Here is a 57671-nt window from a genome sequence, read left to right on the forward strand (position 1 = left end):
AATCTGAAAGATTTGGTTTCTAAAAATGAAACACTTACTGTATTGGCATATGATTCTATAACGAACAAGTTGACTTACAAGGATGAATTAGGAGGTATAGCAACAATCAATCTGAAAGATTTAGTTTCTAAAAATGAAACGCTTACTGTATTGGCATATGATTCTATAACGAACAAATTGACTTACAAGGATGAATTAGGAGGTATAGCAACAATCAATCTGAAAGATTTGGTTTCTAAAAATGAAACACTTACTGTATTGGCATATGATTCTATAACGAACAAGTTGACTTATAAGGATGAATTAGGAGGTGTAGCAACAATCAATTTGAAAGATTTGGTTTCCAAAAATGAAACGCTTACTGTATTGGCATATGATTCTGTAACAAATAAGTTAACGTATACAGATGAAAAATCAAATCCTAAAGAGATATTCTTATCAGGAGGTGCACCTCAGGAAGTAATCACTGAAGTTAATGCAACTGCAGGTCAGACAAGTTTTACTTTGGATTATACTCCTGCAGCTACTTCTGTAGTAGATATGTACATTAATGGTGTGAGAATTAATAAAAATGCTTACACTCTTTCTGCTGCCGCTGTAACGTACCTGCCGGCTAATAATGGTTCATTTATTTTAGAGGCAAATGATACTATTATGTTTAAATACTCAAAATAGATTTTTTAATATGAAAGGCTGCTTCAGTAGCCTTTCATATACTCTTATACATTTTAGACAAATAAGTTTTTAAATTAATAAAAAAATGAAAAAAATAATATATCTGATATTCTTAATCCAAAGTGGATTTATGATAGCACAATCTGTAACGGTACCGACCATAAACGGAAAAAAAGTTACGTTTAATCCTTCTGCCAGCCTAACTTCTGCAGATAACGGTTTAACCGCTACCGGAAACAATGTACAATTAGGGGGGGCATTAACAAAAGCTTCAGTTTTAACAACTACCTCAGCCTTTACTCTGGCAATTAAAGGATTGCAGACAGGGGCATTAACAGACCAATTAGTTACGGCTGATGCCAATGGTGTATTACGTGCAATTCCAAATAATTACTGGAATACCAACGGAAATGCCGGTACTGTAGCTGGAACTAATTTTATAGGAACGACAGATAATATTGATATTGTTTTTAAAAGAGGTGGTGTACAAAGTGGATTAATACAGGGGTCATTCATAGGCAAAGGAAATACATCTTTTGGATATCAGGCTTATAATCCCGCCAGTACAGGAACTCAAAACACAGCATTTGGGGCTCAGGCATTAGAAAGTAATACTAGCGGAATATCAAATACTGCAATTGGTAACGGCGCCTTGATGAGAAATAAAACTGGATCTCAAAATCAGGCCCTTGGCTTTGTAGCATTGAATAACAATGATGCTGGACAGAATAATCTTGCTTTTGGATGTAGTTCACTAAGTGCTAATACAAATGGAAGTAACAATGTTGCAGTAGGATATGCTGCTGTAGGAAAAAATCAATTAGGTAATTACAATGTTGGTATTGGTATGAGTGCCATGGGGCAGATCCTCAGTGGATCACAAAATACGGCTATTGGTGGGACTGCTTTATATAATTTGTTAGCTGGTTCAGAAAATATTGGAATAGGGTACGGGTCAGGAAGATACAAAGATTCGCCTAGCACCTTTGCAGATTTAAATAAATTAACTACATCAATTTTAATCGGAAATTATACAGCTACAAATGGCGATGATCAGGTAAATACTATTGTCATAGGGGATCATGCAGTAGGTATAGGGTCCAATACTGTACGAATTGGAAATGATCAGATGACAAAAATTGAAGGCGCTGTAGCGTGGTCCAATCCTTCAGATGTGCGTCTTAAAAAAGATATTGTAAGCAGTACACACGGTCTTGATTTTGTAAGCAAGTTGCGTCCGGTTACGTATCACATGAAAACAGGAACTACAGATTTGCAGTCGGGTTTTATTGCTCAGGAAGTAGAAACAGCGGCAAAAGCGGTTAATTATGAATTTAGCGGTATTGTAAAACCGGCAAGTGAAAATGAGTTTTACAGCCTGCGTTACTCAGAATTTGTAGTGCCATTGGTAAAAGCGGTTCAGGAGCAACAGCAAATGATCGAAAGTCAGAAAGCAGATATTGCCGAGTTAAAAGCGCAGGTTCAGGCACTTTTAAAGGCCGCTAAGTAGTAAAAAATCTATCTGTAATAACAGAGGCAAAAAGTCTGTCTGCACAAAGTTAATGCATAATAGGCAGCTGCTGCACGTACATAGACCACTTTTTTTAAAACCGAAACTAAACTTAATTTTAATTAACCTCGGTTATGCTTTATAGCCGGGGTTTTTTTAAAACGAAGAAAATACGCTTTCGCTTCAGTCTCAGGAAAGCAAAAGAAATCCACTTTATATCATATTTACAAACGTTTAGACAGTTGTGATCTTGTTGTTATCAATCAGCTTTAGAGCGCAAAATGTTCTAAACGTATATAATATTAACCTTATTCTAATAGAATGATACCTTTTTCGGGTAAAGAACCTTTATGCGCTAAAGTAATTTTGCATTAGAATTAAACAATCGATTAGCGAATTAAATAATAACAAGAAATGAATAATAATTACTTGGATAATACAGGAAAAAACTCAGTTTCTTTTTGGGAAATAGGAAATTACAGGGTTTGTTTAATTGGTTTGGCGACAAGCTTTTTTGCTTCTCACCAAACAAATGCACAGATGGTCAATACAGGAACTATGAAAATTGATCCCGATACTCCGGTGGCTGTCTTCATGGATTTTGAAAATACGGCAACAGGTAATTTAATAAATGACGGGAACCTCTATATTTTTGAAAACTGGAAAAATGACGGTTTAACCGGCTACACCGAAAACTTAAACGGAACTACATATTATACAGGAGAAGACAACCAGTTTATTGAAGGAGCTGAAATTTCTAACCTTAAAAATGTAAAGTTTGAGAATGTTTCTTCTCTTGTGCCATTTCATTTATCAGGTAAAATCGCAGTAGGAGGCAACTCAGAATTCAACAAAGGTGTGGTAATGGCGGCAGATTATGGCGGAAAAATGATTTTCCGCGAAAATGCGGTACACAGCCAGACCAGCGACCTGAGTTTTGTTGACGGTCAGGTAGAAAAAGACGGTAAAGTAGCTTTTGAATTTCCTGTAGGTGCGGGTAATTACTTTAGACCTAATTATCAGGCTGCCTTAAAGAATGAAGGAATCTATACATCGCAGTATTTTCATAAAAACTCTGCTGTTCTTCATTCTCATGATAACAAAGTTCCGGAAATTGAAGGTATTAATGCTGCAGAATATTGGGAAGTAACCCAGGATGCAGGGGCAGAGAAAATTGTTTTAAGCCTGTCGATGGACAGTCGTACCACGCCATCCGAATTTTTTAATGTAGATGATACTAAATACCAGGTCGTAATCACACGTTGGGATTCAGCTTCAGGTAAATGGGTAAACGAAGGCGGAGCAGTAAGTGATCCGCTTGCAGGAAAACCATACGAAAAGCTATTAACAGCGCAGGTAAGCGGCTACGGTCTTTTTACTATGGCACTTGTTAAGAAAACAATTGATCCGGATCCGGATGTTACCATTTACAATGCCCTTTCTCCAAATGATGACGGTTTAAATGACAGCTTTGTAATCAAAGGAATAGACAACTTCCCGGACAACGAAGTAGAAATTTACAACAGATGGGGTGTAAAGGTATATGATGCAAAATCGTACAACGAAAGCGACAATATGTTTAGAGGATATTCAGATGGCAGAGCCACTGTTAAAAGAGGTGATAAATTGCCTACAGGTACTTATTTCTATATCCTGAAATACAATACAGGTAAAGAAGTGAAAGAACGAACAGGTTATTTGTATATCAATAATCAATAATTAAAAGAAATTTAGAACTAATGAAAAAGATTTTCTATTTAATAATAATGTTGTTTATCGGAATTTTTGAAATTTCAGCACAACAACAGTCGCAGTATACACAATACATGTATAATACGATGACTATAAATCCGGGATATACAGGTACCAGAGGTTTGCCAAGTGTATTTGGATTATACAGAACCCAATGGGTAGGTCTGGACGGAGCACCAAATACCGCTAATTTTTCTATTGAAGCCCCTATCACCGAAAACGGACAGGGTTTAGGTCTTGCGGTCACAAATGATCAGATTGGTCCTTCTAAAGAGACAACACTGACGGCCAGTTATGCCTATCCGATCCAGCTTTCTGCAGATGTTCATTTATCATTAGGGATAAGCGCATCAGGAAATTTCATGCAGGTGGATTATAACAAGCTTAATGTAGAGCATCCGGAAGACGCCTATTTGTCAGGAATTCTAACGAAGAACTCACCTAATTTTGGAGCAGGTATTTATTTTCATTCATCAAAATGGTATGCAGGTTTGTCTGTACCTATGATCCTGGAAACAAAATTCTATGACGACACAAAAGTATCGGTAGCGTCTCAAAGAATGCATTTTTATGCAATGGGGGGATATGTGTTTGATTTAACAGATAACGTGAAATTCAAGCCTGCAGTAATGGTAAAAGCCGTAAGTGGTGCGCCTTTGGCTGTAGATTTATCGGCAAACTTCCTGTTTAGCGAAAAACTGACATTAGGAGCAGCTTACCGATGGGATGCCGCTGTAAGTGCAATGGCAGGATTTCAGGTTACTCCTGGTTTAAATATTGGATATGCGTATGACTATGATACAATGAAGCTGGGTAATTACAACTCGGGATCTCATGAGATATTTTTACGTTTCGATCTCTTCTCATCAACCAAATACAGATTGGTAACGCCAAGATTCTTTTAATAACCATAAACTAGGAAACAAATATGATATCTCAAAAGATAAAAACAACCCTGGTGGTCCTTTGCCTTTGTTTGTTGCAAATTGGAGGTTTAAACGCACAGGATAAAAAAGTAGAAAGAGCAAATGAAGAATACAATAAATTTGCCTTTATTGAAGCAGGAAAGTTATACAAAAATCTTGTAGACAAAGGAAACTCTTCATTAGAACTATATACGAAACTTGGAAACTGCTATTATTTTAACGGACAATATCCCGAAGCAGCAGATTCTTATGCAAAAGTTTTTAATTCGGCACAAAGTGTGGATTCAGAATTTTATTTCAGATACGCGCAGGCATTAAACAATGTAAAAAAATACAACGAAGCCGCTGCAGTAATGAAAAAATATTATGCTATAACAGGAAAGAAAGATTTAAGCGAAGACTGGAAAGAACAAAAATTACTTGCTGATATTCAGAAAGAGTCAGGACGCTATACTTTCAGACCTGTAAACATTAACACACCTGTTTCAGATTTTGGAACTGCATTTAATGGGAAAGATCAGGTTATCTATGCTTCGGCCAGAGATACAGGTGTAATTATAAAACGCAAACACAGCTGGAACGAAAAATCATTCATGAAATTATACACCGCAAAAATTGGTGCAGATGGTGGTTTAGAAGATGCGGCATTGGTAAAAGGCGATGTAAATACTAAGTACCACCAAAGTAGTGCTGCAGTGACAAAAGATGGAAAATACATGTACTTTACCAGAAATAACTTTATTGACGGAAAGCTGGGTGCAGATAAAAATGGTACTAATTTCCTAAAAATTTATGTAGCGGAAAATATAAAAGGCGAATGGAAAAATGTAAAAGAACTCCCTTACCCAATTAATAGTGATGGTTTTTCTTCTGCGCATCCCGCACTAAGCCCGGATGAGACACAATTGTTTTTTGCTTCAGACCGTAATAACAGTTTTGGGAACTCCGACTTATATGTAGTATCACTTAAAAAAGGAGCACTCGTAAGCAATGATGTAACAAGGCTCGGAGACGAAATTAATACTCCGGGACGTGAAACATATCCTTATATGGATAGTAAAGGAATTTTGTACTTTGCATCTGACGGTCATCCCGGATTGGGCGGACTGGATGTTTTTGCTGCAATTAAGGATGAACAGGGTAAATATCATGTAGCCAATCTGGGAGACGGAGTAAACACAACTTCAGATGATTTTGCGTATGTTATAAATGGCGAGAACAGAAAAGGATATTTCTCTTCAAACAGAACCGGTAACGACGATATCTTCAGTTTTACAGAGAGCAAGCCAGTAATTTTTGATTTTGATTATCGTTCATCGATATTTGGAACCATTACAGAAAATGGTACTCCGGTGCCCGATTTCAATGTTCAGGTGTTTAATGGAGCAGAGGAAAGTATGGCTACGGCTAAAACGGACGCTGCAGGAAAATACAGTATTCCTTTAGATCCTTATCAGGTTTACAGAGTTGTATACAGCAAACCGCAATACGCTGATAAAACGGTTGCTGTAGAAGCATTAAAACCGTTGCAGAAAAAAGAAATCAGCTTTGAGATTACGAAAGAAATGGAAGTAGTCGTAGATGGAGAAAAAGTAAAAATTAAAGACGGTGATGATATAGGTCATAAATTAAAATTAAACCCGATTTATTTTGACTTAAATGGATATAACATTAGACAATCTTCTAAGAAAGAACTGGATAAAATAGTTCAATTGATGAAAGACCGCCCTAATGTGCATGTTAAAGTAAACTCTTATACAGATAGTAGAGGTAGAGATGAGTTTAATATGAAGCTTTCTCAAAACAGAGCGAAATCTACCGTGGATTATATCGTAAAATCTGGTATTGCCCAGGAAAGAATTTCCGGTGAAGGATTTGGAGAAACCCAATTGTTGAATAAATGTTCTAATGGAGTTAAATGCTCAGAGAAAGAACATGAACTAAACAGACGTTCTGAATTTATAATTAGCTTTAAATAGTAAATTTTGATATAGACCCGGGAAGCTGCCGCTGATAGAAATATTGCCGGCAGCTTTCTTTTTTCGTATTATTAATGGCAAATGTTTTAAACAAAAAAAAGTGACTTTAAGTCACTTTTTTATTTCTTCTATGATGTCTTTTTACAAAATCGTCGACTGGTTTTCGTTTTAACTGTTCATAATATTTAGAACAGAAATAACTTAGCTTAGTATAGTTCAGTTCATACATAACGGCAGTAAGTGTGTTATATTCGCCGCTTTTTAAAAGCTTCTGTGCAAGCTTTATCTTCTCCTCGATAAATAGATTTTTTGGGGTATTATTATAACATTTCTTAAAAAGACTTTTGTATTTGGAAGCCGACATTCCTGCCATTCCTGCGAGAAAAGTCAGGGAAGGAAAGGGGCCGTATAAATTGTTGATGAGGTAATTTTTGGTTTTTTCCAATGCATCATTTTCAATATCGGTAACCGGATTGTTTTCTGTCGATTCGTAGAACTTGTTAAAGAAATTACCTAAAACTTTTAAGGAAGTTCCCTTTATAAAGGAATCATAAGATAAATCATATACAGATTTGTTTTTAATAGACTGTATCAGTAATATACTATTGCTGTCAATATTACCATAGTGGTAAAATATTTTTTTATTCGTATCGTGATTTGAAAAATAATTTTCCTTATTGCTGAATTTTTTAATAAAGTCATACAATAACTTTTTATCAATTAACAATCGTAAAGCTATTGTACGTTGATCTGCTGCCGGTTTAAACGAACTTTCGATTTCATTATCGAGGATAGCTAAATCCAGCTGATTATAAGAACCAATCTGATAGTCAATATTGTTAATCTTGATCAGATTGATATGTTCACTTAAATCGAAGTGAAAGATAAACAATTCGTTATCCGATTTTTGTCTTGTAATTTTCAAAGGCTCTTTTACTGTCAGATCAGCATATACTACTGAAACCCCATCCATAATCTGTGAAAAATAGAAAAAACCCTGCCCGACATCTTCGGGAATAATTATTAATTTATTATCGATTAAGTCGGTATTTAATTGCCTGGCTAAATCAGATTGCCATTCCGGAGTCAAACTGTAATAATGCGTAATTTTTTTCATAAAATGCTGCCTTAAAGAGTGAGTACAGTTATAATTGTTTATTAAATGCTTTTGGAGAAAGCCCGAAATGCTCCTTAAACTTGGAGGCAAAATAAGAGTTGTTTGTAAAATTAAGCTGGTCGGAAATTTGAGAAATAGTCAGCTGTTTTTTTTCCAGAAGCTCTTTTGCATACAGTAATTTATTTTCCATAAAGAAAACATTAGCCGTATTTCCGGTTATTTTTTTAAATAAGCTTTTAAACTTGGATTCAGACATGTTGGCCATTTCTGCCATAAAAGAAATATGAGGAAAATGACCTTCTATATTATTGATCAGATACATCTGAATGTTGATAATATTAGCCAGATCAGTTTCATTTACCGTCTGAGCTATCAATTTTTTGGAAGCGATTTTTTTGAGGTAGTTAGAAATTAATAGATGAACAGTGCCGCGCAGGTTTAATTCGAAAATAGCACCTCCGACTTCCAGTTTTCTCAGGTCATTAAGTAAATGATAGCTTTCGCTGCTCATCCTGTCAAAACGAACTATGGTATTTTCTTTAGAATCTACCAGAGTGTCTATATTCTGAATGATAATATTGTTTTTTTTGGCGTACGCCTTAATCATGCTTTTATTTATAAAAATGCAAAGGGCAAAAGTTTTGCTTCCTTTTCTAACATTATATCTCGATTCCAGCGATCCGTCAATAACAGATAAATTATATTGCCAACGTCCGACAGGGTACATAAAGTAACCGCTGCTTACACTGGCCTCGCCCTCTGTTAAGTTATAATAGAATCCAACAAAATCCTGATTTAGGTTCTTTTGTATCAGCTGAAAATTTCTTTGGTATTCTACGTTGATATAGTAGGCGACGACACCGTCACCACAATCTAAAACATATCTGATACCTTTTTGCGAATCTTCGGGCAGAATGATAAAATTCCCATCAATTTTTCCTCCAATTTGTGCAGCATAATGCTCTACCCACTTCAAATCTGCGCTGTAGTGATGTTCGATTATTTTCATGGAAATTGATTTTTGGTACTATAAAGTTAAGTTTTTTTTTATTAAAAAAAATGATTTATTATTGTAAGTAGTTGATTTTTAGATTTATCTAATATTAGCTTGTGAAGACTCGGCGAGTATAAACCTATATTTCATTAAGGTTTTTACCTGCCAAAGATTAAATTGAATGCCATTTGTGGTAATTTAAAATCCGGTTTTTTTGAAAAAGAGTCAGCGTTCTATTTCTTTCTGGAAAGGGATCTAGTTGCATTGCGTTTGTTTTAGAATGATTTGATTTATTTTAATACATTTTTGACTTCTAAAGGCAATCTTTGTGCCTCGTTTTTTATTATATTGTAAATCAGATTTTTGTAAAACAGACTAACTTTTTCGGGTGTTTTAGGCCAGGTAATTTGTGGTCACATGAGGAGAAAATCCCCATTTAGAGGATTTTATGATTCAGCGTTTTTCTGTCTATTTGTAATATCTGGGCTGCCCTGGACTTATTATAATCAGTTGCCGCCAGTACTTTAAGAATGTGTTCTTTTTCATATTCTTTTAAGGTCTTAAAAGAATCATTCACAGTGGGTAAAGTATATTTTAGATGGTGGGGAATTTGATTTAGATCTATTAAATCATCACTCATAATAACCATACGATGAATAATGTTCTCCAGTTCCCGTATATTTCCCGGCCAGTTGTATCGGGTCAATATTTCGGTCACTTTTTCATGCACTTTAATTTTACCTTTATTATATTCAACAGCATATTTGTCTATAAAAGCGTCAATTAACAAAGGAATGTCTTCTTTGCGTTCTCTTAAAGGAAGTGTCTGAATAGACACCACATTTATTCTGTAATATAGATCTTCTCTAAATGTACCATTTTTGACCATTTTCTCAAGATGGTTATTGGTCGCGCAGATTACTCTTACATCGATTTTTTCTGGTTTTACAGCACCTACACGTAAAACTTCCTTTTCCTGAAGCACTCTGAGGAGCTTGGCCTGCAGGGCGTCTGATGCATTGCCAATTTCATCTAAAAAAATAGTTCCCCCGTCTGCAGTCTGAAATAAGCCGGGGCGCATTTCTGTCGCACCGGTATAAGCTCCTTTAGTGCTTCCAAATAATTCAGATTCGATAAGATTTTCTGGTATTCCGCCACAGTTTATAGCGACAAAAGGTTTGTTTGCCAGTTTACTTGTAAAATGTATAGCTCTGGCAACCAACTCTTTTCCCGTTCCGCTTTCGCCTTCTATTAAAATACCGGCTTTCGTGTCCCTTACTCGTTTAATAATTTCAATCAAATTTTTAGAATGACCCGACTGACCAATTATATGGGCGTACTGGCTGTCATCTGTAATTGTTTTTTTTGCATTTAATAATTTACCGTTGTCCTTGGTCTTTTCCAGAGAACTGAGAATTGATTGGTGCAATTCTTCGCTTGTAAAAGGTTTGGTAAGATAATCTAATGCACCGGACTTCATTGCATTAACAGCATTGTGTACAGAAGGAATACCTGAAATTACAAGTTTGGGAATATAGGGATAATGCTCTTCAGCATATTTTAAAAGTTCAGTACCGTTAATTTCCGGCATACTGATATCCGTAATCAGAACATTAATAGCGGCATGTTTTAAAACATCAATTGCCTCACTTACAGATGAGGCTTTATAAGTGCGGTAATTAAGTGCTTTTAACTGTCGTTGCAGCAAATCGAGCATGTCGTTATTATCATCGACAACTAATATATTTTCTTTTTTCAAATACATTTTATCTAACCTATTGGAATTTTTATCAAAAAGACTGCCCCTTTTGACTTTTTATTCTTCAAAACAATTTCGCCATTATGATTTTTCATAATTCTGTGGACAACACTCAAACCAATACCACAGCCATTTTCTGGAGGTTTGGTTGAGAAAAAGGGTTCAAAAATCTTGTCCTTAATATTCTGAGGAACGCCGGTTCCCTGATCTTCAATTTCTATAAATAAATTATAGTCATCACGGTCAACTATAATTTTTATAATGCTGTTTTCCGGAGAAGCATAAATAGCATTGAGTAAAATATTGAAAAGTACCTGAGTAATTTGCACAGAATCAAACCGTGCTTTACTCTTTGTATCCTTAACCAGCAACTCATATTTAATCGCTTTTTTTTGAAAATTGGATTTTAAAAATGACAGCGCAAATCCAACAACGGGCTCTATTTCCTGCATTACCATTTTTGAAGGCATCTCACACGAGAAAAACAGTAATTTTTTTACAATTTCGCGCGAGTACATAACAGCATTAATGACAATTGAAATATCTGCGTCGATATCAGGATTTGTATTGCGGCTTTTGATGAGTTCAGCAAATCCCAGAATATTGGCTAAAGGAGTATTAAGTTCATGAGCGATTCCGGCCGTCATTTCACCCACAATCGTTAAACGCTGCAGTCGGCCGATAATGTTTTCTAATTGATCATTGCGCTGTAAAGTTTTGTATTTTTCAAAATAATTTCCAATTTCGACAGCAGCAGTATCAAGGAGCTTTTGCTCGTCTTCGTGAAAGTCGGACAGGACATACTGATCTGCAGGATAATGTACTTTAAGAAAGCCAATCTTTGTTTTATCAATTTTAATAGAGCTTAGCTGGTAAATACTATTTTCAAAAACATCAGAAGTAGATAAATAATAATCAGCGACCTGAATTTCTACGACCGCATCTGTGTTAAAACGCCAGGCATCTCTTATCGTTATAATTATTTCGTTTAAAGTCTGGATATTTAGAGAAGTGGATCTTGAAATAATTTTTGAAATTTCATAAAGACAACTCAATTCTTTAATTTTTTCGTTTAAAGCGTCTTCAGTTTGAATGAAATTCATAAGTAAGAAAATATTTATATTTATTTGAAAAAAAATCAAATGTATATAAATTATAGTTTTCTTTTTCAAATTAAATATTTAAGATAACTATTTGAAAACAAACTAAATAGCGCTACGTTTAATGTCCTATTTTGATATATTTAAAACTTTTAATGGCAGTTTTTATATTTAGATTTTACTAAAAAAATCACTTATGGGTGGATACATTTTATACAGAGAAATATTGTCTTATTCTAATACTTTAAAAACCTCGCAGTCTGTAAAAAAATACGGTTTTAAAATAATTTTGTTTCATCCGGGACTATTTAAAACAAACAACATTATGACTGCTTCTGATTTTTCATTAGAATTTCAATTACACTTGTCAGAAATAAGAAAACTGAATAAAATGTATTTCAGGCACTTGTTTAAAATGAGAATTATTCTGCTGATATTGTTTGCCTTAATATCTTTAATTGCAATAGATTTTTGGAATACCAATTTAAATCAGGATTTTTTTTCCTGGATAGTGAGAAGTCTGATACTGATTGTTGCATTTGTATTGATGCAGTCTTCTATTGTGGATGCAACTTCAAAAATCATCTTCAGCATTACCAAAAAACTGTTGCGATTTGAAAATTTTAATAATCGCTATAAATTTAGTTTTACCAATTCGCTTATATCTGTACAATCTCCCTTAGGACATTTAACTCACGAATGGTCAAAAATAGAAAAAGTGATCTCCACAAAGAGTTTCCTGTTTTTATATATAAAGGAAAAGAATGGCTATATCATTTCGATTTCGAAAAAACACTGCGATTGCACAAAAATGCAACAATTAATAACTTTTGTAGAAAATAATATCACACATGTTATAACCGTATAGGCAAAGTCTGTAAAGTTCTTATAGTGAAAAAATGGCTTATCTTATTTGTTTTATGGCATATGGGGGGTAACCGCTTTAAAAACGGAGCACTAGTTTTGTATTGAATTTTAATGGAGATCTGAATTATAAATTTTATAGGATAGGATATGCAAAAAGAACGAATTTTAGTGCTCGACAAGCAAGGAATCTTCCTCAAAATGTTTAGAAGAAGATTCAAGGAAAAGTTTGACTTTTCTGAAGATTCAGTATCAAAAAAAGATGGTATAAAGGTATTTGACCGTGTTGTATATGTAATTTATGATAAATTGGAAGTGCTGGATTTTTTGAGTAACACCCCAAAAAATACAAATATTCTGGTTTGTCTTTTCAATAAGCAATTTTATAAAAGTCTATCATTTTTGGAGGAAATAAATAGTTTAATCCTGTTTGATGAATCGAAAACAAGATATGAAATGGTAAAAGAGCTGGCATTTTATTTTGAAAACAAGGCCACTGTAAAGTCAAAAAAAGAAAATACTCTTGTGACAAACTCAAATTTAATGCAGACTCAATTTCATGATTATTACAAAGCCCTGTTTTTTCTAATGTAGTTTATTTTTTTCATATTTTTTTCGTTCGCAATTCTTTTGGTAATTGTGGTTCAGTGCAGGATAATGCGGGTCATTATCCTGCATTTTGATTTTTATACTGAAGTTTTTATTTTAAGTGTTGTAATAACAATTAATTTCATAAATTGTTCAGGAAAATTAAAGACTAATAAAATGAAAAGAATATTCTGGTTTTATGTTCTGGCTACCTTTACAACTTTTTGGTTTAGCAATTGCGCAGTTGCTCAAAATGCTGCTGATAAAAATATTGTTCTAAAAAATACCAGCAGTGTAAAATTATCTCAAAAAGCAGTAGCAATAAAAAGAGAAAAATTACGAACAAGTGAAGGGAAATTTCCAATTTTAATCTTTAAAAAGGATACTATTCCGGCTCAGCTTAATGACCTTAATGGGGATGGAAAATGGGATGAACTTTTCTTTACCGCCGATTTTGCACCTCAGGAACAAAAAAATATAGTGCTGAAATGGACCAATACAGATCCTGAATTTCCCATTAAAACCAGTGTCAGATTTGGAAAAAGAGAAGGTAAGGATTTACCTGTTCATCCTGATACGCAGGAAGTTTTATTAGCCAGTCAGGTTCATAAAAAATTGGGTTATCAGAAATATCAAACTGACGGGCCAACCTGGGAAAATGATAAAGTGGGATTTAGGCATTATCTTGACGGGAGAAATTCAAAAGATGTTTTCGGTAAAAAGCTGCCGGGCATTACGCCGGAAAATGTCGGCATCAACAGTAAAGGTGCTGTAGAAGACAATTACCATGTAATGTACGACTGGGGCAGGGATATTTTTCCTGTCGGAAGCTCCGTGGGTTTAGGTGGTTATGCATTACTGATTAATAATGAAATTAACCGTTTGGGGATTTTGGCAAACGATACTATCAATAATGTTGAAAAAACAACTTTCAAAATCGTTGCCGAAGGTCCGGTAAATTCAGTTCTGAGTTATCAGTATCAAAATTGGAAAGCTTCCGGAAATCTGTATCAGGTGCAGGAAACCACTTCGATCTGGCCGGGTATGTATGCCTATAAAAATACCGTTTCGATTGACGGAATAAAAGGGAAAGAATTTTTTTTGGCAGCAATCTCAAATTTAAATAACAAAAACCCGCTTCAGGTAAAAGAATCCGGGGACTGGGTATGCCTTATCCAGCATGATTATCTTACTTACGAACGCCAATGGATTTTAGGAACTGCGATTTTGGTGCCCAAAAATATTTATCAGGGATACATTGAAGCTCCGAAAACGGGTCAGTTGACAGATTCTTTTCTGGCTAAACTAAAAATTCAGAACAAAAAAGAGATCACTTATTATGCGGTTGCAGCCTGGGAACTAAGTGCAGATAAAGGTTTCACGGATAGTGTTTTCTTTACCAATTATGTTACAGATTTAGCAAAGCAGCTGTCTGTAGATATAAAAGTGAGTGTTAAATAGAATCACTATTATAGTATTTACATTTCCCAAAAGGTCATTTTGAGTAATCATAGTAGGAATTCTTCCTTAAAAGGGTATAAATTCCACAGTAGGATTTGGAAATTAAAATCGTAATTATCTGATATTTCATATAATTTTTTAAAATTATAAAATCCTTTTTAGAAAGCCGGAAATGCTTCTGTGATGTTACGGTTTTTAATAAGTATTTGATTGCTAGTTGATTGTCTTTGCAGGGTTTCAGTAAATAATACAGGTCAATTTATTGTAAAGAAAATGAATGAAAAACTGCATTAAATTTAACAGCATTTTTGTTGTAACTCTCACGCAAACTTTTATTTTTGTGGCTTAATTTAACAATATATAAGCATGAAAGATTTATTAGTAAAAATCAACGCCGAAATTGACACATTCAAAGCAGAAGCTGAATCTTTAACTGAAAAAGGTATCAAAGCTGCAGGACCAAGAGCACGTAAAGCTACTTTAGAAATTGAAAAACTTTTAAAAGAGTTCAGAAAAGTTTCTATCGAAGAATCAAAAAAATAATCTTCTTTACACAAAGTAAAAACCTCGCCGAATACGCGAGGTTTTTTTATGCTTTTATTTTGCCGCGAAGACGCTAAGGCACAATTTTTTTTCCTTTGTCAGTCTGAGCGTAGCCGAAGACCTTCATTTTTTTTAGCTATGAATTGAAGAACTGTATTAGAGGAAATTCTTGAATTCGTGGCAAAAAGCTTTGTGTCTTAGTGTTTTTGCGGCAATAAATCTTAGAACCTCTTAAATAGAATTTCGGTCAATAAAATTAAACGGGACTTTTACCTGACCTTTTTCTTTGTTCAAAATCATTCTGGCAGCGGTTTCTCCCATTATATTAAAATCTGTTGACATCACCGTGATTCCTAATAATTCTTTCAACGGAGTATCATTATAGGAGATGACGCCGATTTCTTTTCCAAGAACAAATTCCTCATCGCGGATTTGTTTCATTAAATTCACCAGATCAGATTCTTCGATGGTAATAAATAAATCGCCTTTTTTCAGGATCATATCGTCGTAGACTTCACTCAGAATTTCAAAATTGATTTCGTGCTCCACACAGAATTTTCTAAATCCATGCAAAATTCGCCTTGGGTAGGGATAAACAGCCTTATCAGGATAAACCAGAATTAATCGTTTGTATTTGTTTATTTTGGTAATTCCCTCTTTTAAGGCATTGTAAATATCATTTTCAAAATCCTGATATATTTTAATCACATCATCGCCGGTTCCCAGTTTTATGTTGTCCAGCACAACTAATTTATCCTGGGGAATATTTCGAATTGCACTTACCACTTCATCTGTAAAGCTCAAATGTTTTAATTCTTCCGTTTTAAAATGTGTGGTAATAACATAGTAATCGTACGCACCTTCATATTTGTCCAGATAATTTAAAAACAAGGTTTCATCACAGTGATAAATTTGCAGATCTACATGCGCATTGGCTCCTAAAGTATTGATAAAAGAGCTGTAGGTTTTCATTTTGTATGAGCTCAGTTTATTTGTCAAAAACAGAATATTTACTTTAGACTCGAGCTTTGTACGGGTAATATAATAACCTTTTCCACGAATAGAGGAAATGATTTTTCTTTCTTTCAGAATATTATATGCTTTCTCTACAGTATCCCGAGACATGTAGAACTCTTCACTAAAACTATTAATTGAAGGGATTTTTTGATTGATCTTTAAATTTCCGTTGGCGATATTTTGAAGAATAGAGTCAACAATCTGCTTGTATTTGGGAACCCTTGAATCTTCGTCTATTTTAATAAGTTTAATCATAATGTGGGAGAAACTTGTCTGATATTTCAACAAGACGAATTTTTAAAATGTAATTTTTCAGAATAAATTTCCTAAAAGACATAAATCCGTGAAAAATGGCGCTATATCTACAAAAAGAGAATTTATAATAAAATTGTAATCTTTTATTTATGTTTTTGCAATTTTGATCCAAATGAAGAATCAATAATTGCGAAATCGATTGCTAAAATAGCCATTTTAAATTTATTTACCCAATAAGTAACGGTCGTTATTTCTAATAATCTGTAGTTTTAACAAAAATAACAAAATCTGTAAAGGATAGTACAGGACAGTTTTCTTTTTGACATTCTATTATTTTACAAAACCAAATTACTATCCCGCTAACCAGAAACTAAAAATTTATAAATGGAATCATTATTAGGAATCATTTTTCATTCTATCGGAGGTTTTTCATCAGGTAGTTTTTATATGCCTTTTAAAAAAGTTAAGGATTGGGCCTGGGAAAGCTACTGGCTCGTTGGAGGTTTTTTCTCCTGGTTAATTGTTCCGCCCATCGCAGCCTATTTAACCATTCCAAATTTTGCAGATATTATAGTTGCAGCTTCTCCATCGATAAAAGCTTTTACTTACTCAATGGGATTAATTTGGGGAATTGGAGGGTTAACTTACGGATTAGGAGTGCGTTATCTCGGAATGTCATTAGGGAATTCAATTACTCTTGGATTTTGTTCTGCATTTGGAGCTTTAGTCCCTTCTATATATTATGATTTATATCCGACAGAAGGAAAAATTTCCTTTACTGATATGCTTGCCACTTCAGGCGGCCAGTTGGTTTTACTGGGCGTTGCAGTTTGTCTTTTAGGAATTGCCATTTCCGGTAAAGCAGGAATTTTAAAAGAAAGAGATTTCGCAACCGGACATGAAGACAAGGATAAAGATTTCAGTTTGGTAAAAGGTTTAACGGTAGCAGTTATCTCCGGAATTTTAAGTTCTTTTTTTAATTACGGAATCGAAGCCGGAAAACCAATGGCAGAACAGGCCGTGATCAATGGCTGTAATCCTTTATTTCAAAACAATGTTACTTATATCGTGTTGCTTTGGGGCGGTTTAACAACCAATTTTATCTGGTGTATCTACCTGAATTTCAAAAACAAAACCATTGGCGATTACATTAATAAAAGTACGCCAATTACAAGAAACGTTTTGTTTTCTGCCCTTGCCGGAACCATGTGGTTTTTGCAGTTTTTCTTTTACGGAATGGGAGAAAGCAAATTGGGAAATGGAGCAAGTTCATGGATTCTTCATATGGCAACGATAATTTTGACAGCCAATTTCTGGGGATTTTATCTGAAAGAATGGAGCGGGGTTTCTAAAAGAACATTTAGAACTTTTATTTGGGGAATCGGGCTGATCATGTTCTCGATCGTTTTGGTAGGAATTGGTAATTCATTATAAATAATACAAGAAATAATAAAATAGTATATGTCGAATACAAACACAATTAATATGAATTTTAAGCATGTAAGCTACCTTTGGGATGAAGCTAAGGCAGCAGCATTAGCAGGTGATGAAGTAGCGCTTTTTATTTATCGTTCTAACTTGTTAGGAGCTGATTTAAGACTGACCAACTACGGAGGAGGAAACACTTCTGTGAAAATTACGGACAAAGATCCTTTGACAGGAGAAACTTCTGAAGTAATGTGGATTAAAGGTTCTGGTGGAGATATCGGGACATTGACAAAATCAGGATGTGCAGCTTTGTATTTAGACAGACTTCGTAATCTTGAAAACGTATACAGAGGTATCGAGTTTGAAGATGAAATGGTAGAATTGTTCAATCATTGTATTTTTGACCTGGCTTCAAAAGCGCCTTCTATAGATACACCTTTGCATGGATTTCTTCCGTTCAAACACATCGATCACCTGCATCCGGATGCAGCAATTGCAATTGCAGCTGCAAAAGACGGCGCAAAAATTACAGAAGAATTATTTAACGGAGAAATCGGTTGGGTAGGATGGCAGCGTCCTGGATTTGATCTTGGTTTACAATTAAGATCTTGTCTGGAAGAAGCAGAGAAAAGAGGAAAAAAACTACGCGGTATCATGTTAGGTTCTCACGGTTTATTTACCTGGGGAGATACTGCATTCGAAAGCTATATGAATACGCTCGAAGTAATCGAAAAATGCGCGTCTTATTTAGAAGATAATTTCGGAAGAAAACGTCCGGTTTTTGGCGGTAAAAAAATCGATAGTCTTCCTGAAGCTGACCGTAAATTGAAGGCTGCAAAAGTAGCGCCGATCCTGAGAGGGTTCTGTTCATCAGAACGCCAGATGATTGGTCATTATACAGATGATGCAAGAGTTTTAGAGTTTATTAATTCTAACGATTTAGCGAAACTGGCACCATTGGGAACATCTTGTCCGGATCACTTTTTAAGAACTAAAATCAGTCCGCTTGTTTTAGAACTTGATCCAAACGAAGATTTGTCTGATGTCGAAGCTATTAAAGCCAAATTAACTCCGGCTTTTGAAGCTTACCGTGCGATGTACAAAGACTATTACAACGCTTGCAAAAAATCAAATTCTCCGGCAATGCGTGACCCAAATCCAGTTGTTATTTTATATCCTGGAGTAGGAATGTTCACTTTTGCAAAAGATAAAACAATGGCGCGTCTGGCATCTGAATATTACGTCAATGCAGTAAACGTGATGAAAGGTGCAGAAGCTGTTTCAGAATATACTTCTCTACCACATCAGGAAGCTTTTGATATTGAATACTGGTTGTTGGAGGAAGCAAAATTACAGCGTATGCCAAAACCAAAAGCATTATCAGGAAGAGTTGCTTTGATCACGGGTTCTGCCGGTGGAATTGGTAAAGCTATTGCTAAAAAATTCGCTCAGGAAGGTGCTTGTGTAGTAATCAATGATATAAATGAAGAACGTTTAGAAGGTGCATCTGCAGAGTTTGTAAAAGCTTTTGGTAAAGATGCCGTTTCAAACGCTTTATTAAATGTTACAGACGAAGTAAGTACAGAAAAAGCATTAGACGAAGCTGCTTTGGCATTTGGCGGTGTAGATATCATCGTAAATAATGCGGGAATCAGTATTTCAAAATCTATTGCCGAACATACTTTAGAAGAGTGGGACAGATTATACGATATTCTGGTTAAAGGACAATTTATTGTTTCGAAAGCCGGAATCGAAGTAATGCGCAAACAAGGTTTTGGAGGCGATATTGTAAATATCGTATCTAAAAATGCTGTTGTAGCCGGCCCGAATAATCCGGGTTATGGTTCAGCAAAAGCTGCACAGGCACATCTTACCCGTTTAATGGCTGCCGAATTAGGAACAGACAAAATTCGCGTGAATACAGTGAATCCTGATGCCGTAATTTCAGACTCCAATATTTGGTCTGGCGGATGGGCAGAAGGTCGTGCAAAAGCATACGGAGTTACCGTTGAAGAACTTCCGGCTTATTATGCAAAACGTACGTTATTAAATGAAATCATATTACCCGATGATATCGCAAATGCGTGTTATGCTTTTGTTGGAGGTTTATTAAATAAATCTACAGGAAATGCCTTAAACGTAGACGGCGGTGTAGCAATGGGCTTTTATAGATAAAGATTGTTTAGGTTTTTATATAAGTTTGTTTAAGCAAAAGTGGTTTTTTGTGGTCTAGCGTTCGATTATTTCGAACGTTAGATTTTTTTAACCATAACGCTTTCTACTTTATAAAAATCAAAAAAAATAAAGTTAAACTGAGTTAAGATATACCATTTTACTATTAGCAAAACCAACAGATTGAAAGATTAAAATGATTTAAAAAAAAATCTGCTAATCTGCAAAATCTGCGGGACAAAAACGCAGATTTTTTTTGGCCTCCAGGAGAGATGAAAGAACTTTTTTCTCACACATAGCTAAATGTCAGCCGCTTTGTCAAAGTTTTAAACTTTGACAAAGCTTTTCGCAAAGAACTTGTTTATTAACAGAAGCGAATGCCTTTGTCCGCAGACAAAAACTATCCCGAAATCTCGGGACTATGTGTTAAAAAACTATACTAAAAGTATAAAATTATATATCTTGTAAACTCTATTAAAATATCAATAACTATGTTAATCGGATCAAACCACATTGAATCTCATAACGAAGATTTATTAAAAAAACACCAAAATAAATTAGTTTTTACCGCATCAGAAATAAAGGATACGGAAGCTATTATTCAGAAATTAATTGATTTTCAGATTGCGATTCCGTCCTGGGCTTTAGGAACAGGAGGAACAAGATTCGGACGTTTTGCAGGAGGTGGAGAACCGCGTTCTATCGAAGAAAAAATTGAAGATGTAGGATTGCTGCACAAATTAAACAATGCTTCCGGAGCGATTTCACTTCATATTCCGTGGGATATCCCAACCGATTACAATGCCATTAAGACTTTAGCGGGACAGCACAATTTAAAGTTTGATGCCATGAACTCGAATACTTTTCAGGATCAGGCAGACGCGGCAAATTCATATAAATATGGTTCACTTCAAAATGTGAATAAAGCAGTTCGTAAACAGGCTATTGCTCACAATATAGAAGTTATCAAACACGGAATCGAATTAGGATCTGAATCGCTAACCATTTGGCTGGCAGATGGTTCTAATTTTCCGGGACAATTGAACTTTAGAAAAGCGTATCAAAATACATTAGAAAGTTTAGAGGAAATCTACGATGCATTGCCTTCAAACTGGAAATTATTTTTAGAATACAAATGTGCAGAACCTAATTTCTATTCTACAACCGTTGCAGACTGGGGACAGTCGTACTCGTACGTTAAAAAATTAGGTGACAAAGCACAGACTTTAGTCGATTTGGGACATCATCTTCCAAATGCCAATATTGAACAGATTGTTTCTTTATTGTTGATGGAAAACAAATTGGGTGGATTCCACTTTAATGATTCTAAATACGGTGATGACGATTTAACAGCCGGAGCATTAAAACCATATCAGTTATTTTTGATTTTCAATGAATTGGTTGAAGGAATGGATGCGAGAGGAATGAACCATGCCAAAGATTTAGGCTGGATGATCGATGCTTCTCACAATATTAAAGATCCGTTAGAAGATCTGCTTCAGTCTGTTGAAGCGATTATGATTGCGTATGCTCAGGCACTTTCAGTTGACAGAAAAGCACTGGAGGAGGCACAGGAAGAAAATGATGTGGTAAAAGCACAGGAAATTCTTCAGAATGCTTTCCGTACAGATGTTCGCGCCTTGGTGGCAGAAGCTCGCCTGCGTTCAGGTTCAGCATTAAATCCTGTTGCCTTATATCGTTCACTTCAGGTTAGAGAAAATCTAATTGGCGAGAGAGGTCTAAAAACAGTAGCAACCGGCTTATAATTATAAAATTATGAATTATGAGTTATAAAATATAATTCAAAATTCATAATTCACAATTCACAATTAATTAAAATGAATGTAGTTGCGATTTTTGATATTGGAAAAACAAATAAAAAGGTTTTTTTATTCAATGAAAATTATAAAATTGTCTGGGAGAAATCTGTTAATCTTGAGGAAACCGTAGACGAAGATGGTTTTCCCTGTGAAGATTTAGAAGTCCTTCAAAAATGGATTTTAGACCGGCTGGGAGAAATTAAAGCGCAAACCGATTTTGTTCTCAAAGCCATCAATTTTAGCACTTACGGCGCCAGTTTTGTTTACATCGATAAAGACGGAAAAGTTTTAACTCCTCTGTATAATTATTTAAAAGATTATCCGGAGGATTTAAAATCCAATTTCTATCAAAAATACAAAGGAGAAGAAAAATTTGCTGTAAAAACAGCTTCTCCGGTTCTCGGAAGTCTCAATTCCGGAATGCAGATTTACAGACTAAAAGAAGAGAAACCGGAATTGTTTGAAAAAGTAGCGTATTGTCTTCATCTTCCACAGTTTTTGAGTTTTCTCTTAACGAATGAAGCTCATGCCGATATAACCAGCATTGGCTGTCATACCAATTTGTGGAATTTCAAAAAAATGAAATATCACAAATGGCTGAAAGAAGAAGGTATTTCAGATAAACTGCCCCGAATTCATCATGGAAAAGACGTTATCAAAAATAGCGATGGTCTGGCAATTGGTGTTGGTCTTCACGACAGTTCATCAGCGATAATTCCGTACACCATCAACTTTACAGAACCTTTTGTTTTATTGTCAACAGGAACGTGGAGTATTTCCCTTAATCCGTTCAACACTAAATCACTCACTTTTGAGGAACTGCAAAACGATTGTTTGTGTTACATGCAATATACAGACAAACCGGTAAAAGCAGCGCGTTTGTTTGCCGGAAACGAACATGAAGTACAGACCAAAAGACTGGCAGAACATTATAAAGTACCGCTTGATACGTATAAAGAAGTTTATTTTGATAAAAAAATTGTAGCCAATTTACGTTCGTTAAACTATCAGATTTTTTATCCAAAAAAATACAATTTTGACATTTTAAAAGAGTGTCCATTTCAAAAAAGAGAACTCTCAAATTACAAAGATTACGAAACGGCTTATCATCAATTGATGCTGGATTTGGTTGAACAACAGTATTTTTCCACCAATCTGGTAATACATAACAGTCCTGTAAAAAAGATTTTTGTAGATGGCGGTTTTAGTAAAAATTCCATTTTCATGAATTTATTGGCAGAAGCTTTCCCTGATGTTGAGGTCTATGCAGCATCAATGGCACAGGCAAGTGCTTTGGGCGCGGCTTTGGCCATACATCAAAACTGGAATCCGAAACCAATTCAAAACGATTTAATTGACCTGAAATTCTATAAACATTAGGTAAATGAGCTTTGTAAGTTGTAAATTTGCTGAGAAACGTAAATTTTACATTTTACTGTACACGCCTAATGAACAACACACTAAATACTACAATATGAAAATTGGACTTTTTATACCTTGTTATGTCGACCAATTTTACCCAAAAGTAGGGATTGCAACCTACGAGTTACTGCAAAAATTAGGCTGCGAAGTACATTTCCCGATGGGACAGACTTGTTGCGGTCAGCCAATGGCAAATAGCGGTTATGCCCATTTAACCAAAGGCTGCGATGCTAATTTTATCGCTAATTTTACCGGATTTGATTATATCGTTTGCCCTTCCGGAAGTTGTGTTTTGCATGTGAAAGATCATTTACATGATGAAAAACAGGAAGAGAAAGCAACAGCAATTCGAAATACCGTTTACGAACTTACAGAGTTTATTACAGACGTTTTAAAAATAGATCATATCGACGGAAGATTTCCATTTAAGGTCGGAATGCACGTGAGCTGCCACGGCCAGCGCGGATTGCATCTTTCTCAAATGTCGGAGTTGAATGCGCCTTTTTTTTCTAAGCCGGAGCAATTACTGCACGGTATTAAAGACCTGGATTTGGTTGCGTTGACCAGAAAAGACGAGTGCTGTGGTTTTGGAGGTACATTTTGTGTGACCGAAGAAGCTGTTTCTGTAAAAATGGGTCAGGACCGAATTAAAGATCATGAAACCCACGATGTAGATTATATTACAGGTGGAGACATGTCCTGTTTAATGCATCTGGAGGGAATCCTGAAAAGACAAAAAAGCAGGATTAAAACCATTCACATTGCTGAGATATTAAATTCACTCGAAAATTAAGAACAAATGTTGGGTATAAAATTTAACCGCAAAGTTCGCAAAGTTTTACGCAAGGTTCGCAAAGTTAATTTTAATCTTTGCGGACTTTGCGCTTTTTCCTTTGCGAACTTTGTGGTTAATTAAAAATACCAATAATAAACATTTCAAAAATTGACTTTTAAAGTATAAAAAATGTCATCAGAAAAAGTAATACCGCACAGCGAAGCCGCAACAAAATTTAATAAAGACGTTGAGCGTGTCAATTGGCATGATGAGACGCTTTGGTTTGTACGTGCCAAAAGAGATAAATCTGCACATCAGATAGAAGATTGGGAACTGCTTCGTGAAACCGCTTCGCAGATTAAAATGAATGTGCTTTCTAATATTCATGATTATTTAGTCGATTTTGAAGCCAATGCGCAACGAAACGGAATCATTGTGCATTGGGCAGCCGACGCCAAAGAACATAACGAAATAGTGCATTCAATCATGGCCAGACATGAGGTAAAGCAAATGGTTAAATCCAAATCCATGCTTACAGAAGAATGTCACTTAAATGATTATCTGGCTGAAAAAGGAATAGAAGTAATCGATTCGGATTTAGGAGAATATATCGTTCAGCTTCGTAAGGAGCCGCCAAGTCATATTGTTTTGCCGGCCATTCACTTAAAAAAAGAAGATGTCAGCGAGACTTTCCATGAACATTTAGGTACAGAAAAAGGAAATTTCAATCCGCAGTATTTAACAGAATCTGCCCGTCATAGTTTAAGAAATACATTCTTAACCAGAAAAGTAGCTTTAACGGGAGTTAATTTTGCCGTTGCAGAAACAGGCGAATTTGTGGTTTGTACAAATGAAGGAAATGCCGATATGGGCGCGCATTTAGCAGATGTTCATATCGCCTGTATGGGATTTGAGAAACTGATTCCGAAGAGAGAACATCTGGGGGTTTTCCTTCGCTTATTGGCGAGAAGTGCAACCGGACAGCCTATTACCACTTTTTCAAGTCATTTTAAAAAACCAAGAGAAGGTCAGGAAATGCATATTGTAATTGTAGACAACGGAAGAAGTACACAATTAGGAAGGGAAGATTTTAGAAATTCCTTAAAATGCATTCGCTGTGGCGCATGTATGAATACCTGTCCTGTTTACAGAAGAAGTGGCGGACACAGTTATCATAACGCTGTTGCAGGACCAATAGGTTCTATATTGGCTCCCAATCTCGATATGAGCAAAAATGCCGATTTGCCTTTTGCAAGTACCCTCTGTGGTTCCTGTACAAATGTTTGCCCGGTTAAAATCGACATCCATGATCAATTGTACAAGTGGCGTCAGGTTTTGGTTAAAGAAGGCCATACACCAACGGCAAAAACTGTCGCGATGAAGACCATGGCAACCGTTCTGGCAAATCCCACAGTATTTAATATCGCCGGTAAATCGGGTCGGTTTGTAATGAAGAATATTCCGGGAATGGTCAATAATAAAATGAACAAATGGTACGATCATCGCGAAATGCCTGATGTTCCGGAAGAATCTTTTAGAGAATGGTACAAGAAAAATTCGAGAGAATCTAAAAAGAACAACAATGAGTAGCAAAGCCGAAATATTAAAAAAAATAAAGCAAAATCAACCTGAATTGCTTTCTGGTTTGCCGGATCTGAATCTGTTAGGCTCGGAACAATTTGATGTACTGGAAACATATAAAACAGTTTTAAAAGGTATTGGAGGAGATCCGGTTGAAGTGGCAGATTATAATGAGATTATAAGTTACATTAAATCCAATTATGATCTTGAAAAACGAGTAATTACAACGCTTCCGGAACTATCTGAAATTGCTTCTCTGGACTGGAAGACGGTGGATCCTCATTCGCTTCAGGATGTTGAACTGACCATTCTAAAAGCACATTTTGGAGTGGCAGAAAACAGTGGTCTTTGGGTAACAGATGACATTTTGGGACAGCGGGTAGCGCCATTTATTGCGCAATATTTAGCCATCATTGTAAATAAAAAAGATATTGTACCAACAATGCAGCAGGCGTATAACCGAATTGGAAATCAGGAATACGGTTTCGGAACTTTTATTGCCGGACCTTCCAAAACTGCTGATATTGAGCAGTCCTTAGTTCTTGGAGCACACGGAGCAAGAGGACTTATTGTTTTCTTACTGGATTAATTTGAGATTATATATAAATGAAAAAAGCGAGGTATATGCCCCGCTTTTTATATTTTAAAACAATTTTATTAATTCGTCTGATCGTCAATTTCTGCATCAGGAGCATTTTTCTTTACCGATTCGATGCCGCTGTCTCTCGCAGAAACGCTTTCGTACATTTCACTGTGACCAATTACCTGACCGTTTCCCCCTTTTAAATTAAAATACGGCTTCCCGCTTTTGGACTCCAGTTTATCATAACGATCATCGTCTGTTGCATTCTTTTTAACCGATTCAATTCCGCCCGAGCAGGCAGATTTTGTACTGTAACCTTCACTGGTTAAAATCGTCTGTCCGTTTCCGGCCTTTAGATTAAATTGAAACTCTCCGTTGGCTCTTGTTGTCATTACAAATTTTCCCATGCAGTTTAAATTTTAAGGTAAGTAATAGTTATTTTGCTGCCGATAAAAATACAAAACTTAGTAATATAAAATCGACATTGGATTTAAATAATACATACAATGATGTTGTTAAGGTGTTTTTATTCAATGGTTTGAAAAGTTTTTCTGATTTTGTAAAGTGAAGTGGTTTTCGAATGAAGTTAAAAGAATCCATTTGGCAGAGTTTCATTTGCAAGGGGAATAATACTGCTGTAAAAAATTAATGTTTCTACTTCTGTTATTTTTTTTCTAATTTTAAAGTATTAAAGCCATTAACACTTAATTACTCTTCCTATTTTATGAATGAAATAAACCAGATTCTAAAAGCCTGCGAGAAAGCAAAATCGGAAGGAAAGCAAATGGCTTTGGCAACGGTAGTGAAGGTAGAAGGTTCGTCGTACAGAAAACCCGGTGCCCGAATGTTGGTTACAGAAGATGGTATGCTGACCGGAGCGATTAGCGGAGGCTGTCTGGAAGGTGATGCATTGCGAAAAGCACTTCTGGCTATACATCAGAAACAAAATAAACTGGTCACCTATAATACAAGCGACGAGAAAGATGCTGAGGTCGGCTTACAATTGGGCTGCAACGGAATTGTACATGTTTTATTTGAATATATTAATGACGAAATTCCAAACAATCCGATTTATTTGCTGCAGCAATTAGGTTTAGAAAGAAAACCAGCCGTAATGGTTACTGTTTTTTCCCTTAAAAGAAATGCTTTACAAACCGGAACGGTACTTTTTTATAGAAAGGACAATCCGATTTTAAATCTAAATAAAGACGTTTTAAATCTAATTTCTCATGCAGAAGAGGTAATCAGAAAAAAGAAATCAATCGTAACTAAAACTACAGAGCAGGATAATGAGGCCTTAATCGAATATGTTGAACCGTCAATTTCGCTTGTTATTGCAGGTGCCGGAAATGATGTACAACCCTTAACCAAAGCTGCAGCAGTTTTAGGCTGGGAGATTACGATTGGAGACGGACGGGTCTTGCAGGCAACAGAAAAACGTTTTCCGGATGCAGATAATGTAAGTGTTGTTAAAGCAGAGGAATTTCTTGACCAAATTTTAATTGACGATTTTACTTATTTTGTTTTGATGACGCATAATTACAAATACGATCTGGCTGTTTTAAAATCCTTATTGCAGACTAATTTTCACTATATCGGAATCCTCGGACCAAAGTCTAAATTCATGCGAATGCTGGATGATCTGCAAACAGAGGGAATAAAGGTTAGCGAAGAACAGCTTCAAAAAATTTATAGTCCAGTGGGACTGGATTTAGGTGCCGAAACTTCAGAACAAATTGCATTATCAATATTGGCTGAGATTCAAGCGGTTTCAACACGAAAAGGAGGAACTTCGCTAAAACATAAGAAAGGTAAAATTCATGATGAAATTCCACATGCAGAGTAAAATGCAAAATAAAACAGGAATTATTATTTTGGCTGCCGGAAATTCTTCACGACTTGGCAGACCCAAACAATTGTTGAAATATAAAGATTCTACTTTGTTGAAAAACACGATTTCAGAAGCCTTAAAGGTCGAAAATGCGTTTGTAATTGTGGTTACAGGATCTAACAATAATTTAATAGAAAAAGATCTTGATGCTGTAGAAACATTCATTTCTTATAACGCCCAATGGCAAAACGGAATGGGAACTTCAATCTCTCACGGAATTAGCAAATTACTGAGTTTAAATCCAGATTGTGAGAAATGCATTTTAGCAGTTTGCGATCAGCCTTATGTAACAAAATCGGTTTTCGAAAACTTAATTCAGGAATCTGAGTTAAAGGAAAAAGGTATTGCTGCATCAGCATATTCAGGCACATTAGGAACACCGGTTTTATTTCACAAAAAATACTTCAGTGAACTTCTTGAATTGAAAGGAAAAGAAGGAGCAAAGAAAATTATCGCAAAATACGCCGAAGATGTCATTTCAGTTTCTTTCGAAAAGGGAAATATAGATATTGATACTGAGGAGGATTATTTACAAATAGAGTGACAGAGGTTTTAGGTCCAAATGTTCAATGTTTTTGCCACAAAGGCTCAAAGACACAAATTAGTTTTTAAAAGTAAAGTTGATTGGCTTCCAGCTTTAGGAGGATGTCATTAAGATAGAATGTCTAAGTTTTTTTGCCACAAAGTCTCAAAGACACAAATTTAGTTTTAAAAGTAAAGTTGAATTGCGTCCAGCTTTAGCTGGATGTCTTAAAAAATTAAGCATTAAAGGCTTTAGCCAAATTACTAACAATTTGGCTAAAGCCTTTTCTAATCTCAATGTATTCGTCCAGTTATTAGGCAATTCAAAAAAAAACTTTGCGCCTTCGCGCCTTCGTAGCAAAATATAAAAAATTACCCACGCAACTTTCGACACAGATTCAAAACCTTTTCTATTGTAAAATCAATTTCTTCTTCAGTGGTATACTTGCTAAGACTGAAACGGATTGAACTCAAAGCCTCATCATCAGACAATCCCATTGCCTTCAAAACATGTGATGGTTTAGAGGTCACGGCAGAGCAGGATGCACCATTAGATACAGAAATAGTACTTAAAGCCATTATTAACTCCTCAGAATTAACGCCCGGAAAACAAATATTCGAAGTAGTATATATGCGGTTTTCAATACTGCCATTTACAAATGAACCTTCAAACTGCAGTAGACCTTTTTCCAGTTTGTCTCTTAAAAATTGAATTCTTTTTTTGTTTTCTTCTAATTCATTTACAGCAATTTCGCATGCTTTACCTAAACCAATTATTCCGGTAGTGTTTAGGGTGCCGCTGCGTAATTTTCGCTGCTGATTGCCACCTGAAATCTGTGGAATTAGTTTTAGTCTGGCTTCCGCCGAAATATAGAGGGCTCCGATACCTTTTGGACCGTGAAATTTATGGGCGGATAGTGCTAAAAGATCGATTCCCAGTTTCTTAACGTCAATTTCAGTTTTACCTGCAGCCTGCGTGGCATCGCACAAAAACACCACATTTTTACGCTTTAAAATCGTCGAAATTTTATTTATATTTTGTAAAACGCCTGTTTCATTATTGGTAAACATTCCTATGAAAGCCAGTGTTTTATCTGTAGTTATTTCGTCTAAAAGATTAATATTGATAAGGCCATCATTCCCAGTGGGCATATAAGTAATTTCAAAGCCAATGTCCTCCATAAACTCACAACATTCTAAAACCGCTTTATGTTCTGTTGCTATTGTCACTAAATGTTTTTTCTGCTCATTTGCCAATCCTTTTATGGCAAGATTGATGGCTTCAGTTGCTCCCGATGTAAAAACAATTTCTTCTGCTTCGGCATTAATTAAATCAGCAGTTTGCCAGGCCGCTTTTTCAATTCCGTCGTTTGCTGTTAATCCTGCGAGATGGCTGCTTGAAGCATTGGCGTAAGATTCGGTAAAGTATGGAATCATCGCTTCTAAAACCCGTTCGTCAATTTTAGTAGTGGCGTTATTGTCGAGGTAAATTATTCTTTGCTGCACAATATTTAATCTTTATAAGGTAAAAATACAATTTGTAAAATTCATTAGTATTAAATTCATAATAAAATCTCAGCAGCAGCTCACTGAAAAATTGAGCTATTTCGCCACCTAAAAAAGCGAAATTATAATTATTCTAAATAAGAGAACTGTTTGAATATTATAATTTTTTGTTATTTAAGTTCTTTAAATTTGTTAGAATGACAAAAAGTGAATTTGCTAATTTAACAAATAGACTGAATGGCTTCCAAAAAAATAAATGAGAATAAAGAAACGTCGGAAGACTCCAATTCCCGTCGTGACTTTATAAAAAAGTCAGGACTTTTTACAGCTCTTGCCTTTGCGCCGCCAACTTTGGTAATGGCTTCAGAGAAAAAATGGGATGAGAAAATTGCTGAGTATTTAGAAACAGTGCCACTTTCTATTGAAGTAAATGGTAAAAAGCACGTTCTAAATATTGAACCCAGAACTACTTTACTCGATCTGCTGCGGGAACAATTACATCTTACAGGAACAAAGAAAGGATGTGATCACGGGCAATGTGGTGCATGTACTGTCCATGTAAACGGAACCAGAATTTTATCCTGTTTGTCGCTGGCCTCCATGCAGCAAAATGCGCAGGTTACCACAATCGAGGGGCTTACAAAAGGTAAAAAGCTGCATCCTATGCAGGAAGCTTTTATCAAACACGATGGTTTTCAATGCGGATATTGCACCCCGGGACAAATCATGTCGGGAATTGCCTGTATAAAAGAAGGCCACGCCAACAGCAGAGAAGAAATTAAAGAATATATGAGCGGAAACATCTGCAGATGTGGTGCTTATCATAATATTGTCGATGCTATTACTGAAGTTAAGGAAGGAGGAAAGGAACTATGAAAAACTTTCAGATAATTAAAGCGCTGTCTTCTTCGTCGGCAGTGGCGAGTTCAACAAAGGATTCTTCTGTTATGTTTATTGCAGGCGGAACCAATCTGGTTGATTTAATGAAAAAAAATGTTGTTGCTCCAGATAAATTGATTGACATCAATTCTTTAGACTTAAAAAAGATTGAATTTTTAAAAGGAAAAACAGCTATTGGTGCCTTGGCAAAAAATAGTCAGGTTGCAGAAGATTCATCTATAAAAGAAAAACATCCTTTACTTGCTTTGGCTTTGGCAGCGGGAGCTTCACAGCAAATTCGCCATATGGCTACTGTTGGAGGAAATATGCTGCAGCGAACCCGTTGTTCTTATTTTTACAATACCGATATGCCCTGCAATAAAAGAGTTCCTAAAAGCGGTTGCGGAGCCATTGGAGGCGTTAACAGGATGCACGCGGTTTTTGGTGCTTCCGATAGTTGTATTGCAGTTCATCCGAGTGATATGTGTGTGGCTTTGGCAGCGCTGGATGCAACGGTTCTGGTTGAAGGCCCAAAGGGAAAAAGACAAATCAATTTTACAGATTTTCATCGTCTTCCGGGAAATTCTCCTGAAAAAGACAATACTTTAGAAAATAGAGAATTAATAACGCATGTCGAAATTCCGGATCATAATTTTACCAAAAATGTTCATTACCTGAAAGTTCGGGACAGAAGCAGTTATGCATTCGCATTGGTTTCGGTTGCTGTGGCTTTAGATCTAAAGAACAATACAATACAAGATGTCAGACTTGCCATGGGAGGTGTTGCGCACAAACCGTGGAGGCTGACAGAAACAGAAGAGTTCCTGAAAGGAAAAACAGTTTCGGAAGAAACGTTCAGACAAGCCGGAAATTTATCGATGAAAGGCGCAAGAGGATACGGCGGTAACGATTTTAAGCTGATTCTCGGAACTAACGCCATAACAGAAGCACTTACAATAGCAGCATCAAAATAATTAAATTATGAGCAAAACAAGTAATATTAATAGAGTTGACGGATTTGCTAAAGTAACGGGCTCGGCAACATACTCGGCAGAATATAAAACTCCCGGAGTCGTATATGCCTGTTTGGTGGGCAGTACAATCGCAAAAGGAAGAGTTAACAGCATCGACACTAAAAAAGCAGAATGGGCACCCGGCGTTTTGGCGGTTATCACGCATCTAAATGTAGATAAACCCGTTGGATATGAAAAAGCAAAAGACAAACATAATTTTGGTCAGCCGCTTCAGATTTTCAAAGATGATTCGGTTTTGTACTATGATCAGCCCATTGCCTTGGTAATTGCCGATACTTTTGAGCGTATGCAATATGCGGCAAGTTTAATTAAAGCCGATTATTTAAAGGATGAACATATTACCGAACTGCAGAAAGCGGCCGATAAAGAGAAAAAAGTAGAAACAGATAAAGGAAACGATTACCATCGCGGTGAACATGATGGCTATAAAAATGCAGAGGTAGTTCTGGAAACTGAATATACCATTCCGACAGAAGTTCACAATCCAATGGAATTGGCGAATATCATTGCCAAATGGGATGGTAATAAACCAATTTTATATACCAAAAGTCAGGGAGTCGAAGGTACATGTAAAAGTGTAGCAGGAGTTTTTGGCGTTCCTATAGAAGATGTTGAGGTACACTCAGAATATATTGGTGGTGCATTCGGAATGGGATTACATACCTGGCCTTATGAAATCGCAGCCTTAATCGGAGCTAAAAAATTAAACCGTCCTGTAAAATTAGTTTTGCATCGCGAACAAATGTTTACCAATGTAGGTTTCAGACCTTATACCATTCAAAAAATGGGTTTAGGAGCAACCAAAGATGGTAAATTAACGGGTTTAACGCATGAAGCTGTTGCCATGACATCGAGCTATGAGGATTTTATGGAGGGAACGGTAAACATGTCGAGATTTATTTACGATTGCTCGAATGTTTCTACACGTTACAGAATCGTGCCTTTGGATACTTGTACACCAATCTGGATGCGTGGCCCGGGAGAAGCGACAGGTTCATTTGCTCTGGAATCTGCGATGGATGAAATGGCGTATAAATTAAATTTAGATCCAATCGAATTTCGTAAACTTAATTATGCCGAAAAAGATCTGGAACAAAATAAACCCTGGAGCAGTAAATTTCTTTTAGAATGTTACGAAGCCGGTATGGAAAAAATTGGCTGGAAAAACCGAAAAAACAAACCGGGTTCTGTAAAAGAAGGAGATTGGCTGGTAGGCTACGGAATGGGAACCGGAACTTTTGGTTCATACCGAAATCCAACTGCGGTAAAAGCTAAGTTTCTAGCAGATGGAAATCTGGTGCTGCAATGCAGTGTCAACGATATGGGTCCCGGAACTGCTACTATGATGACAGCAATCGGAGCTGAGATTACAGGTTTGCCGACAGAAAATGTAATTATCGAAATGGGTAAAAGCGGATTGCCAAAAGGACCAACGCAAGGAGGTTCTGCAACTACTTCTTCAGTTGGTTCTGCCGTACATGATGCCTGTACTTTGTTAGTAAGCAAAGTGATCGGACTGGCAAGTCAGACCGCAGAGTTGAAAGGAATTGCAGTTACAGATCTGAGTTTTGAAAATGGAGTTATTTCGTCTAAAAACAAAAAATCAAAGTCGGTTACATTAGCTTCACTTTTAAGTGCAAATAAAATAGAAGATTTTGAAGCCGAAACACTTTCAAAAGGAGCCGAAGAAGCTAAGAAATATTCTATTTATTCGTTTTCAGTACATTTTGTAAAAGTGCTGGTGAATCCGAATTTAGGGAAAATCAGATTAGCTCATGTGGTTTCCTGCGCGGATATTGGAACCGTAATCAGTCAGAAAACATCTGCGGGACAAATGTTTGGCGGGGCAGTAGGCGGAATCGGAATGGGTTTAATGGAAGCATTAGAAATCGACCATCGTTTTGGCCGTCCGATCAATAATAATTTTGCGGATTATCATGTTCCGGTAAACGCCGATATTGAAAAACAGGAAGTGTTTTTTGTCAATAAAAAAGATCCGGTGAGCAACCCGATGGGAACAAAAGGTCTGGGAGAAACCGCGTTGGTTGGAATGGCACCTGCAATTGCAAATGCTGTTTTTAACGCAACCGGAAAACGGGTTCGTGATTTACCAATTACATTAGATAAAATTATAGAAACTGTAAAGGTTTAAAGCGACAGATTATTTCAATTAAAAGGATTTTTTTAGCCACGAATTACGCTAATTTTTTTCTACTAAATTGAAAATCTTTGCGAAAGCTTTTACCACAAATTGCACAAATTCCCTCAAATTATTTTTAAAATCTAATTTGTGAAAATTTGTGCAATTTGTGGCTATAATTTTTTAAAATTGAAATAATAATTCGTGAATTCGTGGCTATAAAAAAAGTCGCAAAGCTTAAAAAACCTTGCGACTTTCCGCCTTCGCGGCATATATTATTAAAATTACTTAACTGTAATTGGCAATTCAACTGTAGTTTTATCCCATCCAATAACTAAATTAGCCACATTTCCCTGAGTTGTAAAAGCAATAGATAATGCTTCAATAACATCAGAAACCGATTTTACAGGTACAGAAACTCTCACAACATCTTTCTTTTCGTCATACGCGTAACCACCCCATAAATCCAATTCTTTATTGATGATAATGGTCCATTTGTCTTTCTCAGGAATTGCAAATAAACTGTAAGTTCCGGCAGCCACATTTTTACCGCCAATAGTTACCGCTTTGTAAAATTTAATTTCTGTATTTTCATTAGCACCCACTCTCCATACTTCGCCAAATTTCACTACATCACCAAAAATAGTTCTTCCTTTTACAGAAGGTCTCGCATAAATAACTTTTACGACCGGATTTGGTGTATCTGTTTTTTTGAATTTAACTGCTTTGTTTGGGAAATAAGAAATATCAACCGGACTTGCATCAAGTGGAGCAAATTTTACGACATCCTGAGCCTGAACCGAAACAGCAGCAAATAAAACAACTGCCAATAAACATAATTTTTTCATAGGATTACAATTTTTAGAATTACTACAAAGTAAGTTAATAATGAAGAAAAATCATATAATTTGAGGTTTGTTTTTTGTTAATGAATTGATAATGCCACTTACATTTCTTTTTTCTTCTTTGCATAAAAATCCTGCATGATATAAAATGCTTTCTTTTTCTGTCCGTCATTTGAGATTAATCCTTTACGGTTATAACCGTCCTGAATGCCCGGAAGCAATCGTTTTGGAGATCTGAAATCAACTAGAATCCACGGACTTAATCCGCTCAGGTGCGGAATTTTTTCAATCATTTTTAAATTCTGAATGTATAGATATTCCTGATATTCTTCTGTCCAGCGCTCATTTTTTTCTCCGTGAAAGCCTGCTTTTGCATCACCTCCAAATTCAGAAACAATGATAGGTTTATTGTATTTAGACTTCCAGACGATTTTTTCGGCATCTTCAAGATTTCCACCGTACCAGCCCAGATACTGATTGAAAGCCACAATATCTAAAACTTCACCAATCGGATCATCAATAGTTTCTTTTTTTGTTAATAAAGCGGCACTAATTAATCGGGTATTATCCAAAGATCTGGTGTGTGCAGCGAGATCTTTAATAAATGTATTTCTCGCCTCAGAAATCGGAGTTTCGTTTGCCATCGACCATATAATAATGCTGGCTCTGTTTTTATCCCTGATAATAGAAGCTGTTAGTTGATCTTCGGCATTTTGATACGTGTTTTTGTTTGTGAATTCTACAGTCCAATACACCGGAATTTCCTCCCAAACCATAATTCCCATTTTATCTGCTTCTCGGATAATGTTTTCGTTGTGCGGATAATGTGCCAGACGAACATAATTACAGCCCATTTCTTTTGCCCAGTGTAACAGTCTTAAAGCATCTTCTTTTGAATTCGCACGGCCGCCTTTGGCATTTTCTTCATGTATGGAAATTCCGCGCAGGAAGACTTGTTTTCCGTTTAGCAGAATTTTATCGTCCTTCGTTACAATCGTTCTGAAACCAATCTGATCTTTTATATTTTTTCCGTTAAAGTCAATTGAAACGTCGTATAATTTCGGATTTTCCGGTGACCAGTATGAAATTTTCTTTACCGGAATTTCAAAATTTAAAATTCCGTCTGCGCCGATTTTGCCTTTGTAATTGATTTTTAATTCCGGAATCGAAATTGAAACGGCATTTGGAGAGGTCTCTAAATTATTGACTTTGACAAAACCGGAAATCAGGTTTGCACTATTCTTTTTAAGTTGAATCGTATAATCTTCAATAAAAGAAGATTCTTCTTCAATTAAGGTCACATCGCGCGTAATTCCGCCATAATTCCACCAATCGGTATTGACAGTCGGTACATCTTCTTTATGACGCGTGTTATCAACTTTAATAACTAAAAAATTGTCTTTTGGTTTTACAATCGACGTAATCTCGTAATTGAAAGGTGTAAAACCACCTTCATGAGTGCCGAGCTTTTTTCCGTTTAGATAAATATCTGCTTTATAATTGATTGCTCCAAAATACACAAACAGCCGTTTCTTAGGCGCTAAATTATAATCGAAAGATTTTTTAAACCACACATTTCCCTCATAATATTTCAGTTCAGAAATCTGAGAATTCCAATCACCCGGAATGGTAATGGTCGGCGACTTATCAAAATCATATTCTACCAGTTCCTGCTTGTTTTCTGCATGATAATTATTAAAAAATGCACCTTTTGCCGGTTTTTCCTGTTTGTCATACTGATCTAAATGAAAACTGTAGAATCCCGTCTGATACGGATCGACAATATAATTCCAAACTCCGTTTAAAGAAGTGGTATTTCGATTGGGAACATTGGAAATTAAGTTTTGAGCAAATCCTAAAACGGAAAAGGTTAGGAGGAATGCGGTTAATAGTTTTTTCATTTTTTTGCTTTTTGTATTTGTGTTTTGCCACGAAGGCGCTAAGTCGCAAAGATTTTACGAATCCGATTAAAATAATTTTGTTTCCCGCAGATTTTAAAAGATTTAAGCACATTGAAAATCATTTTTAAAATTTGCGTTAAACTAAAAATTAGTGGCTTAGCGTCTTTGCGGCTAAAAAAATTATCGTGGAGAAATCCTCAAATATTCTCCTTTAAAACTCTGGTTCAAAGCCGTCATCTCAATCACATTGCCGGAACCGTCCGGAATTACTTCAATAGAAGCTTTTCCATTTGCCATTCTGATGGATTCACTCCCTGTTGGAGTTCCCTGATTTTTTAATGTTTTCCCGCCTTTCAGACATTGAAAATAGACACTAGCTTCATAATCCAGACAACGTAAATTGTTATTATCAACTGCAATTGCCGAAACCAGATAATGGCCATTATTCATTTTTTCTGCAGACAATTGAAGCGAAACCGCTGTATCATTTTTGTTGAATCGATAGTTTACTTTCAGTGTATCAGAAACCGTTTTGCCGTCTTTATTTTTTCCAACAGCGATTAAAACATTTTCTCCTTTAGCAAAATTAACATCCCAAGTTAATCCATTTGCAGGATACAGAGAAAGATTTCGCTGTTTTTCTCCCAATGATTTTCCATTATGCACTAATGTAACTTTTTCACAATTACTAAAAACACTTAAAGTTCTCGGCGTGTTTTCAGGTCCTTGGCGTTCTGTCCACGTATGCGATTCTATGTAAGCAAAAGGCTTTTTTGCCCAGTAACTTTTAAAAACATAATAAGCATCTTTCGGAATTCCGTTTCGGTCTGTCAGACCTTTCTGGTTCATGTACGGAATATCATCTTCCGGTCGTAACGGTGTTGCAAAATCCTTAAAAGCCCACTGAATATTACCCACAAACATTGGATCGTTCTCTGAGATATGCAAATGCCAGTCAAATAAATCAACGATGTAATTTTCGCTCCAGTCGCCAATTTGCGCAATGTTTTCGACTTTGGTCTGTACAATAGCTTCTTCCCAGCCTTCCGCTTTAATCACATTTTCTCCCGTTACCGGATTTTCGCTGTGACGACCCACATGACTGTCTCCGCCATATTCTGCATGAATAAAATGTTTGTATTCTTTCTTGTAGACATCGATTGCTTTTTGATAACTTTTATAACTTCCGGAATACCAGCCTGACCAGATCGAAGGCGAGAAAACATCTACGATATGCGAACCTTCATAATATTTTCTGATTGCCGTTTTTCTTGTCGGATCCAATTTATGCGCAATGTCATTCAATTCCGTTAAAAAGATATTGGTTTGTTCTGCATTATCTCCGTCAGGAAAGTCAGGAAGCCAGTTCATTTCATTTCCTAAAGACCAAATAATAATACTCGGATGATTGTAATTTTGATGGATGATTTCCGCAAGCATATTTTTGGTATTGGTTTTCCAGGCATCGTTTCCAATTCCGCCACGACACCACGGAAGTTCATCCCAAACCAATAAGCCTAATTCATCACACGCTTTATAAATTTCAGGATCTTGCGGATAATGTGCCAGACGAACAAAGTTGGCTCCCATATCTTTTATCGATTTCATATCTGCGTAATGTTGTGCATTGGTCATCGCAGCGCCAACTCCGGCCTGTTCTTCGTGACGATGCGTCCCGCGAATGAGAAGGCGTTTCCCATTTAAATAAAACGGACCGTGATCTTTAAATTCAAACCACCTAAAACCCACTTTCTCAAAAATGCTGTCTTTAATTTGATTTTTTTCTAATAGATAAGTAGTTAAAGTATATAAATTCGGCTTTTCCGTATCCCAGAGTTCCGGGTTTTTGATGTTTTCGAAAGTAACGGTTGAAGTTTTATCAGAAACCAGGACTTTTTTGCTTGCTACTTTTTTTCCTTTCGGATTTTTTAATGTTACAATCAATGATAAATCTTTTGAATTATCGGGATTCAGAATTGAAGAAACAAGTTGAACCGATGCTTTTTTTTCCGAAACTTCCGGTGTTGTAATTTTGATATTTTCTATATGATTTTTGTATTTGGAAACTAACCAAACGTCGCGTGTAATTCCGCCATAAATAAAGAAATCACTTTTTTGAGACGGAATAATTTCAATGTCATAACTGTTGTCAACACGAACCAATATATCGTTGTTTCCTTCTTGGATAAATTTCGTAATATCAATAGAAAAACCAATATATCCGCCAATATGTGATCCGGCTTCTTTTCCGTTTATATACACTTTTGTCGTAACATTTGACCCTTCAAAATACAAAGAATAAACCTGGTCTTTATCAACTTTCGCAATATTCAATTTCTTCTGATACCAGCTCGCATCGCGCCTGTAACCCGGATTTAAATCGGTTGCGTCTTCGGCATTCCAGGTGTGCGGTAAATTCAGGGAAGTCCAGTTGGGTGAATTAATAGCTTCGTTGATATTTTGAGTATGGTTTTCCAGATAAAGCCAATGGTCATTAATATTCATTTTTGTCTGAGCAAAACAGCTGCTCTGACAAATTTGAAAAAAAACAAAAAGCGCAAAAAGTGAAAAAGTTTTATTCATAGTTACAAAGGTTCAGAGGTTCAAAGGTTTTTTTATTTTAGGTTCAAAGGTCCAGCGTTTCAAAGATTCAAAGGTTGAAAAACTTTGTCGCTTTGTTATCTTTTTAAAGACTCAAAAGCCTTTGTCACTTTGCTCCTTTGAGCCTTTGTACCTTTAACAAAGCCTCTAAAAAATAATAATCGGCATAGATAATGGGCTCGTCAATTTCATCATGTTTCGGCCAGTTACCAGTACTATGATCGAGTAGGAAAGGGGCTTTTACTGATGTATCAATAATATACTTTTCTGTCTGGACAGCGGCCATCATTTTATCCGCGAAAGCGAGGTAACTTTTATTTTGAGTATAACCGTACAATTCGTATAATCCTGATGCCATAACCATTGCCGCAGAAACGTCGCGCGCTGCATTTGGAATCGCAGGATCTTTAAAATCCCAATAGGGAATTCCGTCTTCGGGCAGGTTTTTATGCGACATAAAAAATTTCGCAGTTCCTTCTGCCTGTTTTAGATATGCAGGATCTTTGGTATAGCGGTACGACATTGTAAATCCGTATACTGCCCATGCCTGACCACGCGCCCAAACCGAGTCATCATTATAACCCTGCAAGGTCGTTTTCTTTCTGACTTTTCCCGTTTCCGGATTATAATCGATAACGTGATAACACGAATTGTCTTCGCGGAATTGGTTTTTTAAAGTAGTATTAGCATGCTGAGTCGCAATGTCACGATATTTTAGGTTTCCGGATAGTTTTGAAGCTTCGAATAACAATTCTAAATTCATCATATTATCGATAATAACAGGATAATCCCAAATCTCTTTATTGAAATCCCAGGAACGAATGGAACCCACTTTCGGACTAAATCTTTTGCATAAAGTCTCTGCGCCTTTTATAATTACCGCTTCGTATTCTTTTTTGTTCTCCACTTTCAGCGCTTCTCCAAAACTGCAAAACACTTTAAAACCTACATCATGCGAATTACTGTTGACACTTTCTTTTTTGCTGAAAGGCGTCCACTTTTGAGCTTGTTCTTTATATTTTGAATCTCCTGTAAGACGGTAAAGCTGCCAAAGATTTCCGGCAAAAAAACCACTGGTCCAGTCTCTGCTGGGCACTTTATGAATTTCATTCGTTTTGATATTCATGCTTCTTGGCACTGACATGGAATCGACCGGATAATCGAGGAGCATTTGGTAACGGGTTTCCAGCATCTTTTCTGCAGAAACGGTTACTGTGTTTTTTTTAGGAATAATTCCGGGCTTGCAAGCGGTTCCCAGCGCTGCAAAACCCAGAATTAAAGAAACAAAATTGACATTCTTCATATTTTAAAATATATTTTTTGACGCTGATTAGACGGATTCGCTTTCGCGAAAACGCTAATTCTAATCGGATTTTTTTTTCGCAGATTATGCAGATTAAGGCAGATTTGGCAGATTTTTATTTGTGTCTCTATTTCTATTTAAAAATAAATCTGCTTTATCTGCTAAAATCATTTTAAAATCTGCGTGAAAATTTTCTCCCGCAGATTTAGGTGATTTTTATTTCACGCAGATTTACACAGATCTGAGCAGATTTGGCAGATCTTTTTTTATTTCCAATTTAGATTTAAAACTAAATCGGCCCAATCTGCATAATCTGCGAGAGAATAATACTTAGAGTTTAAATATAAAATCTTTAAAATCCGCGTAACATAATTAGCATTTAGTAACCAGGATTATTAGGTTTTAAATTCGGATTAATCGCTAATTCTGTTCCCGGTAATGGCCATAGATAATCTTTATTCGGATCGAAATTGGCGTGCGGTTCCAATCCGTTCGGACCAAAAACTTCCGGACCATTTTTTAGTCTTTTAATATCGTACCATCTGATGTATTCGAACGCCAGTTCCAATCGTCTTTCATCAATAACCATTTTTCTAAAATCGGACTGGGAAAGTCCAGGCGTTACATTCGCAGGAAACGAAACTAGTTTGCCGGCTTTGTTTCTCGCTCTGGCACGAACGCGGTTTACATAGCCATCCGCTTCTGTAGTTCCCGGAGTGATTTCGTTTAAAGCTTCGGCGGCAGTTAATAAAACTTCTGCATAACGCATGGTAATATAATTGTGCTGCGAAGTTCTCCCGTTGGCTCCGGCTTTTCCCGGAAAACGGAAATATTTGGCAATATGCGGACGCGGTGCTTTTTCGTTATCGCTTGAAGGGAAAACCTGTAAAGATCCGCCCGGGCCCGTTTTTTTTCTGATAATAGTATCAAAACTTACTGCTCTTCTGTAATCTCTCTGATCCCAGGTATTGAATACTTTTAAAGACGGAACAGCAACCGAAAATCCCTGTCCGTAACTGTAACTGTCATCTTTTAAAGAACCGGTGAAAAACGCTGTATAATCTTGACCGTAATTACCAGAAGTCAGGTTATTAAAGTCAATTGTAAAAAGGGGTTCTTTTAGAGAAGCGGTTTTATTAGCATTAAACAAATCCTGAAAATCAGCATCAAGACCTAAACCAAATTTAGCTTCGTTTGTAATAACAAATCGGGCTTCATCATAAGCTTTTTGATATTGTCCAAGAGTCAGATAAACTGAAGCCAGATAACCTGCAGCTGTCCCTTTTCCGGGAATCGCTTTTACTTTTGGTTTATCATCCAGCCATTGTTTGGCAAATTCCAGGTCGGCTATAATTTTAGGATAAACGTCTGCTTCTTTAGTTTTCGATAACGAATTTACCTGAGAAACATCATTAACCACAAAATCAACATACGGAATATCTCCGAAAAGCCGAACCAGATGGTAATACGTAAAAGCTCTGGCAAAATAAGCCTGCGCTACAATCGCATTGACTTTTGCAGGATCTCCCGGTGTCTTTTTAGCGCCTTCAATTGCCTGATTTGCAGCTGTAATGATCACATACGACTGTGGCCAGAAGTTCGCTACCAAAGCATTTGTATCGTTCATGCTCATGTCATTCACATCAATACGTGCCGCCTGCGTGGTTCTGTCGCCAATATCGGCCATATCGTCGCGAAGCATCAAAGCAATTGTAAATTCTCTTCCCCAATAATTATTGTGGGCAATATTTGCAAAAGCGCCGTTTACAGCCGCCTGCAAATCATCTGTATTATTGAAGAAATTATCCGGACGAATGATTCCTACCGGTTTTTCTTCGAGATCAGAACAACTGAAAAAGGCGAGTGTTCCGACGAATAGAAAAGCTATATATTTTTTCATGATATCTTTATTTGACTAAAATTTTACATTAAATCCGAAAGTAAATGTTCTTACGTTTGGATATCCTCCGTAATCCAATCCTAAATTGGTATTACTTCTTGAATTGGTGTCGTTGAGGTAATTTGTCTCAGGATCTGTCCCAGGATAATCGGTAATCGTCCAAAGGTTTTGTGCACTAATGTAAAAACGGACTTTGTTCAGTCCCATTTTCGAAACTACTTTTTCATCGAGACTGTAACCGATCGAAACGTTTTTCAGACGGATGTAACTTCCGTCATAAACAAATCTTGACGTAATTCTTTTGGTTCTCGCAGCATTGACAGGAACGTTTGTATCTGTATTGGTCGGTGTCCAGGAATCTAAAACTTCAGTTGTAGCATTGTTATTTCCTGATGCCAGTTCCATTAAAGTGTAATTCAAAATTTGATTGCCTTGTGAACCTTGAAAAAAGATATTCAAATCGATATTTTTATATGTGAAATCATTATTGAATCCGAATATGAAATCAGGATTCGGATTTCCGATAATCGTTTTATCCTGAGAATCCAGTTTTCCGTCGCCGTTAACATCCCTGAACTTTTCACCTCCGGCAATCGTTTCAAAATTACCCGGTAAAACCGTTTCTCCCTGCTGAATTACACCATCATAAACAAATCCAAAGAAAGAACCAACAGGTTGTCCTACTCGTAAAATCTGCGATTCTGTTGCCAAAAAGTGACCAGGGGCTGAGTTGATTAAAAGGTCTTTATTATCTGCCAGTTTTAAAACTTTGTTTTTATTTGATGAAATGTTAAAATTCGTTGACCATGTAAAATCGGCGCCAATAAAATTTTTGGTATTAATTCCCAATTCCCAACCTTTATTTTCCAGTTCCCCAACGTTCTGAAGCTGAGAAGCAATTCCTGAAATTCCCGGAAGCGGTCTGTTAAACAAAAGATCTTTGGTAATGGTTTTATAATAGTCTGCAGTCAGGCTGATGCGGTTATCAAACAATCCTAAATCAATTCCGTAATCCTGCTGATAGGAAGTTTCCCATTTCAGATTTGGATTATCTAAAGCAGTTAATTGTACAGAATTCACGATTACATCGCCGCTCACATAATAAATTTCAGAAAACCTGGACAGCGTAGAATAAGCCCCAATCGAAGGATTTCCTGTTGCTCCGTAACTTGCTCTTAGTTTAAGATTAGAAATGGTTTTATTTTCTTTTAAGAAATTTTCATTACTGATATTCCATCCAATTGCTCCGGATGGAAAAGTTCCGTATTTGTAGTTTTTACTAAAACTCGAAGAGCCATCTCTTCGCGCTGTAAACGTAAATAAATATCTATCGGCATAGTCAAAGTTTAACCTTCCGAAAGCAGAAATCAATTCTGTTTCAGATAATCCTGAATCGGGTTTTAAGAACACTGTTCCGGCGCCCAGATTTCGGTAGGAATTGGTATTAGTCAAAAATCCTCTGGAAGCAGCATACGAACTTTCATTTTTGTTTTTCTGATACGAGTAACCTCCCAAAACAGTCAGCATTCCTTTGTCGATAATTTCACGTTTAAACGTCAGGTAGTTTTCCGTTAAGAAAGAAGAAAAACGGGTATTGTTTACAGAAGCTTCTCCTTTGATATTTTTTCCTGCAATTAATGTTGACGGAATAAATCTTCCGGTTTGCGAATTATTATCGGTTAAACCTAAAGTAGTTTTAAAGTCCAGATCTTTCGTAATCTGATATTGTGCAAAGAAATTATTTCGGTTTACGATAGAAACGGTTTCCAGAATATTTTCCATCGCCGTTGCGTACGGATTATCGATATCATCACCAATAGGAGCTGTAGTTGTATAAGTTCCGTCTGCATTGTAAATGCCTTTATCGGGCATAAAACGATACGCAGAAGCAATTACACCCGCCGCTCCGGTTCCGCCTGCTCCGGTCTGACTTACGATTCCGTCCTTATTTTGTTTGCTGGTGAAAGTATTTAAACCCACTTTTAATTTAGGTGTCAGATCGGCTTCCAGATTACTTACAATGGTATATTTGTCAATTCCCGAATTAATAACTACTCCGTTTTGGTTGAAGTAAGTTCCCGAAACATAATATCTGACGTTTTCAGATCCGCCGGAAAAAGACAGTTGTGTATTCGAAATCATTCCGTCACGGTAAATAATATCCTGCCAGTCTGAGTTTGCCGGCCCTTGCGTATGAGTGGTAAAACTTTTTCGGTAAGCTGCAAACTGGTCAGCGTTTAACAAATGCAGTTTATTATTAACCGATTGTACAGAAGTTGAATTGCTGAATTCAATTACCGGTTTTCCGGGTTTTCCTTTTTTAGTGGTCACCATGATAACTCCGTTTGAACCTCTTGATCCGTAAATAGCCGTTGCCGATGCATCTTTTAAAACTTCAATAGAAGCAATATCCTGAGGTGCCGGCATAGAAACGCCCGCAAAACCATCCACAACGATAAGCGCATCACCACTGGCATTAATAGAAGTTCCGCCACGTACCCTGATTTTTACCGGCGCACCTGGTTCGCCTCCGTTGTTTGTCATAACAGAAACACCCGCTGCACGGCCCTGCAAGGCTTGCTCTGCATTTAAAAGAGGATAAGCCGTTAGCTCTTTTGCGGTTACAGAAGATACAGATCCTGTAATATCACTCTTTTTACGCGTTCCGTAACCCACAACAATTACTTCGTCAAGTGCTTTTGTATCTGGTTTCAAACTAACGTTAACAACGGTTTTGTTGCCAACCGGAATTTCAACCGTCTGAAATCCGACAAAATTAAAAACCAGTACAGCATTTTTTTCAGAAACAATTACGGTATAATTCCCGTCCATATCGGCAGAAGCCCCGACAGAAGAATTTTTAATGTAAACATTAGCACCAGGAAGTCCGAGTTGATCCTCGCTGGAAACAATTTTTCCCGTGACTTTTTTGTCCTGTGCATTCATCATGAAATTTACCAGTAGAAAGGATACCAGTAAACACCATTTAAACGGTTTGTTTTTTTGGTTTGTAAACATTCATTTTTTGGTTTTAGGTTAATAAGTTAGAAAGTAGAAAAGCAATAAACTCATTCCGATTATGATAATCACAAATAAAATCTGCAATAAAAGAAAGTGTGTTTTTTTGATTTTCATACCGCAAATGTAGAAGCCAAAAAAGAAATAGAAATACAAAAAAGGGTATCCAAAAATACAGATACCCTTTTTTTAGTCCCTTAAAACAGTGGGTTTTTTAAATAAGATGAGTTGTAAAAAGTGAAAAGTGAAATGTAAAAAGTGAAATGTAAGAAGTGAATTGTAAAATTTAAAATGTGAGATGTAAAAGGTGAAAAGATAGTAACATCCAACAGTTCACATCTCACATTTCACATTTTCCCATCTTCACATTTCACAATTTAACCGTGGAAGATTTGTAAAATTTGTCCGCAAATTGTGATGGTGTTTCTCCATACTTTTTCTGGAAGCATTTACTAAAGTATTTCGGATTATTGAAACCGACTTTATAACTGATTTCTGAAACCGTTAATTTGTTTTGTTCTAATAATTGAGCAGCGCGTTTTAATCTAATTTCATGAATAAATTCATTTGGTGTGCAATTGGTCCAGGCTTTGATTTTTAGAAACAGCATGGTTCTGCTGACACCCAGTTCTGAACAGAAAAACGGAATATCAAATTGTTCGTTCGAGATATTTTCTTCGACAATTTTAAATGCTTTTTTTAATAATTCTTCGTCAAGCGAAGAAACCGTGATTTCAGACGGAATAAAACTGTCTTCGCTGGAAAATTTGATTTTTAGACGTTGTGTTGTATTTAAAAGGTTTTTAACACGAAGCCTGAATTCCATTAAGTTGAATGGTTTGCTGATGTAATCGTCGGCACCGCTTTCCAGGCCTTCAAATTTATAAACCAGGGAAGATCTCGAAGTTAGCAGAATCACCGGAATATGACTGGTTTTGATGTTTTCTTTTATTTTTGAACACAATTCGGTACCAACCATTTCGGGCATAATGACGTCACTGATAATCAGGTTTGGAACAAATTTTAAGGCTTTTTCTAAAGCGATTTTTCCATTTTCTGCCTCGATAATATTATAGTCTTTTTTGAGAAGGTTTTTCATGAACTTTCTTAAAACCTTGTGATCCTCAACCAATAAAATCGTTTGTTTTTCTTCGTTTACAATTAAATCTTCCAAATCATCATTTTCGACAATTTCCGATGGTTCCAATTGTGCGGTGTATTGTGCAATGTCATCACTGATTTTAAAGTCAGGAATAATTTCGCTGTCCAAAAGATGGTCGCGGCCCAAAGGCAGATTCACTTTAAAAATCACACCGCCGGAAGGTTTATTGGTAACATTGATTTTTCCTTTGTGCAGCTCCACGATGTTTTTTACAATAGAAAGTCCGATGCCGGTTCCTTTGTTGTAATTTTTCTGAACGTTATTGTGTGTCGGAACTTCAAAAAATAAATCAAAAATTTTATCGATATGTTCTTCAGCAATTCCTACACCCGAATCTTCAACTGCAATAAAAAGATGCTGGCTGTCCTGATTGATTTTAATATGGATTGAACCGCCTTTTGGAGTGTAACGAAACGCATTAGAAATTAAATTGTAAAAAACACGTTCCAGTTTATAACGGTCAAAATACACCAGAATTTCTTCGTTTTCGGCTTCAAAAGTATAGTCGTAGCCGCCATCTTTGGCATATTCAATAAATGATAAAAAGATTTCTCTGGTAAATTTGACAATATTGCCATTTGCAGATTCAAGTGTAACCTGATGATTTTCGAGTTTTCTGAAATCCATTAAACGATTAATGAGACTCAAAAGGTGATTAGCGCTTCCTTCGATCACCAGCAGTTTTTTGTACATCTCATTAGTACCGTTATAATCGGCTAATATCTGCTGCAACGGACCTAAAATCAAAGTCAAAGGCGTTCTGAATTCGTGCGAAATATTGGTAAAGAAATCCAGTTTTAATTGGTTGTTTTCTTCAATCCGCTGTGTTTCCAGATATTCCAGTTCGAGTTTTTGTTTCAGTCTGGCTTTGGATTTCATTATCCAGATCAAGCCGTATAATCCTAATCCAATTGCAATTCCGTACAATAAAAAGGCCCAGATACTGCGCCATGGAGCGGGATTTACAATAATGGTTAAGGTCGTTGGCGTCTTATTCCAAACGCCGTCGTTATTGGCGCCGCGAACTTCAAACGTATACGTGCCCGGATTCTGGATGGCAAAATTGGCTTCGCTGTTTTTGGTTGTTGTCCAGTTGTTTTCCAAACCAATCAACCGATAACCGTATTGATTGTTTTTGGATCGAATGTAATTCGGAATCGCAAAGCCAATCGAGAAATTCGCTTTGTCATAATCCAGAGTAATGGTGTTTGTAAAACCAATGCTTTTCGCTAAAATTTCACTTTTATCATTCGGATTGATGATTTCGTTTTTAATTTTCAAATCGGTAATTAAAACCTGAGGAGCATATTGGTTTAAGGAAATTTTTCCTGCATCAAAATAAGTCGCGCCCGACGGACTTCCAAAATAAAACTCATTGGCCCCAATTCTTAAAGCCGAATTATCGTTGAATTCATTACTTGCCAAACCGTCTTTCTGATCGTAAATCGCAATTGTTTTTTTTAACGTATTGTACTTGATAATTCCCTGATTGGTACTGATCCATAAGTTTTTATCGTCATCTTCTAAAATAGAGTGAATGGAAGTGATTACAGTATTTCCGATTTTTAAATTGATTCGGTTAAATTTTTTTCCATCAAAATAATGCAGTCCTTTTGCTTTTGTTCCTACCCAGATTTTGTTTTGCGAATCCTGAAATAAAGTGAGAATATCGTCGCCCGATAAAGAAGAATGATCGTAAAAGAAATGCTGAATTGTATATTTTTGCAGATTAAAATTACGCAACGGTATACGATTCAGTCCGTTTTGCGTGCCCACCCAAAGTGTATTTTGTTTGTCTATTAGAAGAGTACGGAGAATATTATTGGTCAGAAATACTGGTTTTGTAGTATCATTTCCAATATTTTGAAATGTCTTATTCTCTGTATTGTAACGAATTAAACCTTTACCAAAAGTGCCAATCCATAAAATTTTATTTTCCGCTTTAAGCGAATACACACCACTTTCTTTTAATAGGTCAATTAAATCGGATGCAATTCTGTTGTCTTCAATTCTTTTAGAAATCGTGTTGTAAGCAGAAAGTCCTTTAGAAAAAGTTCCAATCCATAAAATATGATCGTCAGAAAGGCACATTGCCTTAATATCATTTTTATTGGTTTGTCCGGTTTTGCTGTTAATGTAACTTACAGTTTCTGTGTTTTTATTGTAAATGGTGATTCCGCCACCTTCCGTTCCAAAATAAATGTTCTCGTTTTTATCATCAATTATCGAACTGACAACATCAAAACTCATCGGAATCTTTTTTGAATTCTGATTGTAATTGGAGAAATTGACATTTGAAACATCCCAGAGATTTACGCCTTTGTAATAACAGCCAATCCAAATAGAACCTTTTTGATCTTTAAAAAGCGATTTAACTTTATCGATTCCGTTGTTATTGTTGCTGTTGTTTATTTTCTGAAGAGTTTTATCCTTTCCTAAAATATAAATTCCGTCGTAAGCGCCAATCCATAAAGAGCCTTGATTGTCAATTATTAAGGACCGAATATCAGAATTGATTTCACGATATTTTTCATCCTTTAAAAAAGAAATAAAGTTTTTCTGTTTTTGATCGAATTTTAAAAGTCCTTTATTTTTTGTACCAATCCAGAAACTACCGTCTTTCTCTTCAATTACAGATTGTACATTTAATAAATCAGTGGTATTTAAAGAATAATTTTTAAAGGATAATTTGCCGTTTTTTCGACTAATCAATTGGCACAAACCTTTTGTAGTTCCAACCCAGATTTCGCCTTTTTTAGTTTTTAAAACACTCAGTATATTATTGCTCGGAAGGCTGGAAGAATCATTATCTGAATGGAAAACGGAGGTAAATAACCCTGTTTTTTTGTTTAAAATCGTTAATCCTTTAGAAGTTCCAAACCACATTTCTTCGCCAATTTCGCGAATGGTCCAAACCGCATTATTACTGATGGTATGATTGGCTTTGGTATGCAAATATCTCGTAAATCGATTGGTAACAGGATCATAGCAATTGAGTCCGTTATAAGTTCCTACCCATATTTTTCCAGAAGTATCTTCTTCAATTGCCAAAATATCGTTGTTACTTATAGAATATTTATCTGAAGCATCGTTTCTGAAAATGGTAAACCGGCTTCCGTCATATTTATTGAGTCCGTCGCGCGTTCCAAACCACATCTGCCCGAATTTATCCTGATGAATGGCAATGACAGAACTCTGCGAAAGTCCATCTGTAGTAGAAATGTTTTTAAGACGGTATTTATTTTGGGAAAATAGATTTCCGAAAATAAGTACAATTGTGAGTAAAGCTATTTTGTATTTCATAGCGTTTTTTTATTTAGCCACGAAGGCGCTAAGGCTCAAAGTTTTTTTATTATTTTACCTCGTAAAGTTGCAAAGTTTTTTTTCCTCATTTTTCTAAGTAATAAGTTCTCTTTGTCATTTCGACGAAGGAGAAATCTCACGCGGGATTGGACAAAGATTGGCAATTAACTATAAAGAATTTCTAGTGTGATTTCTCCTTCGTCGAAATGACAAAACAATACTTATTAATCTTTATGGTAAATAAAACTTAGTGCCTTAGCGCCTTTGTGGCAACTTTTAAATTTACCTTAATCGTTTTTGTAATTGATAATCGTACAAAGAAGGCACTTTATTAACCGGCATATTTAAAAACTCAATATAAGGATCCACGTCGTATTTGATTTCGAAATTGGTATTTCCATGAACGCCTATGATTCTGGCCAAAGCGCCGTCCTTCATTCCGTATAATAAAAAAGGTTTTGAGGAATCTGGATTTTCAACCTGCACATTCAGATTCCAAAACGTGCTGAAAGGTCCATGAGAAGGCTTCCAATAATCTGCGCCTCCGCCTCCAAATAAAAGATAACTATTGTTTTTCTCCGCTTTTAAATGAACGGTAATATTATCAAACAAATTTTGATGATTGGCTCCGGAATGCTGATCTAAAAGCGGATCTGTAAAAATCTCACAGTTTTGATAGACATTTTTGGTTGCAAATGTGTTGAAACTTAACGGATGAACAGCCGAATTATAAATCTTTAGATTCTTAACCAAAATATTATGAACGCCTCCTAAAGTTACCGTATAATGCGCCAAATGTGTGCCGTCTGTTGTGATATCCTGAATGGTTACGTTGGCAACTTCTTCGGCTAGAATACCGCTGTCGGCATTTGTAATTTTTACATCTTTAACCCATGAATTAAATAATCGGGTTAAGAAAATACCATTATTTCCGGGCTCAACATGATGCGCAACTCTTGGGATATCAGGAAAAGTAAAGCGAAGATGCTCAATTCCAACTTCGTTTAAATGTTTCCATTCTACCAATTGTGCCTGATAAACGGGTTTTATTGAAATGGTTAAGGGCGTTTTTAAAGTAATTTTAGAACCTGAGATTTTTGTTATTTCAACCTGTTGTCTTACAATAGGAAGTTTTGGAAATTTCCAGTGATGGGAACCTGGTTTTACCTTTGCACCCTGATATAAATCCCTAATAATTTCGCCATTTTCTCCGTCTTTATTAAAAAGCTGCAATTCGACAACGTCACCCACTTTTAATCCTTTTATATCTGAAACAGTAATTTCATGTTCTCCCATTTTTCCTGAACTGACTTTCGCCAACGCATTAGATTCGGGTTCATATTTATCCAGATACGATTTTACACGCTCGCCCGGAACCTGCGTCCAGATAAAACCGCCTGACCACGCATATTGGGAAAAAGGGAGATCGATATTATTTTCGGGTTCGCGTTGGCGTTTATCAAAAGTTGTCAGATATTCGCGAAGCTCGGCCAAAACCTCCGAATCTTTAAGATACATCATCGGTCTAGGACAATAGATTTCGGTTCCGTTTTCGGCAAAACCTGTTCCGCGGAGGACAAAATTGCTTCTTTCGATATAAAGAATGTCACTTAGGATAATTCGTCCGGCGGGCAATTGCAGAATCACATTTCCTTCAGTTGCATTGGCGGCTTTAAAAGCTTTTAAAAGTGCTTTTGAATCGTCTAAATCATCATTGGCTTTTACACCAAAATCGACAGCATTAATAATTTTTCCTTGTGGTTGGGGAATTTGGCTTTCGCCGAAATGATAGCCGGCATAACTGAAATCCGGAAGATAATTGGTTTTTTGAGATAAAATTTTAGGGATTTCCTGTGCCAGTAAAGTATTCATGAAAAGGCCGCAGGATAGAAGAAGGGTCTGGCGAATCATGGTTTGTGGTTTTTGTGGTTAGTTAGTTTTTTTTTTTGCCGCTAAGGCGCAAAGTTTTTGTTTCACGCAGATTTATTTTAATCTCGCAAAGTCGCAGAGACGCAAAGTTTTTTTTACTTTTTTGTCACCCTGAGCGAAGTCGAAGGGCACAAAGCAACTCTGTACAGAAAATTGCCAATCTTTGTCGAGATGACAAACAGAACTTAAAACTTTGCGTCTCTGCGACTTTGCGAGACTAAAAAAAAACAGCTTAAAAAACCTTCGAAGCTTAGTGCCTTTGCGGCAAATTCTCTACAAGGATCGCTTAATCCCCAATTCAAGTCCGCGTAGTTCTGCCAAACCTCTTAAACGGCCAATTGCAGAATACCCCGGATTTGTTTTTTTCTTTAAATCATCCAGCATCTGATGCCCGTGATCCGGACGCATCGGTAACTTGCTGTTGTTTCTTTTTTCAACTTCCAAAATGGCTTTCACAACTTCATACATATCAACGTCACCTTCCAAATGATTGGCTTCGTAGAAACTTCCTTCTTCGTCGCGTTGTGTACTTCTTAAGTGAATAAAATTCATTTTATCACCGTGACGTCTTACAATTCCCGGTAGATCATTATCGGCGCGAACACCGTAAGAACCGGTACACATTGTAAATCCGTTAGATTTTGACGGAGCGGCATTCATTAATTCAATCAAATCTTCTTCTGTGCTTACAACTCTCGGTAAACCTAAAATCGGATAAGGCGGGTCGTCGGGATGAATGGCCATCAAAATACCTTTGCTTTCGGCAACCGGAATAATTTCCTTTAGAAAATAAAAAAGATTCTCTTTTAAAGCCTGTCTGTCTATATGATTATAAGCACTCAGCGTTACCAAAAAATCTTCAACTGTGTACGCTTCCTCTGCACCGGGAAGTCCGGCTAAAATATTGCCTTGTAATTTAACCTTGTCGTCTTCATTCATCCCATCGAAATAATCTCTTGCTTTCTGAATTTGTTCCAACGAATATTCTTTTTGCGCGCCCGGTCTTTTCAGAATAAACAATTCAAAAGCAGCAAAAGCATTAATATCAAAACGCAAGGCTTTTGAACCGTCTTCAACCGTATAAGATAAATCGGTTCTTGACCAGTCCAGTACCGGCATAAAATTATAGCATACACAGGTAATTCCGCAAATGGCTAAATTTCGAATACTTTCTTTGTAATTTTCAATATATTGAAGATAATTTCCAGTTTGTTTTTTAATGTCTTCGTGAACCGGAATACTTTCTACAACCGACCATGTTAAACCGGAAGCACCTTTTTTAGGATCTCCGTCCTGATGTTCGATTTCAACTTTTCTTTTTAGAATTTCTTCCACTGTCCAAACCTCTCCGTTCGGAATATGATGTAAAGCGGTTACAATTCCGGTTGCTCCGGTTTGTGCAATATCTTGTAGAGAAACAGGATCATTTGGTCCGAACCATCTTAATGTTTGTTCCATTTTATATGTTTTTTTATTTCCTGCAAAGTTTTCAAAACCTTGTAGGTATTTGAGTTATTTATAAAATACTAAAATTTACACCTGTAAGGTTTTGAAAACCTTGCAGGAGGGAGAAATCGAGCTTATTTGTTAAATACTTGTCGCAGCAAATCCGCCATCTACTTTTAGGGTTATTCCCGTTACGAATTTCGACATATCGCTGCATAAGAAAAGCAATGCACCGTCGATATCTTCCGGAGTTCCAAATCTTCCCATCGGTGTGTGGTCTATAATTTTCTCTCCTCGTGGCGTTAGATTTCCTTCCGGCGTCAATAACAAAGCTCTGTTCTGTTCTCCGATGAAAAATCCAGGAGAAATAGCGTTTACACGAATTCCTTCGCCATATTTCTGGGCTAATTCAACTGCCATCCACTGTGTGAAATTATCGATTGCCGCTTTGGACGCCGAATAGCCCACCACTCTGGTTAAAGGTCTTTGTGCCGATGCTGATGAAATATTAATGATGTTTCCTGATTTTTGTTTGGCGAAAAGTTCCGAAAAAACCTGAGTAGGCAGCATTGTTCCGATAATGTTTAAGTCGATTACTTTTTGTAAATCATCGCTTTTCATATCATAAATGGCCTGATCCGGCTGAATAGTTGCCCCCGGCATATTTCCTCCGGCAGCATTAATTAAAATATCAAGACGACCATGTTTTTCTACAATAAAATCTTTTACTTTCTCTAAATCTTCCTTGATTAAAACATTCGCCTGAACTGCAAATGCCTGTCCGCCTTTTTCTTCAATGTTTTTTACCGTATTTTGTGCTTTTTCAAGTGACTGCGAAACGATTCCTACAATCACACCCTGGCTGGCTAATACATTTGCAAAGTTGCTGCCTAAAACTCCGGCACCGCCAGTTATAAGTGCAATTTTTCCTTTTAGATTAAAAATTGAATCCATTTATTTTTTTGTTATGCGTTATAATTTTAGCCACAGCATTAAAAGACAACAGGATTAATCGCTTAGAATCCTTTAATCTATGGTATGAGTTTTTAATTTATTTTGCTCTTAGATTTTGAATAATCTCCAAAACATTTTTAGTTTCTTTTTCAATGGTATCGTAGGCTTCGTATTCCATTACTTTTTTACTAATGAGTTTACTTCCCATCCCAACGGCAGAAACTCCTGCATCAAACCAACTTTGAATACTGGCTTTTGTTGTATCAACTCCGCCGGTCGGCATAAAGATTAAATCCGGAAAAACATCTCTGATTCCGCTCATAAAATCAGGTCCTAAAATATTGCCCGGAAAAAGTTTGATAAGTTTGACCCCTGCATTTTCTGCCGCAATAATTTCTGTTGGTGTCATACAGCCGGGAGCGTACAGAACCTCTTTGCTGATTAAGAAAGCAGCAATTTCGGGAACAAACCCGGGACTAATAAAAAAATCTGCTCCGGCTGAATAATAGGTTTCAGCCTGTGCTACATTTTTAATTGTACCAATTCCCAGAAGCATTCCGGGCATTTCAGCGTTTCTAATTTCGATTAGTTTCCTGAAGTTTGAAAGCGCTTCCGGACCTCTGCTGGTATATTCTACAGCACGAATGCCCGAATTATAAAGTGTTTTTAATACCGCAATACTCTTATTTTCATCTGCGTTAAAATAAAGCGGAAGGATTCCTTGTTTTATAATAACATCTATAGCATTCTGAATCGTACTCATCATTATATTTTTACTTTGATCACTATTTTTTTTAATAATCCTTGTCCGATCATTGCAGTATGAACGTCTTCGGGAAACAGGATTGCAAATTGTTTTTCCTGCAGTTCAAAGAAGGTATCCGGTGCATCATGAAAGAATCGAACGTCCCTTTCTTCGCTGTAATCGCCGTTGGGCTGCACGCAATTTTCTCTTGGTTTCCAGGCAAAAGTTTCAGGGCCTTTTATAGAAATCTGAATATCGATATTTTTATCATGGCATTCAAACCCTTTTACCGCTTCCTCTTTTGTATTTCCCTGACCCACAATTACAATCAGTTTTAATCCCTCTCCAATTTCAAATGCTCCTTCTTCAAGATTTGCGATGTCATTTTGTTTTACATACTTAAAAGCTTTTTCGAAATTAGGGTGCAGACTATAGTACTTCGCTGCATTTTGTAATGAATCTACTATCATTTTTCTCGTTATATTTTTGTATCGTGAACTATTGTGTATATTTGCGTGTGCGTACACGGTCGATTTACAAATGTATATAAATTGAGGTTTAAAACAAGCTGTTTTTTATAAAATAAATTAAATTTACCGAACTGCTTTTATTTTTTTAACTTAAAAAGAATCAATATCATAACAATTAAGAAAATTGCCCAACTGGCTAATATCTCTCCCGGAACTGTGGACAGGATTATTCATAAACGCGGACAAGTGGCGCAGGAAACTGTTGACAAAGTGAATGCTATTATTGTAGAGTATGGTTATAAGAGAAATATATTGGCGAGCAATCTGGCGTTGAATAAAAAATTTCGTTTCGTCGTTTTTCTTCCTAAGTCGGATGCTCTGGAATACTGGAAAAGTCAGGTCGAGGGAATTGAGAAAGCAGCAATGGAGTTCAGTAAATTCGGAATTGTTCTGGATTATTTTTTTTATGATTATAATCTGGCTTCCTTCAGGAAGACAGTTCAGAGGGTAATGGAATTTAATTGCGATGGCTTACTGTTTGCTCCTGTATTTTATGAAGATGCAGTACAGTTTTTAAAGGAATATGAAAAGAAAAATATTCCGGTTGTGATGATTGATTCTAATATTTCTGAAGAAAATACACATGCTTATGTGGGTCAGGATGCCTTTCAGAGCGGTTATCTGGCAGGAAGATTAATTAGTTTTGCAGTAAAAAATGAAAGACAGGTTTTAATTTTTAAAATTACAAGAGAAATCGAAAGTACTTCGGTGTACTTACAGAGAATTAAAGGATTTTACTCTTATTTTAGAGATCACGATGAACTGACCCATTTCAAATTTTCTGAATTTACGATTAAGGATTCCGGAATTGATCAATTGAATGTAGAAATGTTTTCGGAAATAAACAGTGTATTTGTACCCAATTCCAGAGCTTATATTGTGGCACGGTTTCTATATGAAAACAATATTAAAGGTGTTCGAATTATTGGTTATGATTTATTAAACGAAAATATCGAATATCTAAACAAAGGTGTTATTGATTTTTTAATTAACCAACGCCCTGAACAACAAGGATATTTAGCAATTAATTACCTCTATAAAAAATTGGTTTTACAGGAAATGGTTGAGAAAATACAATACATTCCGTTAGAAATTATTTTAAAAGAGAATTTTTTTCCGGCGAGAAAGTAGTTTTTTTTTGCTGCCAAGACGCTAAGGCTCTAAGATCTTTTTAAATCGCAAAGGCGCAAAGAAATAAAGTGAGATTACAAAGCAAAAATAACTTTGTGTCTTCGCACCTTTGTGACAAAAAAAAATCTACTTCTTAACCTTCACAGTCAAAGGATTATTTATTTTTTCTGCAAATTCACTTAAATACTTTTCCCATTCTTGTTTGGTCTGAAACGGACTCCCTTTTTTCCAGCCAAAACCGGCATAGTAAATAGCTTTATTGTTTTTAACCGTGATATTTCCGTAAAGATTACTTAAGTCTTTTTCATCTGTGATATGATTATCAAAGCTTTTTAATGCATTTTTAGGCACAACTAAACCCGTTCCGATCTCAGAATCATCAATAGGTTCCCAATAACTCAGCCATCCTTTTTTTAAGTTGGTTCCTATAGTGCCTTTTTTGTCGTGAAGTGTTAATCCTGCTGAAATAGTTGGTGTCCCGGTTATTAAAATTTCAAATTTAGAAAGCTGATTTCCATAATCCAAACTGATTAATTTTGATTCTGTTATTCTATTTCCCTTTGCATCCCAATCGGCATAAGTAAGAATAAAACTTGTTCTAATTGGACCG

General features: G+C 36.2%; 41 protein-coding genes and 1 pseudogene (1 of these 42 cut by a window edge). 22 read left to right on the plus strand and 20 right to left on the minus strand.

The window, feature by feature from the left end; genetic code table 11:
* From ABEB31_RS14605 to ABEB31_RS14625, 5 genes and pseudogenes are all read left to right on the plus strand, one after another.
* A pseudogene (locus tag ABEB31_RS14605) lies at positions 1-675 on the plus strand (hypothetical protein); the annotation flags it as partial.
* Between the two features lie 85 nt (positions 676-760).
* Positions 761-2185: a tail fiber domain-containing protein gene (locus ABEB31_RS14610; RefSeq protein WP_347052371.1), complete on the plus strand. Its 1425-nt coding sequence runs from the start codon at positions 761-763 to the stop codon at positions 2183-2185.
* 414 nt (positions 2186-2599) lie between these two features.
* Positions 2600-3904, plus strand: coding sequence for a T9SS type B sorting domain-containing protein (locus ABEB31_RS14615; protein WP_347052372.1), 1305 nt, complete (start codon positions 2600-2602; stop codon positions 3902-3904).
* Positions 3905-3924: 20 nt separating this feature from the next.
* A complete protein-coding gene (locus tag ABEB31_RS14620) occupies positions 3925-4842 on the plus strand; it encodes a PorP/SprF family type IX secretion system membrane protein (protein WP_347052373.1) in 918 nt (305 codons plus the stop codon).
* Between the two features lie 23 nt (positions 4843-4865).
* Entirely contained in the window at positions 4866-6842 is a 1977-nt protein-coding gene (locus ABEB31_RS14625; RefSeq protein ID WP_347052374.1) for an OmpA family protein, read from the plus strand.
* A 106-nt stretch (positions 6843-6948) separates the two neighbouring features.
* Here the strand turns inward: ABEB31_RS14625 and ABEB31_RS14630 are convergent, their stop codons facing one another.
* From ABEB31_RS14630 to ABEB31_RS14645, 4 genes are all read right to left on the minus strand, one after another.
* A complete protein-coding gene (locus ABEB31_RS14630) occupies positions 6949-7959 on the minus strand; it encodes a helix-turn-helix domain-containing protein (protein WP_347052375.1) in 1011 nt (336 codons plus the stop codon).
* A 28-nt stretch (positions 7960-7987) separates the two neighbouring features.
* The gene (locus ABEB31_RS14635) at positions 7988-8968 is read right to left on the minus strand and encodes a helix-turn-helix domain-containing protein (protein WP_347052376.1); all 981 of its coding nucleotides are present in this window, start codon (positions 8966-8968) and stop codon (positions 7988-7990) included.
* A gap of 421 nt (positions 8969-9389) precedes the next feature.
* The gene (locus ABEB31_RS14640; RefSeq protein WP_347052377.1) at positions 9390-10718 is read right to left on the minus strand and encodes a sigma-54-dependent transcriptional regulator; all 1329 of its coding nucleotides are present in this window, start codon (positions 10716-10718) and stop codon (positions 9390-9392) included.
* 5 nt (positions 10719-10723) lie between these two features.
* Positions 10724-11815, minus strand: a complete 1092-nt coding sequence (locus tag ABEB31_RS14645; protein WP_347052378.1) for a sensor histidine kinase — start codon at positions 11813-11815, stop codon at positions 10724-10726.
* Positions 11816-12008: 193 nt separating this feature from the next.
* On the opposite strand from ABEB31_RS14645, the gene ABEB31_RS14650 reads away from it, so the two are divergent.
* From ABEB31_RS14650 to ABEB31_RS14665, 4 genes are all read left to right on the plus strand, one after another.
* Positions 12009-12680: a YcxB family protein gene (locus ABEB31_RS14650; RefSeq protein ID WP_347052379.1), complete on the plus strand. Its 672-nt coding sequence runs from the start codon at positions 12009-12011 to the stop codon at positions 12678-12680.
* 146 nt (positions 12681-12826) lie between these two features.
* A complete protein-coding gene (locus ABEB31_RS14655; protein ID WP_347052380.1) occupies positions 12827-13270 on the plus strand; it encodes a hypothetical protein in 444 nt (147 codons plus the stop codon).
* A 171-nt stretch (positions 13271-13441) separates the two neighbouring features.
* On the plus strand, positions 13442-14725 hold the full coding sequence (locus ABEB31_RS14660) for a DUF4861 family protein (protein WP_347052381.1): 1284 nt from the start codon (positions 13442-13444) through the stop codon (positions 14723-14725).
* A 366-nt stretch (positions 14726-15091) separates the two neighbouring features.
* Complete coding sequence (locus tag ABEB31_RS14665; RefSeq protein ID WP_026729959.1) at positions 15092-15268, plus strand: histone H1; 177 nt, start codon at positions 15092-15094, stop codon at positions 15266-15268.
* Between the two features lie 231 nt (positions 15269-15499).
* On the opposite strand, the gene ABEB31_RS14670 is transcribed toward ABEB31_RS14665, so the two are convergent.
* Positions 15500-16540 carry a GntR family transcriptional regulator gene (locus ABEB31_RS14670; protein ID WP_347052626.1) on the minus strand — a complete coding sequence of 347 codons (1041 nt, stop codon included), beginning with the start codon at positions 16538-16540 and terminating at the stop codon, positions 15500-15502.
* Between the two features lie 384 nt (positions 16541-16924).
* Here ABEB31_RS14670 and rhaT point away from each other — a divergent pair, with 384 nt between their 5' ends.
* The 7 genes from rhaT to ABEB31_RS14705 all read left to right on the plus strand — a co-directional run bounded on the left by rhaT (position 16925) and on the right by ABEB31_RS14705 (position 26327).
* Complete coding sequence (rhaT, locus tag ABEB31_RS14675) at positions 16925-17974, plus strand: L-rhamnose/proton symporter RhaT (RefSeq protein ID WP_347052382.1); 1050 nt, start codon at positions 16925-16927, stop codon at positions 17972-17974.
* 27 nt (positions 17975-18001) lie between these two features.
* A complete protein-coding gene (locus ABEB31_RS14680; RefSeq protein ID WP_347052383.1) occupies positions 18002-20143 on the plus strand; it encodes a bifunctional aldolase/short-chain dehydrogenase in 2142 nt (713 codons plus the stop codon).
* Positions 20144-20631: 488 nt separating this feature from the next.
* Positions 20632-21906 carry a sugar isomerase gene (locus ABEB31_RS14685; RefSeq protein ID WP_347052384.1) on the plus strand — a complete coding sequence of 425 codons (1275 nt, stop codon included), beginning with the start codon at positions 20632-20634 and terminating at the stop codon, positions 21904-21906.
* A gap of 72 nt (positions 21907-21978) precedes the next feature.
* Entirely contained in the window at positions 21979-23340 is a 1362-nt protein-coding gene (locus tag ABEB31_RS14690) for an FGGY-family carbohydrate kinase (protein ID WP_347052385.1), read from the plus strand.
* A 94-nt stretch (positions 23341-23434) separates the two neighbouring features.
* Positions 23435-24175, plus strand: a complete 741-nt coding sequence (locus ABEB31_RS14695) for a (Fe-S)-binding protein (RefSeq protein WP_347052386.1) — start codon at positions 23435-23437, stop codon at positions 24173-24175.
* 171 nt (positions 24176-24346) lie between these two features.
* Positions 24347-25747, plus strand: a complete 1401-nt coding sequence (locus ABEB31_RS14700) for a lactate utilization protein B (protein ID WP_347052387.1) — start codon at positions 24347-24349, stop codon at positions 25745-25747.
* Positions 25740-26327 (plus strand): LutC/YkgG family protein, encoded by a 588-nt coding sequence (locus tag ABEB31_RS14705; protein ID WP_347052388.1) that lies wholly within the window; start codon positions 25740-25742, stop codon positions 26325-26327. Before ABEB31_RS14700 ends, ABEB31_RS14705 begins: the two co-directional genes overlap by 8 nt.
* A 68-nt stretch (positions 26328-26395) precedes the next feature.
* Here the strand turns inward: ABEB31_RS14705 and ABEB31_RS14710 are convergent, their stop codons facing one another.
* Entirely contained in the window at positions 26396-26728 is a 333-nt protein-coding gene (locus ABEB31_RS14710; RefSeq protein ID WP_347052389.1) for a YegP family protein, read from the minus strand.
* 317 nt (positions 26729-27045) lie between these two features.
* Here ABEB31_RS14710 and ABEB31_RS14715 point away from each other — a divergent pair, with 317 nt between their 5' ends.
* A complete protein-coding gene (locus ABEB31_RS14715; RefSeq protein WP_347052390.1) occupies positions 27046-28167 on the plus strand; it encodes an XdhC family protein in 1122 nt (373 codons plus the stop codon).
* Between the two features lies 1 nt (position 28168).
* On the plus strand, positions 28169-28756 hold the full coding sequence (locus ABEB31_RS14720) for a nucleotidyltransferase family protein (RefSeq protein ID WP_347052391.1): 588 nt from the start codon (positions 28169-28171) through the stop codon (positions 28754-28756).
* 350 nt (positions 28757-29106) lie between these two features.
* Here ABEB31_RS14720 and ABEB31_RS14725 read toward each other — a convergent pair whose 3' ends face one another.
* The gene (locus tag ABEB31_RS14725; protein WP_347052392.1) at positions 29107-30240 is read right to left on the minus strand and encodes a cysteine desulfurase family protein; all 1134 of its coding nucleotides are present in this window, start codon (positions 30238-30240) and stop codon (positions 29107-29109) included.
* Positions 30241-30477: 237 nt separating this feature from the next.
* On the opposite strand from ABEB31_RS14725, the gene ABEB31_RS14730 reads away from it, so the two are divergent.
* Genes ABEB31_RS14730 through ABEB31_RS14740 form a run of 3 tightly spaced genes read left to right on the plus strand, consistent with a single transcriptional unit; the run spans position 30478 to position 34305 of the window.
* A complete protein-coding gene (locus ABEB31_RS14730; RefSeq protein WP_347052393.1) occupies positions 30478-31116 on the plus strand; it encodes a (2Fe-2S)-binding protein in 639 nt (212 codons plus the stop codon).
* Positions 31113-32093 (plus strand): FAD binding domain-containing protein, encoded by a 981-nt coding sequence (locus tag ABEB31_RS14735; RefSeq protein ID WP_347052394.1) that lies wholly within the window; start codon positions 31113-31115, stop codon positions 32091-32093. The genes ABEB31_RS14730 and ABEB31_RS14735 overlap by 4 nt, the downstream gene beginning before the upstream one ends.
* Before the next feature lie 7 nt (positions 32094-32100).
* Positions 32101-34305, plus strand: coding sequence for a xanthine dehydrogenase family protein molybdopterin-binding subunit (locus tag ABEB31_RS14740; protein WP_347052395.1), 2205 nt, complete (start codon positions 32101-32103; stop codon positions 34303-34305).
* Between the two features lie 272 nt (positions 34306-34577).
* On the opposite strand, the gene ABEB31_RS14745 is transcribed toward ABEB31_RS14740, so the two are convergent.
* From ABEB31_RS14745 to ABEB31_RS14800, 12 genes are all read right to left on the minus strand, one after another.
* Positions 34578-35141, minus strand: a complete 564-nt coding sequence (locus ABEB31_RS14745) for a DUF2911 domain-containing protein (protein ID WP_347052396.1) — start codon at positions 35139-35141, stop codon at positions 34578-34580.
* A gap of 98 nt (positions 35142-35239) precedes the next feature.
* Positions 35240-37039 (minus strand): glycoside hydrolase family 2 protein, encoded by a 1800-nt coding sequence (locus ABEB31_RS14750; protein WP_347052397.1) that lies wholly within the window; start codon positions 37037-37039, stop codon positions 35240-35242.
* A gap of 180 nt (positions 37040-37219) precedes the next feature.
* On the minus strand, positions 37220-39544 hold the full coding sequence (locus ABEB31_RS14755) for a glycoside hydrolase family 2 protein (RefSeq protein WP_347052398.1): 2325 nt from the start codon (positions 39542-39544) through the stop codon (positions 37220-37222).
* Between the two features lie 202 nt (positions 39545-39746).
* The gene (locus ABEB31_RS14760; protein ID WP_347052399.1) at positions 39747-40943 is read right to left on the minus strand and encodes a glycoside hydrolase family 88 protein; all 1197 of its coding nucleotides are present in this window, start codon (positions 40941-40943) and stop codon (positions 39747-39749) included.
* 379 nt (positions 40944-41322) lie between these two features.
* Entirely contained in the window at positions 41323-42843 is a 1521-nt protein-coding gene (locus ABEB31_RS14765; protein WP_347052400.1) for a RagB/SusD family nutrient uptake outer membrane protein, read from the minus strand.
* Between the two features lie 15 nt (positions 42844-42858).
* Positions 42859-45861 carry a SusC/RagA family TonB-linked outer membrane protein gene (locus tag ABEB31_RS14770; RefSeq protein WP_347052401.1) on the minus strand — a complete coding sequence of 1001 codons (3003 nt, stop codon included), beginning with the start codon at positions 45859-45861 and terminating at the stop codon, positions 42859-42861.
* Positions 45862-46231: 370 nt separating this feature from the next.
* Positions 46232-50326, minus strand: coding sequence for a two-component regulator propeller domain-containing protein (locus tag ABEB31_RS14775; protein WP_347052402.1), 4095 nt, complete (start codon positions 50324-50326; stop codon positions 46232-46234).
* A 282-nt stretch (positions 50327-50608) separates the two neighbouring features.
* The gene (locus ABEB31_RS14780; RefSeq protein WP_347052403.1) at positions 50609-52237 is read right to left on the minus strand and encodes a DUF4955 domain-containing protein; all 1629 of its coding nucleotides are present in this window, start codon (positions 52235-52237) and stop codon (positions 50609-50611) included.
* Between the two features lie 291 nt (positions 52238-52528).
* Positions 52529-53713: a mannonate dehydratase gene (uxuA, locus tag ABEB31_RS14785; RefSeq protein ID WP_347052404.1), complete on the minus strand. Its 1185-nt coding sequence runs from the start codon at positions 53711-53713 to the stop codon at positions 52529-52531.
* 129 nt (positions 53714-53842) lie between these two features.
* The gene (locus ABEB31_RS14790; RefSeq protein WP_347052405.1) at positions 53843-54655 is read right to left on the minus strand and encodes an SDR family oxidoreductase; all 813 of its coding nucleotides are present in this window, start codon (positions 54653-54655) and stop codon (positions 53843-53845) included.
* Between the two features lie 97 nt (positions 54656-54752).
* Complete coding sequence (locus ABEB31_RS14795; RefSeq protein WP_347052406.1) at positions 54753-55418, minus strand: bifunctional 4-hydroxy-2-oxoglutarate aldolase/2-dehydro-3-deoxy-phosphogluconate aldolase; 666 nt, start codon at positions 55416-55418, stop codon at positions 54753-54755.
* Positions 55419-55420: 2 nt separating this feature from the next.
* Complete coding sequence (locus ABEB31_RS14800) at positions 55421-55870, minus strand: NanQ anomerase/TabA/YiaL family protein (RefSeq protein WP_347052407.1); 450 nt, start codon at positions 55868-55870, stop codon at positions 55421-55423.
* Between the two features lie 183 nt (positions 55871-56053).
* On the opposite strand from ABEB31_RS14800, the gene ABEB31_RS14805 reads away from it, so the two are divergent.
* On the plus strand, positions 56054-57061 hold the full coding sequence (locus tag ABEB31_RS14805) for a LacI family DNA-binding transcriptional regulator (protein ID WP_347052628.1): 1008 nt from the start codon (positions 56054-56056) through the stop codon (positions 57059-57061).
* 126 nt (positions 57062-57187) lie between these two features.
* Here the strand turns inward: ABEB31_RS14805 and ABEB31_RS14810 are convergent, their stop codons facing one another.
* Positions 57188-57671, minus strand: the 3' portion of a protein-coding gene (locus ABEB31_RS14810) for a BT3233 family polysaccharide utilization protein (protein ID WP_347052408.1). The gene runs 686 nt beyond the window's last position; 484 of the gene's 1170 nt are visible here — the last part of the coding sequence; its start codon lies beyond the right edge, outside the window; it ends in the stop codon at positions 57188-57190.

The organism is Flavobacterium olei, assembly GCF_039749035.1.
In the GTDB taxonomy this organism is placed as follows: Bacteria; Bacteroidota; Bacteroidia; order Flavobacteriales; family Flavobacteriaceae; genus Flavobacterium; species Flavobacterium olei.

Bases quoted from the DNA above. Each gene is read 5' to 3' on its own strand.
- ABEB31_RS14760 (WP_347052399.1), bottom strand. From the start codon at position 40,943: ATGAAGAATGTCAATTTTGTTTCTTTAATTCTGGGTTTTGCAGCGCTG.
- ABEB31_RS14655 (WP_347052380.1), top strand. From the start codon at position 12,827: ATGCAAAAAGAACGAATTTTAGTGCTCGACAAGCAAGGAATCTTCCTC.
- ABEB31_RS14750 (WP_347052397.1), bottom strand. From the start codon at position 37,039: ATGAAAAAACTATTAACCGCATTCCTCCTAACCTTTTCCGTTTTAGGA.
- ABEB31_RS14790 (WP_347052405.1), bottom strand. From the start codon at position 54,655: ATGGATTCAATTTTTAATCTAAAAGGAAAAATTGCACTTATAACTGGC.
- ABEB31_RS14730 (WP_347052393.1), top strand. From the start codon at position 30,478: ATGGCTTCCAAAAAAATAAATGAGAATAAAGAAACGTCGGAAGACTCC.
- ABEB31_RS14720 (WP_347052391.1), top strand. From the start codon at position 28,169: ATGCAAAATAAAACAGGAATTATTATTTTGGCTGCCGGAAATTCTTCA.
- ABEB31_RS14695 (WP_347052386.1), top strand. From the start codon at position 23,435: ATGAAAATTGGACTTTTTATACCTTGTTATGTCGACCAATTTTACCCA.
- ABEB31_RS14740 (WP_347052395.1), top strand. From the start codon at position 32,101: ATGAGCAAAACAAGTAATATTAATAGAGTTGACGGATTTGCTAAAGTA.
- ABEB31_RS14705 (WP_347052388.1), top strand. From the start codon at position 25,740: ATGAGTAGCAAAGCCGAAATATTAAAAAAAATAAAGCAAAATCAACCT.
- ABEB31_RS14755 (WP_347052398.1), bottom strand. From the start codon at position 39,544: ATGAATATTAATGACCATTGGCTTTATCTGGAAAACCATACTCAAAAT.
- ABEB31_RS14700 (WP_347052387.1), top strand. From the start codon at position 24,347: ATGTCATCAGAAAAAGTAATACCGCACAGCGAAGCCGCAACAAAATTT.
- ABEB31_RS14765 (WP_347052400.1), bottom strand. From the start codon at position 42,843: ATGAAAAAATATATAGCTTTTCTATTCGTCGGAACACTCGCCTTTTTC.
- ABEB31_RS14615 (WP_347052372.1), top strand. From the start codon at position 2,600: ATGAATAATAATTACTTGGATAATACAGGAAAAAACTCAGTTTCTTTT.
- ABEB31_RS14710 (WP_347052389.1), bottom strand. From the start codon at position 26,728: ATGGGAAAATTTGTAATGACAACAAGAGCCAACGGAGAGTTTCAATTT.
- ABEB31_RS14650 (WP_347052379.1), top strand. From the start codon at position 12,009: ATGGGTGGATACATTTTATACAGAGAAATATTGTCTTATTCTAATACT.
- ABEB31_RS14800 (WP_347052407.1), bottom strand. From the start codon at position 55,870: ATGATAGTAGATTCATTACAAAATGCAGCGAAGTACTATAGTCTGCAC.
- ABEB31_RS14715 (WP_347052390.1), top strand. From the start codon at position 27,046: ATGAATGAAATAAACCAGATTCTAAAAGCCTGCGAGAAAGCAAAATCG.
- ABEB31_RS14735 (WP_347052394.1), top strand. From the start codon at position 31,113: ATGAAAAACTTTCAGATAATTAAAGCGCTGTCTTCTTCGTCGGCAGTG.
- ABEB31_RS14645 (WP_347052378.1), bottom strand. From the start codon at position 11,815: ATGAATTTCATTCAAACTGAAGACGCTTTAAACGAAAAAATTAAAGAA.
- rhaT (WP_347052382.1), top strand. From the start codon at position 16,925: ATGGAATCATTATTAGGAATCATTTTTCATTCTATCGGAGGTTTTTCA.
- ABEB31_RS14745 (WP_347052396.1), bottom strand. From the start codon at position 35,141: ATGAAAAAATTATGTTTATTGGCAGTTGTTTTATTTGCTGCTGTTTCG.
- ABEB31_RS14670 (WP_347052626.1), bottom strand. From the start codon at position 16,540: ATGATTAAACTTATTAAAATAGACGAAGATTCAAGGGTTCCCAAATAC.
- ABEB31_RS14690 (WP_347052385.1), top strand. From the start codon at position 21,979: ATGAATGTAGTTGCGATTTTTGATATTGGAAAAACAAATAAAAAGGTT.
- ABEB31_RS14625 (WP_347052374.1), top strand. From the start codon at position 4,866: ATGATATCTCAAAAGATAAAAACAACCCTGGTGGTCCTTTGCCTTTGT.
- ABEB31_RS14780 (WP_347052403.1), bottom strand. From the start codon at position 52,237: ATGATTCGCCAGACCCTTCTTCTATCCTGCGGCCTTTTCATGAATACT.
- ABEB31_RS14775 (WP_347052402.1), bottom strand. From the start codon at position 50,326: ATGAAATACAAAATAGCTTTACTCACAATTGTACTTATTTTCGGAAAT.
- ABEB31_RS14770 (WP_347052401.1), bottom strand. From the start codon at position 45,861: ATGTTTACAAACCAAAAAAACAAACCGTTTAAATGGTGTTTACTGGTA.
- ABEB31_RS14665 (WP_026729959.1), top strand. From the start codon at position 15,092: ATGAAAGATTTATTAGTAAAAATCAACGCCGAAATTGACACATTCAAA.
- ABEB31_RS14620 (WP_347052373.1), top strand. From the start codon at position 3,925: ATGAAAAAGATTTTCTATTTAATAATAATGTTGTTTATCGGAATTTTT.
- ABEB31_RS14685 (WP_347052384.1), top strand. From the start codon at position 20,632: ATGTTAATCGGATCAAACCACATTGAATCTCATAACGAAGATTTATTA.
- ABEB31_RS14795 (WP_347052406.1), bottom strand. From the start codon at position 55,418: ATGAGTACGATTCAGAATGCTATAGATGTTATTATAAAACAAGGAATC.
- uxuA (WP_347052404.1), bottom strand. From the start codon at position 53,713: ATGGAACAAACATTAAGATGGTTCGGACCAAATGATCCTGTTTCTCTA.
- ABEB31_RS14610 (WP_347052371.1), top strand. From the start codon at position 761: ATGAAAAAAATAATATATCTGATATTCTTAATCCAAAGTGGATTTATG.
- ABEB31_RS14680 (WP_347052383.1), top strand. From the start codon at position 18,002: ATGTCGAATACAAACACAATTAATATGAATTTTAAGCATGTAAGCTAC.
- ABEB31_RS14660 (WP_347052381.1), top strand. From the start codon at position 13,442: ATGAAAAGAATATTCTGGTTTTATGTTCTGGCTACCTTTACAACTTTT.
- ABEB31_RS14630 (WP_347052375.1), bottom strand. From the start codon at position 7,959: ATGAAAAAAATTACGCATTATTACAGTTTGACTCCGGAATGGCAATCT.
- ABEB31_RS14635 (WP_347052376.1), bottom strand. From the start codon at position 8,968: ATGAAAATAATCGAACATCACTACAGCGCAGATTTGAAGTGGGTAGAG.
- ABEB31_RS14640 (WP_347052377.1), bottom strand. From the start codon at position 10,718: ATGTATTTGAAAAAAGAAAATATATTAGTTGTCGATGATAATAACGAC.